Genomic DNA, 57,671 nt, shown 5'->3' on the forward strand with positions numbered 1-57,671 from the left:
AATCATTTAGATCCTTAAAATTAAATCCGTCTAAACCAACATTTCTAACGGAGAATTTACTAATTCCAAGGTCATGAATGATTTCTAAGGCTTTGCGAGTATAGGGTTGAGTTTGAACAGCTACAACCCCATCTGCACCTTTAGCCAAATTAGCTGTTTCTTCTGTTAGAATTTCAGTCGTATAATCGACATCAACGTCTGTGTTAGCAGCTTTCCATTGGTTTAAAGGTTCAATTTCGTCTTCTCTGAGACCAAAAACGTATATCTTCATAAAAAAATCCCTCTTTCTTTGAGTTTGATTAGAAATCTAATTTTTTTCTAATCAAAGACTAGTGACTATTAGTGTAACTCAAATTTTGAAAAATGAAAGCGTAATTTTTATTAATAATAAAAGGACCATGACAAAAGTCATGATCCTTTTTGTGTATTTCGTTGAAATGCGTGCCATAAGGCAGAGACCTCCGCACGCTCTGTTCTATTTATTTGTATCTATCAATGTATCTGGTGTTTGTCCTTCGATCAAAGCTTTATTGGAATCAAAGGAAATTTTGATCATATTATGGACGGCTGTTTCTGTGTAGAAAGCATTATGTGGAGTGATAATAACATTTTCACGTTCAGCCAAATTCTTAATATCTGAATCGGGAAGGTTATCAATGCTGCCCCATTTTTTACCAAAGACTCGGTTTTCTCTATCAAGAACATCAAGTCCGGCACCAGCAATTTTTTTGTCATCAAGACCTTTAATTAAGGCCTCTGAATCGATCAATTCACCACGGGCACAGTTGACGATGAAGACACCATCCTTCATTTGTTCAATAGCTTTTTCATTGATCATATATTTATTACTGTCGAATAATGGAACATGCAAAGTAATAACATCTGATTGTTTATAGATATCTTCAAGAGAATCTACATAAAGACCTTGTTTTTCAATGTCAGGATTGTGGTAAACATCATAGGCGATAACTTTAGCACCGAATCCTTGTAAAATTTTGATAACGACACGGCCAATGTGACCAGTTCCAATAACACCAACTGTTTGTTCACGATATTCTTTACCGATCGTTGGTGCCCAAGTGAAATCTCCATTATCAAATTTAGTATCAACCTCTGGAACACGACGAAGCAAACGTCCCATTAAAAGAACGGTATGCTCGGCAATAGCATTTGGTGAATAAACTGGTACGTTAGTTAATTTGAAACCTAATTCATTTAAATCTTTAAAATTAAAATTATCAACACCAACATTGCGAATAGAAATAGATTGGATACCTTGTTCTTTTAGAGCCTCCAGAGCACCTCTCTCGTAAGGTGTTGTTTGAAGGGTAACTACACCGTTAGCACCATCAGCCAATTTGGCTGTCTCCTGTGTTAACAATTGATCTGTGTAACCGACCTCTACATCTGGATTTTCTTTCTCCCATTTCTCCATAGATGGTTTTTCATCATCACGAATTCCATAAGCAAAAATTTTCATAGCTTGGTGTGACCTCCTTATTAATTTGTGTTGGTATCGTATCTGTTTAGAATGTAAATAGCGAAGACAACAATTATTGAACCGATAATTTCAACAAAATTGACGCTATAAGCAAGGAATATGACACTCAATACTAAGGTGGTGAATGGTTGCACCGCGTCGGTGATACTTATTGTAGCGGCAGTAGTATATTTTGTACTGAAGACCATCAACAAAAATGCAATCACATTACTAAGCAGAATAACGGCACCAACACCTAGTATACTCTTAGTTGACAGGTGAGGGGGATTAATCCAGATCGGGGTAAAACAGTTAGAAATCAAACCAGCGATAAGCATCCCCCAGCCAGTAACTAAAAGTCCATTATGTCTGGCAATCAATCGTTGCGGTATAACGATATAAAGAGCGGCAGTGATACCACTTCCGATACCCCAAAGCACTGATACAAAAGGAATGGACAGGTGTCCAAAGTCTCCTCTCGTAATTAGTAGAAAAACACCCAATAATGCTAAGGTAAAGGAAATAATATCAATTCTTAGAACTTTTTTGTGTGTAAATAAGACTGCACCTACCATAATAAATAATGGCGATAGATACTGTAAAATTGTGGCAGTTGAAGAATTTCCTGTTTGAATCGCATAGAAAAATGTATACATATTAGCTAATAGACCAAATGCCGCAAAAGCGACCAAGATCAAAGTATCTTTCCACGACTTAAAAATCGAAAAGAATTCCTTTTTTGGTAAAACGAATAGCGAAATAACTAGTAGAATTATTCCGGCAATGGTAGTTCTGGTACCGACAAACCACATGGCAGGGATATTGGCATCTTTAGCAACAATTTGCTGAACGGCACCGGAAACTCCCCAAACCATGGACGCGGTGAAAGCAAGAATGAATCCCTTTCGCAGGGTCTTCTTGGCAAGTAACTTACTTTCTTCCATAATTTCCTCCTAAAAACTCATAACCAATATTATACATTCAACTAAAGAAATAGTTTATTATTTTTTCAATCAAATTGATTATAGGTTTAATTATGATAAAAACAAAAAAACACGCTTTGGATTTTTCCAAAACGTGTATTTATTTTATAAATTTTTATCCATATTGAAAGTTAACTTAGACATATTGATCGACTTAGTAAATAGTTTACCGTATAGATCCATAGTTTTAGCTTCTGTTTCAGCAACAAGTTTTTGATTTCTGTCAGTTAAAAATTGTGTTAGATCTTCACCTGAGTATTCTTTTGATAACTTATCAGTTTCGATAATACTTGAACGGAATTTTTCGTTTAATTCGATCAAATAATCAGTATCATCTTGAACGAAGTTTTGGTAGCGTGATTCAACTAGAGCTGACAAACCTTTGTACATCCAGTATGAGTTTTTAACATCAAAAGTCATAGATGTGTTTTGGTAACTCTTAGCTGTATCGTTCATGTTTGTATAGAAAGGAACATATGGTGAGAAGCTAGGGAAACCAACACATAACCACATGATTGCGGCGATTTCTTTAGGTACATCGTTTCTGATTTGAAGAACGTGTGAGTTTTGAGTACGGTTCAATCCGATTGGACGATAACGATATTTATCGTCATCAGAAGCATCAGGACTGAATGGATCGAATTTTGTTTCATTGTAGTGTGATCCTAAAACGTATTCAATATCTTCAACATTGATCTTGTGATCTGTCTTCATGATGAAAGGTAATTCACCATCTTCTGGATCTTGTTTTATTTCAGGGTTGAAATATTTTTGACCAAACCAAACACGTGGAGTGTTATAGTGACGATCTTTAACGTTGTCAGTTCCAAAAATATGACGGAAATTCCAACCTGTTTTGTCTGTGTTTAGATGATTATTTTCAACGAATTCTTGAATACCATCTGACCACATGAATTGTTTAGGATCGTTAAAGTCGACTTGTTGAATTGATACACGGTTAGCGGCGACTGCATAACTGTCATCAGGGATTCTTTGGGCTACCCAGTGATGACCAGTTACGATTTCCATATACCAAACGTCATCTTTATCACTGAATAAAACAGAATTTCCAGCAGGTGATCCGTATTCTTTGATCAAGTCACCAGTGCGTTTAACTGCATCGACAGCTGAATCTACGTAAGGTAATACCATTCTAACGATAACGTCTTCGTCCATACCATCTTTTACAAGGGGATCGTATGACAAAGCGCGTTCGTTTCCATAAGTACTCTCTGTGGCTGACATAGCGACATTGGCACCATTGATACCACTTTCGTCATAGTAGCCTTCATTTTTATAGTCAACGTTAGGTACAGCTGGCCATGAATATCCATTTTCGGGAATTGGTGCCTCAAATTTATTGAGCCATGATTTAACAGTGCGATTTTTTTCACCCGTTACAGCTGGGTTCAAAACGAAATTGTGTGGTGAAACGGCGAGAAAAGTATCGTCGTTTCTGGCGATCATTGTTGATCCATCCAAACTGGCATTTTTACCGACTAAAATAGTTGTACATGCGTCATCCAAATGATTTTTCTTCATATATATAGATCCTCCTCTTTCATACGATAGACAATTCTATCACAAATAATTTAGCCCTTTGAAGAAAAAGACTTATTTACTTAGGCCATGTTATATATTTTCAGAAAAAATGCTATAATTTGTGTAACTTATAGGAGGAAAAATATGGACTTAAAAGTGCATGATTCTGAAGATTCATTTTTGAAGAATCTTTTATTAGGGTTTCAACATCTTTTAGCAATGTATTCTGGGGATATTTTAATACCGATTTTAATTGGTGCGGCTCTAAACTTCTCTGCCACGGAAATGACTTATTTAATTTCAGTGGATATTTTTATGTGTGGGGTGGCGACATTACTCCAAATTAAACGAACACCAATTACTGGTATCGGATTGCCCGTTGTTTTAGGATCTGCTGTTGAGTACGTAACGCCGTTACAAAATATTGGACATCATTATGGTATTGCGTACATGTATGGAGGTATTATTGCGGCTGGGATTTTCATCTTAGTTATCTCTAAATTCTTTGCCAAATTAAAAAGATTTTTCCCTCCAGTTGTTACGGGATCATTGATCACATTGATCGGATTTACTTTGATTCCGGTAGCTTTTCAAAATATCGGTGGTGGAGATGCCACTGCTAAAAGTTTTGGCGGCTCAACTGATTTAATTTTAGGATTCACTACTGCTTTAATTATTGTAATTATAAATATTGTCGGTAAAGGATTTTTTAAACAAATATCTGTTTTGATCGGGATCGTCGTTGGTTCGGTTATGGCAGGATTAATGGGAACGATGGGCTTTGCTAGTGTTCATAATGCGCATTGGTTCCAACTTCCTATTCCCTTCTATTTTGCCGCTCCTAAATTTGAATGGTCTTCAATTATCATTATGATTTTGGCAGCTTTAACATGTATGATCGAGTCGACCGGTGTTTATTATGCTTTAGCCGAAATTACTAAAAGAGATTTAAACGAGAAGGATCTGCAACATGGATATGCATCTGAAGGTATCGCTGCCATTCTTGGTGGAATCTTCAATACTTTCCCATATTCAACTTTCTCTCAAAATGTTGCCATTGTGCAATTATCAGGAATTAAAAAGAACAAACCAGTTTATTTTTCAGCTTTCTTGTTAATTATATTAGGATTGATCCCTAAGGTCGGTGCCATAGCAACATTGATACCAACTTCAGTTTTAGGTGGAGCAATGTTGATCATGTTTGGTACAGTTGGAGCCGAAGGTATCAAGATGTTAACTAAAGTTAGAATGGATAACAACAATCTTTTGATCATGGCAGTTGCCATTGGTTTAGGTTTAGGTGTTACTGTTCAACCTACTTTATTACACATTTTGCCATCAAGTTTACAAACAATTTTAAATAATGGTCTAGTTGTCGGAAGTTTCTCCGCAATTTTGTTAAATATTTTATTGAATCCCCAAGGGGAAAAGAAATTTCATAGTTAAATTAAGGTAACAGAGCCTGACATAAGGCGGTTAGAGACCGAGCATATCCTAGAATATCGAATAATTGTGTACTTTCAATTGTTCGATATTCGTAGATAAGCGAGGTCTCTGCCTTATGGCACGCGTTTCAATAAATAATAATCGTAATACAACAGGAGGATGTGACGAAAATCACATCCTGTTTTTTATGTTTTAAATCCTGGATCACAAAAAATTCACATTTGGTCAATATAATCGGCAAAAATAAGAAAGCAGGTAAATATTATGACAGAAACTAAATATTACTTTCCTAGCCGTATTATAGAAGCGATGGGTAACTCGTTTACAGTTAAGTTAGCCACTAAAAATTACGATATTGTAGCACAAGATATTTTTCATCAAACTTGTTATGCAATCGAAAAAGAAATTGCTGAAATAATTGATGAACCTTATCCTTTTAGAAAAGATTCTTTGGTTGCCGACTTTGAAAACAGCACAGAGATTAATGATGATGTTTTACAATCAGTATTTGCTCAAGCTAAATCAGCCAATAAAATTAATAATAAGGCTTCTTCTGAGAAATCAATAAGGAATTCAAAGTTTGACAGTTTAATAAAAAGTTGGATGGTCGATAAAATCTTTGAGAGTAACTTGCGTCCACTTCTAAATAGTTCCATTATCAGCGGTATTTCTATGAATAGCGGTGGAGATATGAAAGTTGCTACTAGAAAAGGTGACGATTTTTACTGGGAGATCGGTATTAGAAATCCGACTGATTCACAAAGTATGACAGGTTATTATTTGAAAAATGGGTCAGTTTCTACTTCGAAATCAAATAACGATTCGATTCAACAAGCGACCATCTTTAGTTATGATTTGGTAGAGGCCAATATTTGGTCAAATACGGGTGTAACCATTGGTATGGACAGGTTTTCAAGAATGGTTTGGAAATCAAAATTGACTGGAGTCTTGTTCAATCAAACAAGATCGATACCATTTAGAGATGGAATTTTAGGACAAGCTTAAACTTCTTATTAAGGACAACTTTATGTCATAGGAACTTCACAAATTGGATTTATACTTCTAAGTATAATCAAATAAAAAGGAGCTTGCCTATGGTAGAAAAATATAATTCGTTGAGCTGTAAGGTTGGCGATACGGACAATCAATACTCAATAAAATTAATTACAAATGATAATACAGAAACAGTAAAAGAATTATTTCAAATTGCATCACAAAATATTGAAGATTACTTAAGAGAAATGGACAGACAGTTTTCTCCAGATAGAAAAAATTCATTAGTTGCAGAATTTCAATCAGGAAGTCAAAAACCTTTAATGGAATCTGCCACATTTAGTGATATTTACACTCAAACAGTAATTGCCGAACAGATGACGCATCATTATTTCAGTACCAATTTTGGTAGTAAATATGACCCAACCGAATTGATAAAAGGCTGGATCATTGATGAAGGCTTTAATAAATATTTGAAACCATTATTGAATGAGGCCAATATTGTAGCCGTTAAATTCAATGATACTAGTAACACTAAGATCAGTACCAAAATAAACAGTGACTATCGTTGGGTAATCATGATCCCTAAGCCAGAATCAGATCAGATAGCAGCAACGTATTATTTGAGAAATGCCTCAATTGTAACTTTGCAGGACAAAGATGTTAAACATGCTTTGATCAGCAATAAAAGTCATATTCAACAAGTTACGGTTATTAATAATAATGTAACTGATGCAAGAGTTTGGGCGATAGCTGGTTTAGCAGTAGGAACTAGAGAATTCCCTAAATTAATTTCTGAGGCCCACTTAACAGGTATGATGATCGACAAGAAGTTAGGTAATATCAATTTTAGAGAAGGATCATTAGGTGACATTTTAATGAAAAAATATTAAAAAAAGCTTGAAAGATATAAAATCTTCCAGGCTTTTTGTGTTTGTAGTTGTTAGGTCCGCTTCCGATTTTAAATAATTCCACCCGTTATGAGACCGACTTCAGCCAAGGTCTGAAGTCTCGCTTTGAAACTTTGCACAAACCGCAAATTTTCAAAGTCGTCTGTAGAGTAAGAACGGAAACCCACCGTTCAACTCTACTGTCACAACGGGTTCCATTATTTAAAATCTCCAGCTAAAAATTGTCTTTGAATATTTAGCCGGAAGAAACTAGGGGGTGAATCAGCACTGAAAATGGTGTAGAACGGCGATTTTCCGTTCGTACAGCATGGACGTATTTTGAGATTTGCGAACTTTGCAAAGCTCAAAATCGAGACTCGAGACAGTGGCTCGAGTCGGTCCCAGTGCAGATGAATTCCCTAGTTTCTGGAGGCGGCTGCGGCTAGTCATCCCATTGTTCGACAGAATCTTTATAACCATCGGGATTACCATGCCATGTAAAGCTACCATACCAAAGACTTCTCTTGTCGATATCGAAACCGTTGATTTCGTTTACATCATCATCACTTAATTCAAAATCAAAAATATCAGCATTTTGTTCAATTCTTGCTTCGTGAGATGACTTTGGAATAGTGATTACATCACGTTGAAGATCCCAACGTAAGATCACTTGAGCTACTGACTTGTTATATTTGTCAGCAATCTTTTGAAGTCTTGTATCTTTAAGAACAGTTCCGCTGCCTAGTGGTGACCAAGCTTCCAAATAAATGTTTTGTTCATCACAGAAATTCTTAATATCTTCTTCTTGGCAAAGAGGATGGAATTCCATTTGGTTTACGGCTGGTTTAACTGAGGCGGTTTTTAAAACATCTTGTAATTTAGTGATATTGAAGTTTGATACTCCGATAGCACGTGCTTTTCCTTGACGATAGATTTCTTCTAGTGCTTTCCAAGCTGACAAATAAGTGCCATCAACTGGCCAGTGGATAAGTAGAAGGTCTACATAATCTGTTTGTAGGTTTTTTAATTGTCCTTCAAATTGTTTTAAGGTTGATTCATAACCTTGATCGCCATTGTAAATTTTGGTAGTTAAGAAAATATCTTCACGTTTTAGATGATTGTCAGCAAGTCCTTTTTTTAGACCAATACCAACACCTTTTTCGTTACCATATTGTTTAGCTGTATCGATGGCCTTGTAGCCATGCTTTATAGCCCATTCAACTGATTGAGCGGCTTGTGTATTGTTTACTTGCCAAACCCCCATACCTAATTGGGGCATTTTAACACCATTATTTAAAGTTACGCATGATTCGATATTTAAACTCATAAATATACCTCCATAACTAATATTTTAACGCAAATTATTTTGTGAAACTTGGAAAACAAATGAATATTTGGTATAGTTCAAGTTGTTGCGTGCTGTCAACGTATAAAACCTTTACATTAGAAAGAGGTCTACTAGATATTATGGAAAAATTATTCACAACCAGTAATGAAATTAAATCTGAAATTATTAATCTTTCGGCGATTTTGAACTTACCAAAAGGGACTGAGGCCTTTGTAAGCGATATTCACGGTGAATATGATGAATTTGCCCATATTTTGAGAAACGGTTCTGGAAATACTCGTCAAAAAATTTCCGAATTGTTCACTGGTCGACTTACGGCCGAGAGCCAAAAGAAATTGGCTTTCTTAATTTATTATCCTTCAGAAATTGTAAAGCAAACTAAAGAACAAATGCCTGACCAGGCTAGTTTGTCCCAATGGTATGTTGATACGTTCAATGAACTGATTGAGATGCTTCGTTACACATCAAGTAAATATACACGTTCAAAAGTTAGAAAAGCCATCAAAGACGATTTTGTCTATATAACAGAGGAATTGTTATATGCTGATGCAAACGACAATGCTAAATACAAATATTACTATGAAGTAATGGAAAGTATTATTCGTCTAGGGATGGCGGATTCTTTTATTATTTCAACTTGCCATACTATTCAAAGATTAGTGGTCGATCATCTGCACATTATTGGTGATGTTTATGATCGTGGTCCACACCCAGATTATATCATCGATCATTTGATGAAACGCTGGGGAAGCTTGGACTTTCAATGGGGGAATCACGACATCCTTTGGATCGGTAGTGCGGCAGGATCTAAACTCTGTATGGCAAATTTGATAAGGATCAGTGCACGTTACAATAATCTGCGTCTATTGACTAATTATGGAATTGGTTTAAGTGATCTCCGTGAATTTGCGGAAAAAAATTATAAACCGCTAGATTCTTTCAAACCTAAATCAGATACCGGTGCCAAAATACCAGATGATGATGCCTGCTATGATAATTGTGTTCAACAAGCAATTGCCATTATGCAATTCAAACTAGAAGGTCAAGCAATTACACGTAATCCAGACTTTCAAATGTCAGAAAGAATGTTGTTGGATAAATTAAGTAAAGATAGAAAGACGATTGAGATCGATGGTAAAACATATCCAGTTGTTGATGGCTGCTTCCAGTTAGTTGATCCAGATGATCCTTATAAATTAACTGACGAAGAAGAAAAAATTCTGATAGATTTATCACAACAATTTATTGATGCACCAAAATTACGTTACCATATGGCATACATGATGAATAATGGCTCAATGTATCTGAAATATAATGGTAATTTATTACTTCACGGCTGTGTACCAGTTGATGAAGACGGGAAAATGCTAAGCTGGACTGTTGGTGGTAAAGAATATGCTGGCAAGAGCTTATTTGATTTCTTTGAAAAAATTCTCAAAAGTGGCTTCCAAAAACCAAGTTTAGTGGATTGTAAAACCTCAGATATTATCTGGTATCTTTGGACTGGTAAAATGTCGCCATTATTTGGTAAATTGGCAATGACAACTTTTGAAAGATACTTTATTGAAGATACCGAAACTCACCATGAAATTAAAAATCCATACTATTCTTTGAGAAAAGAAGAGTGGTTTGCTGATGAGTTATTAAAAGAATTTGGTTTAGATCCTGAAAATGGTCATATTATCAACGGTCATACTCCAGTCAAATTGGGCCATTCACCGATCATGGCAAATAGGAAAATTTTTGTCATCGATGGCGGGATGTCAAAACCATATCACAAGACTACGGGAATCGGTGGTTATACGTTGTTGTCCAATTCCTACGGCTTCCAGTTGGTAACCCATGAACCTTTCACAACTCGTAAAAAAGCAATTGCCGATATGACTGATGTTGTTTCTACTAAACGTGTTATCGAGCAATCTGTTAAACGGACAACTGTTGGCGATACTGATATTGGTACTAGTTTGAAGAAACAGATTCAGAACTTAACTGCTCGACTAGAAGCAATTGATAATAAACGAACAATCAAAGCTTAGACAAATAATCGATTTCTGATTTAAAGCTTTTTTTAGACTATATTTTTAATGAAAAACTTCACAAATTTCCTTTACTTAGAGATTTAGAATCCTATACTGGTGTTGTAAGGGAGGCGGAACAATAATGATGAAGAAGAGTTCCGATTGTACAGAAATATTAGTAGGAAAAGGAGCAACGATGGATGGTTCCACGATTGTAGCCCGTAACCAAGATGGTTATGGTCCAATCAATCCAATTAAATACATCGTTCATGAAGCAAAGGATCAAAAGAATGCTTCGTTTAAGTCAGTTGTAACTGGTGTCAGTGTACCTTTGCCAGATCACGCATATCACTATACTTGTACCCCACAAGCTGATCAAAGTGACGGTCAATGGGAAGAATCAGGTATCAATGAATTTAATGTTGGTATGAGTGCAACTGAAACTACTGCTACAAATGCTCGTGTTTTAGGATACGATCCATTAGTTCATGATGGTGTCGATGAAGAAGCTATGGTTTCACTAGTTTTGCCATATATTAAGACTGCTAAAGAGGGTGTTGAAAGACTTGGTGCTCTCATTGAAAAATATGGTACCGGTGAAAGCAACAGTATCGCCTTTAATGATAATGACGATGTCTGGTTATTAGAAATAGTTGGTGGACACCACTGGGCAGCAATGCGTTTGCCAGAAGATACTTATGCTATCGTTCCTAATCAAACTTTGATTCAAGAAATCGATCCAAGTGACAAAGATAATTTCTTAGTGGCAACTGATTTAGTAGAATTTGTTGAAAAATATCACTTGAATCCAACTCCTGGTAAGTTTAATTTCCGTGAGATCTTTGGAACTCATGGCGAAGACGATGCCTACTACAATACGCCACGTACTTGGTATGGACAAAAGTTATTCAATCCGGAAATCATTGATCAAAAACCAACTGATCAAGATATGCCGTTAACTCGTAAGCCAGCCAAGAAACTAGCTATTGAAGACGTACAAAAATTCCTATCATCACATTATAATGGCACACCATATGATCCATTTGGTACTTATGCTTCAGGTACAGCTGATGAACAAAGAAAATATCGTTCAATCGCTATGGATCGTAATCAAATATCATCTATTTTACAAATTAGAAATGGTGTTCCAGCAGAATATGCTGCTGTTCAATGGATAGCAATGGGCTTCTTTGCCTATGCACCATACGTGCCATTCTATACAAATGCTAATGACACTCCAGAAGACTATAAGAATACGCAACAAGAAGTTGATGTTCATAATGTTTACTGGTTGAACAAGACTTTGTCAGTATTGATCGAGCCTCATTTCCACGAATACGTTGAAGCAATCAATGCCTTTAGAAATGGTTGTCAATCATATGCTCGTTCAAGAATTGCTGCAACAGATGCTTTAGTCGAAGGTAAAAAGGATATTACAGATACTTTGACAAAGAACAACATTGAAACAGCTAATGAAATTTCCAAGAGAACTTATAAGTTATTTGATGAGTTAGTAAAACATGGATTACTCTTATCAAAGACAACTTGGGAAAAGGGTCAAAACTTATAAAGCTTGTTATCTCCAATCAAAAATGAAAATAAGCCTGCAATGAGGACCGAGTTGATCCAAGGTATCAACTCTCGATTTTAAGCTTCGCAAGGTTCACGAATCTTAAAATACGTCCAGTGGAGTAAGCGATAAATCGCTAACACCACTATCACTGCGGGCTTATTTTTATTTTTGATTTCCGATTATTTTATTAAAAAAATATAAAAGGTATCTGCTAGAAACTTCTATAGTTTTCTAGTAGATACCCTTTTTAAATTATTGTTCTGATAAAGCTCGTTTAGGAAGTAATAGGTTTAATACGATACCAACGATCGTAGCAACTCCGATACCTGTAAATTGGAAAGTTCCGATCTTCAAGTAGGCATTACCGATACCGATAACCAAGATGGCAGAAGCAATCATCAGGTTATGTTTTTTATTGAAGTCAACTTTGTTATCAACTAGGATTCTTAAACCACTAGATGCAATAACACCGAATAGAACAAAACTGATACCGCCAATTACTGGTCCGGGGATCGTTTGGATCAAGGCACTTAGCTTGCCGACGAATCCAAACAAAGCAGCGAAGACAGCGGCACCAACGATAACGTAAACACTAAAAATTTTATTAACGGCCATAACACCGATATTTTCACCATATGATGTGATAGGTGGACCACCGACTAAACCGGCAAAAATTGAAGCTGTACCATCACCAGCAAGTGTACGATGTAGTCCAGGATTTTTGAAGAAGTTTCTATGAGTCAGTTCGTCTAGGACCATGATATGACCTAAATGTTCAGCCATAGTAACAAAGGCGATCGGCGCGAAACTCAATATCGCATCCCAGTAAATTTTTTTAGGAGTATAACTGATAAATGGAAATTCAAAGTTTGGTAATTGGAACCAAGGTGTTGAAATAACTTTAGAAAAATCGACGATTCCAAAAGCAACAGAGATAACATACCCGCAAACAATACCAAGCAGGATCGCAATGTTACTCCAGAATCCTTTGAAATACATATTGAATAAGACTGTTAAGAATAAAGTGATCATCGCAATGATAAAATATTTAAGATCATAATGTCCATTGTTCATCATGGCATTGTCAGCAGCATTTCCAGCAACTGATAATCCGATAACAATGATGATAGGACCAACCACGATTGGAGGGAGTGCTTTGTCGATCCAATCTGAACCAATAAAGGCAATTAATAATGCGACTATTAAGTAAACAAGTCCAACTGCGATAGTACCTTGTGCAACTCCGGCATACCCAGCCGTTTTCATTAAAGCAATACTTGGAACGATGAAGGAAAAACTGGAACTCATATAGGCAGGAATTCTACCTTTAGTAATTAAGATATGAAGAATCGTACCAATACCTGAACTGAATAATGCGATACCAGGATCTAGTCCGATCAACAGCGGTACTAAGACCGTAGCACCAAACATTGAGAATAAGTGCTGTAATGATAATAACCACCAACTGCCTAAAGGTGGACGCTCATATAAATCAATGACCGCGTCAGGATTCCGGTAGTGCTTGTCGTTTGTATCCAAAATAATATCCCCCTGTTATTCCTTTTTATTCCACTCTCTATTGAAACGAGCTTCAAAAGCTGATCGGCTTGCTCCGCTCTCTATCAAAACGAGCTACACAAGCCAACTTTCTGTGCTTGCTACGGATAATGACTATGGCAAAGACAGCCATAATCACTATCCTAGGCAATGCTCAAAAGCTGATCGGCTTGTTCCGCTCTCTAAAAAAAAAGCCCTCTATCCCGTGTGTGTACAAACGAAATAAAAGACATAAGTGAACCTTTTTAGCCTCACGGGACCAAAGTTAAAGGACTGTTTAATTTTCTTAACTATAATAAAGTTGAAAACTAATGTCAATAATGGAATACTAAAAAAGTAACGATAAAGCGTTAACAAATAGTTAGGAGTATATACTTTTTATGGTTGAATTATATGTTGTAAGGCATGGAGAGACTGACTCCAATTCTCAAAAAAGGCTTAATGGTGGATTGACTAATTTGCCTTTAAATGATGTTGGTATTGAACAGGCTAAAAATTTATCGAAAGAAATTAATATTGATGATTTTGATGAAATATACACTAGTCCTTTAACTAGAGCTAAACAAACTGCGGAAATTTTGAATCATGGTGTTCATGAACTTAAAGTTGATGAACGTTTGATCGAAGCTCGATATGGTAAGTGGGATGGTGCTAGTGAGGCTAAACTTATTTCAGAGTATCCTGAAGTTTTTGATGAGAATGATTTTTTGTTTCCTGAGTACAAGAAGTATGTTGACGATGGTGAGGATTATGAGGACGTTTACAAGCGTGTTGATGACTTTATCACAGAGATGTCAAAGAAGGGCGACAAGAAGATAATGGCTGTCTGCCACGGTTTTATTAGTCGTTCTTTCTTAAAGGTTATTACTGATGCTAAAAATATTTCTGCAATCGTTCAGCCTGGGAATGCCGGGGTGTCAAAATATCGACTTACTGAATCTGGGACGAGATTTTTGACATATTACGGTCGTCAAACAGATATAGATTAGAGGACAATAATGGGATTAACTAATAAAGTTCCAGAAAAAGATGTTGAGAATACTTTTAACTCAATTGCTGGTAATTACGATAAACTAAATTCAATTATGAGTTTGGGAACGCATAAACAATGGCGTACTAAGGCTACTGATATGATCAACAATCATCCAAGAAGGATTTTGGATCTTTGTTGCGGAACGGCTGACTGGACGATTTTACTAGGCAATAGATTTCCTAATAGTAAGGTTTCTGGTATAGATTTTAGTCAGGAAATGCTAAAGATCGGACAAGCTAAGGTTGCTAAATCAAGATTGGAAAACGTTGAATTATTGGCAGGGGATGCTATGAATTTGAATTTTCCCGATCAAACTTTTGATGTGGTTACGATTGGCTTTGGATTACGCAATGTTCCTGATGCTAATAAGGTATTAGATGAGATTTATCGGGTTTTAAAACCAGGTGGAGAAATAGTTTGTTTAGAGGCCTTTAAAGTCGAAACTCCTGTTATCCGTCTGGGTTGGAAAATTTATTTTGATAAGATCATGCCGATGATGGGAAAAGTATTTGCTTCTAGCAAAAATGAATATCAGTATTTAGATGATTCGGTTAACAAATTTGTCAGCATTTCACAATTGGTTTCAATGTATCGCGATGCTGGTTTTATTAATATTCGGGTTGAAAATTTGATGTTGAAGTCGGCTGCTATTCATTTTGGACAGAAAGAAAAATAACGAATTTTGGGCTTAGAATGCCGCCAATGAGTTCAAAAAAATGGCTGCTGTGGGACCGCTTGGAGCTGTGATCTCCAAGCTCGAATTTTAACTTCGCAAAGTTCGCGAATTTAAAATTCGTCCGTGTTTGTAAGGGCGAGAAAGTTCACTCGCCCTAACGAACACTTTCACGGCTGCCATTTTTTTGAACTCATTGGCTAAGTTGGTAATTATATTTTTAATTAGAAATAGAGTTAATATCCTATGAAAGGTGTTAACTCTATTATTTTTATAGATATTAAAAATAATCTTTTTCTTTAATTTTTACTGATATGATGACTTAAAAACCAAGCTGGAATTACTGCTAAAACGGTCATGATTACTGTTACTACAAAAGCTCCTTGGTAGGCTGAATTTAAATGGGCTGGTGTTAAGATTTCACCATTTAATTGTGTTTGAATCCAAGTTGCCAATAGGGCGGTCCCAAAGGCTCCACCTATATTTTGCATCATACGTGAGGCGGTTGTGGCTTCTGAAATTAGTTCTGTGGGTAAACCGGTATAGGCATCTGACATAACTGGAATGGTCATACCACCTTGAGCAATACCGCGAATGAATAGTGTTATTAAGATCGCCCAATCGCTAGTTTGTGCATTAAAGAAGGCAAATGGCAATGTTCCGATAACTGCAATAATAATAGATCCTAAAACGACCCATCTTGCACCTATCTGATCAGTTAATTTACCTATCTGGCTGCGGGCAATCAGTAATCCTAATCCTTGAGAAATTAAATAAATACCGGACATTATAACGGTCAATCCTCGGATATTCTGCAAATATAGTGGCAGAATAAACATTGCTCCGTTGACGGTCAATCCAGATAGTAGTAACAGAATACTGGAAGCTGTGAAACTAGGAAATTTAAAAAGTTTTAGGCTAACAAGAGCTTTTTTAGGAAAAATTTTGGCATATATTACATAACTTATCAAAAGAACAATTCCTAAAATAATTGGTCCTAAGACATTTAAATGGGTGAATTTACCGTTGGTGCTTAGTCTTGTTATACCAAGGATCAATGAAGTAAATGCTCCACCTAGAAAAATAATACTTGCCCAGTCAAAATTACGTTTAGCAACGTTAGGATCGAACTTTGGCATCATAAAGAATATTAAAATAATCGATGCTAAAGCAATTGGGATATTTATATAAAAGATCCAGTGCCAATTTAAAGTTTTGATGATGAATCCACCAAAGGTAGGTCCTAAAATTGGTGCTAGTACGGCGGGCAGACCGATAATTGCCATAATGCTTCCTAATCCTTGACTGCCAGCATCACGAACAACCAAAGTTGAAATAATAGAGATAATTATTCCGGCACCGGTTCCTTGGATAACACGGCCAATGATTAAAATACCGATCGAATTTGAAATTCCAGATATGATCGAGCCAATCAAAAATACTGACAGAGCGATAAGATAAATTTTTTTACCACTGAAATGATCGACTGCCCAACCGGCAATCGGGACTACGATACCAAGTGCTAGAATATAGCTAGTTGTGATCCACTGAACTAGATTTACAGAACTGTGAAGATCTTTCATAATTGTATTAATAGCAACATTCGTCATGGTAGTATCAAGCATTGGTGCGAGGGCACCTAATACAAGGATGATGGCGGTTTTGATTATGGAAGAACGGCTTCTATCATTGTTTTTTGTTTTATCAGTTAATTGCATAAAAAACACCTCGAAATTTAATAAGATACTATAGTTTCTTAATGTCTAAAATAGTATACCGTAGTATCTTAAAATGCAAGGAATGGAGTGACTAAAATTGCCAAATACTAAAAATTCAACTAGACGACGTGGGAAAAAGCTAGAAGATGCTGTTTTATCCGCTGCTTGGAATTTAGTAAATGAAGTCGGCTATAAAGATTTTACAATGTCAGAAGTTGCTAAAAGAGCTAATGCCGCCAAACCAGTTTTATACCGTCGATGGTCTGAAAAATCAGAATTAGTGGCTAGCGCGATTATAAAATATGGCCCTAAAATTGATGTATCGATCCCAGACACTGGATCTCTACGTGAAGATTTAATTAAATTGTTTAGTCAATTGCTAGTTATTTTTGACACCTTTGGAACTGAAAAGCTACATGGATTGTTGTCTGATCGTTTAAAGTCGATACCAGTTGATAAAATTTTGAATGCCACTAGTAGCGAGAATAAATTAACAGAAATGATCATGGCGGTTTTGAAACATTCTGATGATCGTGGCGAACTAGATATTAAGAATATAACTTCAAGGATTATAAATTTGCCAGGAATATTATTGATCAATGAAGTGGTTGAGCACGAGGCTATGGATAAAAAGACCATCGAAGATATTGTAGATAGAATTTTATTACCTGTCTTTTTGGGACAAAAAAAAGCTGCCGACAACAATTAAATTGTTACGACAGCTTTTTAATTCGTATTTTTAAAAGGGAAAAAGATCATTCTGGGGAGGAATGATCTTTTTATATTTTTTAGGGGATTAAATATATGTTATAGGGGGGATGAGAAGAGAAATATTTATATATCTCTCATCTACAATTACTAATATACAGGCAAAGTGTGAATCAAATATATTCAAAATGTGAAGAAAGTGTGAATTTTACTATTTTTGTATATAATTTGATATTTTGATTCAAATATCAATGTTAGTTGTCTAACATATGCAAGGATACTCATATCAAAACATATGTTAGCTAACTAACTGTGGTGAAAATTATTAATATTTGTTGTAGAACTGGTTCGATGATTTATAGTAGGTAATAGAGGTGATAAAATGGCGAATATTCGAGATGTAGCTAGGGTTTCAGGACATTCAGTTTCTACTGTTTCGAGGGTTTTAAATCAAAAAGGGTATGTTTCTGAACAAACTAAGTCGGAAATATTATCGGCAATGGAAGAACTTAATTATCATCGCAATGATTTGGCACGGGCACTTAGTCTGGGGAAATCTTATCGTATCGGAGTGATCTTACCGTATATAAATCATCCATATTTTCAAAAATTGGCTGATGCGATTGCCGAGAAAGCTTTGATGGAAAATTATCAAGTTACATTATTACCGACCAATTATAATCCAGATTTAGAAAAGAAATATTTGGACATGTTAAAACATCAAGCATTCGATGGACTGATTTTTACTTCCCGAGCTATTCCATTTAGTCAGATCATAAAGTATCGAAATTTTGGCGGACTAGTTTGTTGTGAAGATACTTTTGATTACCCATTATCCTGTGCCTTTACTGATCGGAAAAAGTCGTTTGGAAATGTTTTACAAATTTTAAAGGACGCCGATTATTCTCACATTGGATTAACAGTCAGCCGCAGTGAAATTGTTAGTCAAAGTGCTAAATTGACGACCCAGTCATATGAAAAAGTTTTTGGACATGAAATTCCTAAGGGAATGTTATATCGAGATGCTAAAAATATGTATGACGGAATCACTGCCGCCGGGATTTTAGTGCAAAATGATCCTGATTTGGAAGTTATCTTTGCCAATGGAGATCAAATTGCTGCCGGTGCTCTAAAAAAACTTGAGGAGATAAATCATCCCGCATTAGTTATTGGGCAAGAAAATCTATCTAGTAGTTTTTTGCTCGACTTTTCGACGGTCGATCATCGACTGGATAGCATTGGTGAAACAGCTTTTGATTTATTATTTGAAAAAAAGATCGTTAAAAAAGAGATTCCATCCAGATTCATTACTCGTGGTGAATTGGATAAGATCATCCCTAATACTGACGATGATCCTTTGGGTGAAATTATAGAAAAATAAAAAAAGCATCTGGGGAAGATGCTTTTTTTAGGGGATTAAATATATGTTATAGGGGGGATGAGAAAAGAGAAAATGTTGATCTCTTATCTACAATTAATATAATACAGGCTCGTCATGAAGCAATTATTACAAAAATATGAATAATTTATGAACACTTCGGCGGGTCTTTTTATTTATAAATTCTCAAGTCCATCAAAAAATAGTTAGGCATTTTACAATACCCTTCCCTGTAAGGAAATATTACTGATCCCTACAAGAATAGTATAACCTAAATTGTTTTTTACTACTACTAACATTACTCATTAAATAGTAAAAAAGACGTTCTGGGGAGGAACGTCTTTTGATAGGGGATTAAATATATGTTATAGGGGATTAGAAGAGGGATATTTGTTTATCTCTTTTCTATAATTACTATAATATTCTAATTCTATGAATTAATTATTCTTAAAATATGAATAATTTGTGAAATTTGCATTTATATTGCAAAATAAATGGATTCTAGTATACTAATCACAAGTTTTAAAGAGAAGTCAGTCCCGGCTGAAAGCTGACTACGTTTAATTGGTGCATTAAAAAAGGTTGCTACCTCTATCAGCATGAGAGATACGATGTATTTATATTGTAAAATTTGGGTGGAACCGCGCATAAAGCGCCCCTAGTGCTTAAAAAGTGCTAGGGGCGCTTTTTTTATTTCAAAAAGGAGAGATTCGATGCAGGAAGAAACTAAAAATTCGCTTTCTCGTTCATTGGGAAGCAGACATGTTCAAATGATTGCCATTGGTGGAGCCATTGGTACTGGTCTATTTTTAGGATCTGGAGATGCAATTCATGAATCCGGTCCTTCAATAATTTTGGCATATATGATTGCTGGGATATTCTGTTTTTTTATGATGCGGGCAATCGGTGAACTACTATTATCAGATACTACTAAACATTCATTTTTAGAGTTTATTAGAATGTATCTAGGTGATCGCTTTGAATTTGCTGCTGGCTGGGCATATTGGTTATGCTGGATAACGGTTGCGATGGCGGATCTAACTGCTTCGGGGATTTATATTAAATATTGGTTCCCAAGCGTACCACAGTGGTTATCAGCATTAATTATTTTAGTAGCATTATTTGCAATGAACTTTGTTGACGTTAAATTATTTGGTGAAATGGAATCCGGGTTTTCGACAATAAAAGTAGTAGCGATAATTTTATTAGTTGTTGTGGGATTCGGTATGGCATTATTTCAATTTCCAGTCGATGGAGGTCATGCTAGCTTTAGTAATTTAGTGACCCAGGGAGGATTCTTCCCAACCGGTTTTAAAGGATTTGTTATGTCATTTCAAATGGTAATTTTTGCATTCGTGGGAATTGAAATGGTCGGTATTACAGCAGGTGAAACAAGTGATCCAGAAATCAACCTGCCAAAGGCAATCAACAGCCTGCCAATTAGGATCGGTTTGTTTTATGTAGGTTCAATGATCGCCATCATGAGTGTTTATCCATGGAATAAGATCACTACAACAGCCAGTCCGTTCGTTCAAGTATTTTCGGGAGTTGGTATCAGAGGTGCAGCCGGAATTTTAAACTTCGTAGTTTTGACCGCCGCCTTATCAGCAACTAATAGTTGTTTATTCAGTACCAGTCGAACATTGTATTCGCTAAGTTTAAAAGGGAACGCACCTAAGAAGTTTAAATTGATCGGTAGAAATGGAGTTCCAGTATGGGCATTGATCTTCTCAGCCGCTGCTTTACTTGTGATAGTAGCATTGAACTTCTTTATCCCATCAGACGTTTTTGGGATCATAGCAACAGTTTCAACCATTAATTTTATAATAGTATGGATGATTTTAATTTGGTGTCACTTGTTATATAGAAAGAAAAATCCTCAAGGAACAAAAAGCTATTTAATGCCGCTATATCCGTACAGCAATTACCTTAGCTTGTTATTCTTTGGAGCAGTATTAGTTCTATTAATAATTTTAAAATCAACCAGACTAGCAATGATCGTAACAATCGCCTTTTGGATCGTAATGTTGGCAATCTATCGAAAAAGACCCGTAAAATAATTTAACTTTAAGAAGATTCACTAAGAAGGCTTTACAACTACCAAAAAAACGTGCTATCATTTTTTTAACTTGATACTTAATGTTTTAAAAAGAAGAAGTAATATTTACTCAATTTTCAGTGAGTTAAGGACAGTGTGAACTTAACATGCGGTATTTATGAATAACATCTTTTTTACATCATCCTGAAATAGTAGTAGGGTTTGACGTCTGTGACGCGTTACAGTCATAAAGCATGTTTGTGCTTGTTTGAGATGTTTTTGTAAAAAAACAAATTTGGGTGGTACCGCGAATGACCTTTCGTCCCTTTTACCGGGGATGTGGGTCATTTTTTTAGTTTCCCTTAATGTCTCCGACATTTAGGGAAACTTATGCGAATGCCCGAGAGGGCATCCGCGAACCGAGCCTTTGAACTTAATGTTTAAGATAACAAGGGCAACTTATGCGAATGCCCGGCAGGGCATCCGCGAACCGAGCTCTTGAACTTAATTTTTAAGACACAAAGGGCAACTAAAGGGCAACTAAAGACATTTAAGGCAATTTATAACCAAAACTCTGAACTTAATAATTTGACTTTCCAAGTTCATGGTATCGCAAATACCCCAAGGGGCATCTGCATAAGTTTCCCTAAATGTCGAAGACATTAAGGGAAACTAAAAAGGAGAATCCATAATGGAAAAAGTTTTAGCAAAAGATTTATTCACTAAAGAATTTAAAGATGGCGAAGAAATTACTATTGAAGGTTGGATCAGAACTATCAGGGGATCAAAGAAGATTGGTTTTATCGAGGTAAATGATGGTTCGTTTCTAAAGAACGTACAAGTTGTTTTCAGTAACGATCTTGAAGATTTTGATGAAATAAAGAAATTCCCTATTAGTACAACAATTGAAGTTACTGGGGAACTTGCTTTAACACCAGGCGCTCAACAACCTTTTGAAATTCATGCTACTGCTGTTAAAGAATTGGGTACATCAGATAGTGACTATCCATTACAAAAAAAGGCACATACATACGAATATTTAAGAACGATCGCACATTTGCGTCCTAGAACTAATACTTTTTATTCGATCTTTAAAGTTCGTTCACTTGCTTCATTTGCGATTCATGAATATTTACAACATAATGGATTCTCATACATCCAAACACCTATTATCACAAGTAGTGATGCTGAAGGTGCTGGTGAAATGTTCCAAGTTACAACTTTGGATATGAACAATGTTCCAAAGACTGATGATGGTAAAGTTGACTACAATGAAGATTTCTTTAAAAAGGAAACTAACCTTACAGTTAGTGGACAATTGGAAGTTGAAGCTTTTGCTTTGGCACTAAGAAATGTTTATACATTTGGACCAACATTTAGAGCTGAAAACTCACATACTGGACGTCATGCTTCAGAGTTTTGGATGATCGAACCAGAAATGGCTTTTGCTGATATGCAAGATGAGATCAATGTTTCTGAAGAATTATTGAAGTACGTTGTTCAATATGTTTTTGATCATGCTAAAGAAGAGATCCAATTTTTAAATGATAATATCGATGAACACTTAATTGAACGTTTATCAAATACTGTTTCTGAAGATTTTGCTCAAATTACTTATACTAAGGCTATCGAATTACTTGAAGAAGCTGATGTTGATTTTGAAGTTCCAGTTAAATGGGGACTTGATCTTGAATCAGAGCATGAACGTTACTTAAGTGAAAAAGTATTTGGCAAACCTGTCTTCTTAACAGACTATCCAAAAGACTTTAAGGCATTTTACATGCGTGCTAATGATGACGGTAAGACCGTTGCTGCAGCTGACCTTCTTGTACCAGAAATTGGTGAGTTGATCGGTGGTTCGCAACGTGAGGAACGTCTTGACGTTCTAGAAGAAAAAATTAAAGAATTTGGTCTAAATTCAGACGAATACAAGTGGTATTTAGAATTACGTAAGTACGGTGGCACGGTTCACTCAGGTTTTGGTATCGGATTTGAAAGACTTGTTATGTATTTGACAGGTATGAAGAATATCCGTGACGTAATTGCATATCCTAGAACACCAGGAAATGCTGAATTTTAATTTATTTTATAATTAAACTTATTCATAAAAAGAGTCTCATAGATGCTAGTTTCTTGCATAGCATCTATGAGACTCTTATTTGTTTGTGATGTGGAGATTCATTTTTAATTACCTTCTAAAGTGCTTCGTAATTTGTTACATAAGTTTCACTAACCCACTCGTTAGTAGAGACACGATAATATTTAACCCCATCCAGTGTTCTTGAACGATCGGTTTGCCATGGAGTATTGTTTAATAAAGCTCTATTTGTAACTGGTGATGCTGTGCCATCATCATTGAAAGAGACCATAGCAACATAGCTCTTTTCTGGATTATTTACACTGATTACGCCTTTAATTGCATTAACCGTATTTGTTGTATTTGAACTATTATTTGATTCTGATTCATTAGAGTGGTTCTTATTGTTTAAATAATCTTGATTAGTGTAATCGTGATTTCCGAATTGTTCTTCAGATTCTTTACTGGCTTCTTTTCCAGCTTCCGCCATATCGCTCCATGCGTCAGCATGGACAGCTGTAGTATTAATAGTAGCTGGGGCTACAAGTGATGTTAAGAATAATGCGGTTAAACTGATTTTTGCTAGCTTGTTTCTTAATTTCATAATAAAAAAACTTCCCTTCTATAACATTTCTTATTCCAGTATATCAAAATAAATAGTTGATTCAAAAAAACATAATGATAATAGAAAATTAAATTCATAATTGAATTTAAAGAATAAAAAAAAGGAACCGCAAAAGCGATTCCTTAATATTAGTTAATTTCAATGTGATGTTCAGAAGCTTTCTTCTGCTCCATCTTTGGAAGAACGATCTCCAAGACGCCTTTATCATATGTTGCCTTGATCTTTTCTTGATCAACTGCTGGCAAATGATATTGTCTTGTAAAACGACCACTTGAACGTTCGTTCATGATCATGTCACCCTTTTTGTCTTCATGATCATTAAAACTGTCACGATGTCCGCTAATTGTTAAAGTATTATTTTGATAATTAATATCGATGTTCTTCTTGTCAAATGCTGGCATATCTACATGTAATTCGTAGTCCTTGTCAGATTCTTTAATATCTGTTTTTAGTGTGTCTGTAACTGGAAGACTATCACCGAAGAATGTTGGGAAATTGCTCCATTGATCATTGAACCAGTTTCTCATAATGTCATTAGGACGATCCATAATTTCGTTTGTCATATCTGTAATTACTTCCTTTCCTCATTACAAATACATTGTAGTACCGGAGAAGGGGGTAATTCAAATATTTAGCACTCAAACGTGACGAGTGCTAAATATTATTTTTTATGAAGGTTATTTGGTTCAAAATATTTTTGTAGTGAACCGATGACTAGATCGGTAATGACAGCCATTAAGGCAGTTGGTAAAGCACCAGCTAGAATAAGTGGAGCACCATCAGTTGCATTAGTACCACGAATAATTAAATCACCTAAACCACCAGCACCAACGAAGGCACCGATAGCTGTGTTACCAATAGCAACAACCATAGCGGTTCTAATACCAGACATAATGACTGACATGGCTAAGGGTAATTTGACCATGTACAATAATTGAAGTCCGGTCATTCCCATACCTTTAGCCGAATCAATAATATTGGGATCGACATTTTTCATACCAGTATAGGTATTTTTTAGGATCGGCAGGATCGAATAAAGAAAAATCGTAACAATAACTGTATTTGATCCTAGTCCTAAGACTAGCATGACAATCGACAACATGGCTAATGAAGGAATCGTCTGGATAACATTAGCAACACTGATAATAAAATCTCCTAGACGATAGTGATTAGCAATGTAAATTCCTAAAGGAATCCCAACAACAGCTGCTAATAAAACTCCATAAAATGAAATTAGAAAATGACGGCCAAATTGTTCTAAAATGTATAGTCCATTATGTGTGAAATAAAAAATTAATTGGTTCCACAACGGCTGATCAGCCATTATTTATCACCTCTGAAATAATTATTTTTAACTAAGAATTGATGTGCCACTTCGGCGGGTTCGCGTAAATTATTATCAACTTCATAGTTCATGCTTTGCATTTGTGATAGAGATATTTTCCCATCTAGACGATGCAATAGTGGTTTTAGTTGGGGATGATCACGCAAGATTTTGTTATTAACGACCATACTTACATCATATGGTGGGAAGAATTTTTTATCGTCAGGTAAAATCTTCAAATTATAACTTTTAATTCTTCCATCAGTTGAATAACCTAAGACGGCATCCATTTTACCAGCAGCAACAGCTGAATAAACTAAACCAATTTGCATAGGATAAACACGTTTGAATTCAAAACCATAGGCCTTTGAAAAAGCTGGGTATCCATCATCTGGACGATTTATCCAAATATTATCAGCACCAATATTTATTTTTGAGGCTATTTTTTGCATATCACTTATATTTTTTAAGTGGTATTTTTTAGCAGTTTCTTGAGTTACCAGCATATTGTAGGTATTTGAAAATCCATATGTTGGGAACCAAGTTTCATCGAATCTCTTTTTATATAACTTTGTTACAACTCGATTGGCTTTTTTACGATTTTTAATTGCAGGATGGTTCAGAGTGGTTATTAATTCATTACCAGTAAAATTTTCAGCAGCAATATCGGCATCACCACGCATTAACGCTTCATGGATCAATTGACCAGATCCAAGGTTATTTACTAAAGAAGTTTTGTAATGTGTTTCGTGTGAAATCAACTGCATAATAATTTCTGATACGATCATCGATTCAGTAGTGGAAAGACTGGCAACTTTGATCGTGTCTTTTGAAGAATCACCAAGACCGGGCCAGCCGCAACCAGAAACAGTTAATAAAGTTAATAGTGAAATGATAGTAAAAATTTTCTTGAAGAATTTCACTTTTTCACCCCACTTTTTGTAATTGGAGTGACTTTTTTCTCAAATTTACCTAAAAGATAATCAGTTAAAATTGCCAAAATTGAAACGGGGATCGTACCACCGATAATTAGAGCCGGGTTATATAAATTTAAACCGTTAAAAATGAAATCACCCAGTCCACCAGCTCCAATATATGAAGCAAGTGTTGACCAAGAGATAACATAAACAGCTGAAAGTCGTACACCAGCCATAATAATCGGCATCGCCATAGGTATTTCAACTTTAAAAATCGATTGCGCGGTCGTCATACCAAGTCCCTTGGCAGCATCGATCAAGTTTTTATTGACCTTGTTCATACCTATATATGTATTACGCAAAATAGGTAGTAGTGAATAAATAAATAACGCTACGATCGAAGGTAATTTACCGATACCAAAGATTGGAATCATCAAGGTAAGTAGTGCTAGAGAAGGAATGGTCTGGAGCATACTTGAAATTGACATAACGTATTTGGCTGTTTTTTCATATCGAGTCAAAATGATTCCAAGTGGCACGGCGACGATGATTCCTAAAAATAATGCTAGAGCCGAGATATAGATTTGCTCCCAAGTTTTGATGATTAGTTCAGAACCATGTTGGTTGAGAAAGTTAATCACGATTTATCACTTCCCTTAGCAATTGAAGCGGGAAGCTTAATTTCATCAGGGTTATCTAGCTCTTCTTTACCCCAGATAGCGTCATAAATAATATTAACTAATGATGCTCTAGTAACAGTTCCAATCAAATAATTATCTTTATCAACGATAGGAACATATTTGTAACCTTGTTTAAGGATTTTTTCACTAGTGTCTCGTAAGTACGAGTCCTTATTGAACTTCATTCTAGTGCGATTGTAAATATCACTGACACTAGCATCTTTTGAATATCTTTCGTTGATTGTTTCAAGATCAATGTAACCTTTCAATTTGTTATCATCATCAGTTACTAAAAGATAGTCAACGTGGCGCAAACTCATTGTTCTAATTGCTTCGGCTAAGGATTTTCCTAAAGTGATTTTTGCGGGGTTAGTCGACATAATATCACTTACCGAAAGCGTATTTTGTTGAGCTTGTAACAGTCTTTCTTCACCTAACAAATCTTTGACAAAGTCGTTTGCTGGGTGTTGCAGAATATTATCTGGTGTATCGTCTTGAATTACGTGGCCGCTATCCATGATCACAATATGAGTAGCTAGTTTTAAAGCCTCATCCATATCATGAGTAACAAAAACAATTGTTTTACCAAGTTCTTCTTGAAGATGTTTGATCAATTCCTGCAAGTCATCACGAGTGATCGGGTCAAGTGCTCCAAATGGTTCGTCCATCAAAATTAAATCTTGATCAGCAGCAAGTGCACGGACGACACCGATTCTTTGCTGCTGTCCACCAGAAAGTTCTGCGGGATATCGATCCAGGTAACTTTCTGGTAAATCAGCTAACTTGATCAGTTCGTGAGCTTTTTTATCCATTTTTTCTTGTGGCCATTTGAGAAGTTTAGGAACCAGCGTGATATTTTCTTGAATCGTCATGTGGGGCATTAATCCGTTGTTTTGAATTACGTATCCGATAGTACGTCTGAGTCGAACTGGATCGTAATGTCTGATATTGTGTCCCTTGAATGTGATCTTTCCCTTACTAGGATCAATCATTCGATTTATCATTCGCATAGTGGTAGTTTTACCAGAGCCGGAAGTTCCGATAAAACAAACAAATTCTCCCTCTTTGATGGTTACATTGATGTTTTCAACACCAATTGAACCGCCACGGTATTTCTTCGCTACATTTCTAAATGAAACTATTTCTTTAGCAGTAGACATAAAACCTCCTATAAAATTTAACAACATCTGCTATGATACAATTATAGGAACATTAATTCAAAAGGGCTTTGGCCTAAAAAAAGCGCTGAACTGCGCTAAACGTATATATGATAAGGAAACGACCGGACTAGACAAATTTTAGTTAATTTTTAATAGTCATTCGGATAGCCTAAAAAGTAAACTTGTTTACAAATTATGAACAAAAAAGTAAAGCCCTTCCATTTATTTTCAGAAAGCTGTCAGATATGAAAAATATCAATATATACTATGATATAATTATCAAGTATTAAATTAAAAGAGGCCTAAAATAATTATGCACGAGTTATTAATGAGACGTATATATGATAAGGAATTACCTGAAGGATATAGGATCTTAATTGATCGTGTATGGCCAAGAGGGATGTCCAAAGTCAGAGCTAATTTAGATATTTGGGCAAAAGAAATTGCCCCAACGGCTGAATTAAGAAAATGGTTCAATCATGATCCAGAAAAATTTGGTGAGTTTAAAGAGAAGTATTTGGCTGAATTAAATGCAAATGAAAATACTGATAAATTCATAGAAAATGTCAAAATAGCACTTAAAGATCAAGATGTACTAATTCTTTACGGTGCTAAGGATCAAGAAAATAATAATGCAAAGGTACTAATACAATTTTTAAAAAAGAAAATAAAATAATCGGTGAATATTATGGAAGAATTTGATCTGAACACCTTACTTTCGAGTAACGAAAAGATGCTAATTCGATTGCTGCAAAGCTATGCAATGTCCAATAATATAGTTATTTGCGTTTTAGATAATAATTCTTTAGTTGTTAAAACAGTTGGTGACACTAGTGGAAATGAATTTTTACCCTTGTTAAATGAAAAGTTCAATTTATCTAACATTAGTAAGCACAAACTTCTTTATCACATAGAATATGCCGAGCGTCCCATTATGATCAGTGAGATCGATCAGATAGTAGGGAAAGTTGCGGCCATTTTTCCCGTTCAAGAAACTAGTAAAGATAATATTTTAGTTTATAACGAATTGAAGTTGCACTGTGTATTTTTGAAAAATATGATTGAAAATATTTCACAGTTGATGATCGATAATTCGGGTGTTGATCGTTTTATAGTCAGGTATCAACTTAAAGTTGAAGATATTATTGATGGACTGGATGAAAATGAGTCTACGGCATTGCAACAATTAAGCAATTTATCTACGTCTAATGAAGCAATTATTTCGGCAATTGAATTTATTGATAATAATTTAGATAAAAGATTGACGCTTGATCAAGTAGCTAAAAGCGTTTATTTGTCAGATTTTTATTTTAGTAAACTTTTTAAGAAGGAAACTAAACTTAGTTTTTCAGTTTATTTAAATGCCAGAAAAATTCAACAGGCAATGTTATTGCTAAAGGAAACAGATTTAAGTATTAATGATGTTTCCAAACGTTTAGGTTTTCGCAGAATGAGTTACTTCAGTCAAACTTTCAAAAAATATACCGGTTTTGCTCCATCAAGATTTAGAAGTCAAAAAAACTAGGACAAGATGTCCTAGTTTTTTTGTTTTTTATTGTTATTAATATAATGAATGATAAAGGTTACAATGATAGCTCCAGCCAAGAAGGCAACGAAGACCATATTTGGAATATGAATATCGATCATCGGGATAGATAGGAACAACTTAACAGCAATAAATAGGATCAATACATAAGCCATACCTTGTAATTCGGGAATTTTACCCATAAGTCCCATGATTATCTCAGCAATACCTCTCATGGCAAGAATACCGATCATACCACCAATTAAAACAATGACAGGATTATGCGATACCGCTAGAGAAGCTAAAACTGAATCAATTGAGAAGACTATATCCATCAATTCAATTGAGATAACGACCTGCCAGAATTGTGAGATATGAAGATGTTTTTTCCAACCTTTTGGTTTGGATTTTTCCTTTGGAACTTCAACATCTGATTTATTTTTATCCAAAAAGAAGTGTTTTATGAATAAGTAGAACAAGTAAATAGCACCAAAGGCTTTAATTGCCCAGAAGTTAATTAAGTAAACCCCAATACCAATTACTAAGAATCTAAAAATATAAGCACCGATCAGACCGTAAAAAAGGGACTTCTCTTGATCCTTTTTGTTAGGTAATGATTGGGTTTGGGCGGCTAATACCACCGCATTATCTACTGATAAGATACATTCCATTATTACTAATGAAAATATAATCAGCCAATCCTCACCCGACTCAATTACCGTTGCCCAGTTATTGAGATCGAAAAATGGTGCATACATATTAATAATTGCATTCAATCAGAACATTTCCTCACTTTATGTTTTTATTATTGAAGATATATAATACACAAATTATCCCAATATGTATACCATCAATAATTATTTTGCTAATCCCATTCTACTAGAAATAACTGATAAATAATACCGCAAATAAAAAAAGCCGCCGATCGGCAGCTTTTAAACAGCAGGTACAAAAGTTGTATATATTAACCAGATATTTAATATCGTTAAGATAACAGCGATTAAATAACCTAACCATTTGATCGTATTGTTGTTAGCAAATTTACCCATCATCTTCTTACTACTTGAGTATTTGATAAGTGGGAAAATTGAAAACGGTAGAGCTACACTAAGAAATACTTGTGAGAATGTTAAAAGAGACTCGATCTTAGCTTCATTACCATGGTAGATAACAGCAAATACGATAACTGGAATTATTGATAGTAAACGTGTGATAACACGTCTAGCCCAAAGTTTCATCTTCATGTGGACGAAACCTTCCATAACAATTTGACCAGATAAAGTACCAGTGATGGTTGAGTTTTGACCAGATGCTAATAAGGCGACCGCAAATAGTGTACTCAAGAGTGGACTAGCAACAGCTCCTGCAATTTTTGGATCTTGAAGAGCATTGTATAAGTCAACAAAACGTCCTAAATCACTCTTTGTACCGTAAAATAATGCGGCACCTAGTAACAATAGTAATGTATTAACAACAAAAGCAAGCGTCAATTGGATATTTGAATCCCAAGTTGAGAAACGAACTGCTTTTTTAACACTGTCATAATTATTTCGATCATATTTTCTTGCTTGGGAAATGGAAGAGTGCAAGTAGAGATTATGTGGCATAACCGTAGCACCAACAATACCCAAGGAAATATAAAGCATACTTTGATTTTGCAAAATAACAGGATCTGGTACAAAGCCGACAACCATTTGTCCCATATTAGGTTGTGCCAAAATAACTTCGTACATGAAGACCGCTAAAATCACCATAATAAGTGCAGCAACGATTGCTTCAATTTTTCTAAATCCAAGTTTCATTAAAACTAATAATAATAGGACATCAAATGCAGTGATCAAAACACCCCAGAGGATAGGGATATTAAATAGTAACTTTAAGGCAATCGCAGAACCGATAATTTCGGCAATGTCGGTCGCCATAATAGCTAATTCGGTGACGATCCATAGTATAAAACCAACACCTTTACTAGTATTATCTCTAGTTAATTGTGCTAAATCTCGTCCGGTAACAATTCCTAATTTTGCCGCCATATATTGTAATAGCATTGCAATCAAACTGGATATTAGAATAACTGATAACAGTTTGTATTTGAATTGTGCACCACCGGCGATAGATGTGACCCAGTTACCTGGATCCATATAACCAACAGCGACTAAAGCTCCAGGGCCGCTATAAGCTAATAATGTTTTAAAAAAGCCAGCATCATCAGGTACTTCAACAGTATCATTGATTTCTTCAAGTGAAGGACCGTTTGCGTAGTGAATCAGGCTCTCGTGTTTCTTGTCATTATCTTTCAAGCCTACTACCTCCTTATTAATCTTTAAACATGATAACATGTAGTTAGACCATTTTAAACAAAATAAAAAATAAAATTAGGCTGGCTTAACTATTATTGAAATACTTATAAAAACAACGATGGTAAATGATTTGTATTAAACATGATAGTCATTTACAATTATTAGAAAGGGGATGAAAATCATGAATGTAATAATAATAGCTATCGATGTAATGTTCTTCTTGAGTGCTGTATATAACGTTTATTGGCAATCACAGATTGAAATTCGTTCGATCTATAAAGTATCGACCTTAATTTTTGCGGTTGTAATGGGCGCTTGGTTACTATTTTCTCCAGTTAATCAATTGGCTTATATTGTCATGGTTGCAGAGTTTCTAACTTTAACTATCATGAACGGTGTAGGTGGTATTGGTAATAGCAAAATCATATTGAATGGTTTCTATTCTGGTGTTCTCGATTACTCACGTATAATTCATGTTACCCTTATACCAATAGAAATGACTGGTAAAAAGCCGAAGGTCGCAGTTGTCTTTAATACTAATCGACCTCAGCAAATTCAGATGAGTTTTAATAAATCATATAAAGATATTGAAAATTATTTAAGCGATAAACTGAATAGTGGTGTACAAATGGAAATAGGTCAGATTTAATTTTAAATAAAAATCGCAATTCTTGATGGATTGCGATTTTTATTTTGGCTTTTTACTGCCGTCTCCAGTTGAAAACGAAAAAAACCCGCTGTGAGGAACGCTTGAAGCCACGGTCTTCAAGCTCGATTTTGAACTTCGCAAGTTCGCGAATTTCAAAATGCGTCCTGTGCTGTAAGAACGAGAAGTACACTCGTTCTAACACCACGCCCACTGCGGGTTTTTCTCGTTTTCAACTTCCGACTGGATTTTACTTAAACTGATTTTTTCAATCGTTATACTGAGAAATAGTAAAAGGTAGTAAACAGATAAAAATCCATTTACTACCTTTTTTCTATATACACCGTAAACGTGTATCGAAATATAGCATTTTCCGCTAAAAACATGCAAGCTTAGCATGCTTCGTTACACTGTCTGCCTATTATTCTATATAAAATTATAACTAACACTTAGCAACTGAGCATGAGAAGTTTTGGCAGCAGTGCAGGTGGTGTTAAGGCTTTAGCCTTTACACCACGGAACGAGTTTTGAAATTCGCGTACTTTGCGAAGTTCAAAATCGAGATTGGAGACTGCGGCTCCAATCGGTTCCCAGTGCAGCCAAAGTTTCTCGTGCTCAGTTGCGGCAAACCCCCACTAGTTCGCACTATTTAAATCACGAACACGATATCCGATATAACCTAAAATTATCAAAATTAAGGCGATTATAATTTGCCACCAAAATGTACCGATATCCATACTATGAACAGGGACTTTTGTAATGTAACCAAATGGGGTTAATTTAGAAATCCACTTTGGTAGGTCGATCAATTTGCCGAAATACTCTACAAAAAGCGCAAATCCGGCGTATAGATAACTTGCTGAAGTTATTTTTGGTAACCAACCTACAATAAAGGCTGTTATTGCCAGCATTATTAAGACTGGTGAGATATATGCGTAAAATCCTTTTAAGAAGACTGACAATTCAATTGGGTGTTTCATTACTGAAGCACCGCCTAATTGCAGTCCCCACATACCGGCAAATAAGGCCATTAGACTGGTTAATATTCCTAGTATTAAGACACTGGTAAATAAATAATTACGGCTGACTGGTTTGGAGTGGATAAGTTCCAAATATCCTTTATTTTCGCCGGATTTTAGATAATTGATTATCTGCATTCCAGGGAATAATGCTAAGACTCCAAAGACGATCATTAATAATGATACAAATTGTTTAATAATTAAAATATTTGCTTTATTTATTTCTGAAGCGCCAACTAATTGTTTCATAGCGGGATTGGTTTTTAAAATGTCACCGATGGTATTGAAAATTGAACCATAGGTAAATCCTAGGATCAATAAACCGATTACCCAAACTATTATTGAGGTCCTGTGAAGTCTCCAAAACAAACTAAGGGGTCCTCTTAAAAAGACAGATGCTCTGGCACGTCCTGGTCTAGTGGCTATAATTCCGGATCCAATGTCACGATGGTTATTGATCCATAATGCTGCAATAGAAAGGATCAATGATAGTAACAACATTAGAAATACCGGTAACCAGTTGTTATCTTGATAAGTAGAGAATTTCTCTACCCAGCCGAATGGAACAAACCAAGTTGCTTTAGGATGGGAGACATCAGTTGTCATTCTAGCAATATACATTAATCCAAAAATGATATACGAAAGTATTGTTGCAGAACGAGAATTATCTACTAATTGAGCAAAGAAGGCGGCAATTGTTGCATACATAAATCCAGCGGCTCCTAGACCTAAGCCTAAAAGGAAATTACCATTGCTGTCTGTTCCGGGTAAATTTGCCACTTGTAAACCTAAACTATAAAATAGGCCAATAATAAAATTAATGAATAACAATTCAATAAGTGATGCTGACAAACTTGATAATTTACCCACGGAATGAGATTGAATAATTTCTAGTAATCCAGAATCTTCTTCACCGCGAGTATTTTTAATAATGATCGAAAAATTCATAATAGCGGCAACTATTGCCATGAAAACGGTCATTTCAGCGGCAAAGACATCGGCGGTAGTATAAGGACCGCTACCGGGTAATTTACCGAATAAAGAAACCATAGAAGGTGTTTTTAAAGTCTTTACGATTTCGTCTATTGATGCCTGTGTATCATAAATACCAGTAAATTTGGCTGCTATTGCTGCAAATAATACGATTAAAAGAACTGACCAGATTGTTAATTTTAACCAATCCCGTTTTAAACTAAAGCGAGTTAAGAACAATGTTTGATGAAAATTACGATTTTCCATTATAATTATCTCCCTTCATTTGAGTTGTAATATCTCATAAATAAGTCTTCCAAAGTTGGAGGAGTCGATTGTAGTGAGACTAATTCTTTACTAGACAAATAATTCATAACTGAACCCATTTGATCAGAATCAACTGAAAAAGTAGTTAGTCCATTAGCTTCTAATTTAACATTGTGGACACCTTTAAGATCTTTTAAGTCAGTTGTGGGTTTCATAGTTTGATATTGAATAACGGTTCTAGTTAAGTGACGTATATCTGATAATGAACCGGTTTCCACTATTTCCCCGTCACGAATGATTCCTATACGATCACACATTTTTTCAACTTCAGATAGAATGTGGCTTGATAATAAGACTGATTTGCCAGCTTCCTTTAATTCAAGAACGGATTTTTGAAAAATTTCTTCGTTCAAGGGATCAAGTCCAGAAGTAGGTTCATCAAAAATATAAAAATCAGCATCGGTAGAAAACGCTGCGACTAATGCAACTTTTTGACGATTACCTTTAGAATATGTTCTAGCTTTTTTAGTAGTATCTAATTGAAATCGCTTGATCATTTCATCTGTTTTAGCAGAATGTTTAGTATTTCCTAATTTTAAAAACAGATCAATGATTTCGCCACCGGTTAAATTAGGCCATAAGTAAATATCTCCAGGGACATAGGCTAATTTTTTATGGATAGAGACGGAATCTTTATATACATCTTTACCAAATAGAGTGGCAGTACCGCCTGATGCACGTAATATCCCCAGAAGTGTTCGGATAGTGGTAGATTTACCAGCACCATTTGGTCCGATAAATCCAAATACTTCGCCAGGATAAACATCAAAAGTGACGTTTTTTAAAGCTTGAAATTTCCCAAATTTCTTTTGTAGATGATCAATATGTAAGATAGCATTTTTTTCTTGATTCATTGTCATGATCCCCTTTACCTAAATTCAAATTTGAAAGCAATAAACTTGAATTTTTTATAATAAGATGAAATATTTTTATTGAATAGTTCATTTATCAAAGAGTATATTAGTTGTGCGGATAGGGAGTGTCAACCTTTAAAAATAGGCAAAGTGAACTATTTTTAAAGAAAAAAATGAATATCCTGATTTGATAATAAAAAAGATGAAATATCGTTAAAAATAATTTTTTGGAGAAAATGATGGCAACTAATAAAAAACGTAAAGAACAGAAAAAAGAGACGATTTTAAATGCGGCAACAAAAGTTTTTATCAGCAATGGATATAAAAAAACCTCCGTTGCTGAAATAGCAAAAGAGGCTGATTCTTCACAAGTAACGCTCTATAAATATTTTCCAAGTAAGATCGAATTGGCTAGAGAAGTCATGATCAAGATGATTATTGACGGGTATGCTGGTTACGATGAACAATTAGAAAAATCCAATCTTAGCTTTAAAGAAAAGGTTGAAGAGATTTTGAACTTTGGTAGTAATGAAGTTGAGCACGTGAATCCAGATTTTATGGGTTTTATGATTGATGAGTTTCAGGGTTCAAACGGCGATGATCGGGTTATGAAAGCTTATGACAAAGGAAAAGAAGGATTCTGGGGTAAAATTTTGAAACAGGGCCGTGCTGAAGGGGACATTAACGACAATATTCAAGACGAAGTTGTCATGATGTATGTTGATATGATTTTATCTTATTTTATGAATCCTGCAACTTCAAAGAAGACGAAAGATCTAGTTACTAAAAAGTATTCAAATGGTTTAGCACATGTTTTCTTCTACGGGATTATGGGAAGGTAATATCAATCTATAATCATCGAAAAAATCACTCTTTAATTTTCCAAATTCGTCAATTAAGGCGTGAAATTCTCCAGCTTCATCAGGTGAGTAGTCAAAATTCAATTCGACGATATTCTTCAGTTGCATATAGGTTGGTTTTTTATCAAAAGCATCTAGAGTTTTAAAAAGTTTCATACAATAATTGTCAGCTACAAAAGTGGAACGATGAAAGTAGTACAAAAGTAAGACATCAGCTGTTTCATTTCCGATTCCTTTTAAAGAAAGCAATTTTTTTCGCAGTGGTTGAGTGGATAATTTTTCCCAATCATTGAAATTATCGCGATATGCTGTAAGTAATGATTGCAAGTAGAGTGATTTGTTACGGAAAAATCCACTGGGGTCAACTACTCGTCACTAAAGTAACGAGCTTGTGAGAATATATAATCCTAGGATTACACACATCACAATTTACTTAGATACACCGTTGCCTAATCAATTTAAGGCTTACATGGTAATTACCAAAGTCTTTAGAGTCCGCAAGTTGCCGAACGGACTATATTTTTACTGAAGTTAACGGACTTATCTTATTACGCTATTGTTAGTAATCCTTTTGCCAATATATTCTTAGCGGCATTATGATCTCGTATATGGAAAGCGTCACAGTTTGGGCATGTCCATTTTCTATCTGAAAGAGTTAAATGTTCTTCATCTTTCATCAAATAGCCACAATCAGAACACGTTTGGGTCGTGTTATAAGGATTAACTTTTACAAAATTCTTGCCATATAGTTCAGCTTTATATTCAAGCTGTTGGATAAATGTTCCCCAACCAACATCTGAAATGCTCATAGCCAACGCATGGTTCTTCAACATGTTCTTACTTGATAAATCTTCCGCAACTACCAGATCGTGGTTCTTGATAAGTGTAGTTGAGAGACTATTTAGAAAGTTTGCACGTTGATTCATGACAGATTTTTGTAGTTTTGAAACTAATAAACGCTGCTTCTGATAATTAGAAGATTCGCGTAATTTTCGGTGTTCCTTCTTAGCTCTAATTTGACGTAAAGACAACTTACGTTGGGCTTTAGCTAATCTACCCTTAATACGACGATAATATCTTGGGTTACCAACGGTCTCACCATTAGAATCAGTAAGAAAGTTATCTGTATTCAAATCAATTCCAATCTTTTTATCAGTTTTAGATGGAATATCTACGAATGGTTCATCAGAAGCCAATTGCATGGAGATGTAGTAGTCACCAATAGAATCTTTGGAAACAGTGACAGTACCAATACGTATGTCTTGGTTACGTTGTAGTAAACGTTTTTGTGATCCAGATACACGAATAGCACCTATTAAAGACAATTTAATATGTTTATTATCAACGAATCTAATGTTCCCATTGAATACATTTGGTGATACTTTACTTGAATATCGATTAGGCAACTGGAAATTTCCATCATATTTTTTCTTATGGAAGTTAGGTGTTCCATGGTTGTGAATCTTTCGGAACATATTCCAGGAAGATTGATAAGATTTTTTAGAAGTATTAATCACATCAGTTCCAACTTTATTACTACCGAGCCAAGAATGTAATCCAAAGATGTATTTAGTGGATTTACGTTTTTTCAAATAAGCTATACGATCCTGAACTTGCTTAATAGGTAGTTTGCACTTGGACAGTATGTATAATTCCTTATCAATCGCAACCATCTCATTGTAAGCAAAACGTGAAGCATTGATATTGGTTTCAATAATTTGTTTTTGCTTAAAAGATGGATAACATTTCATCTTCAATCCATAGTGAAAAGGCAATTCAGACATTGTTTTGCTCATATATTCTCTCTCCTTTCATAAAGGTAGAAGTAGAATATCATTTCATACGAGAGAAAGATACATAAATGGCAAGATGGCAAATATAGAGAAAAAGAATCCTTAGAAGTGTGTTCCTCTACCTGACTAAAGTCAGGAGATTCCTACACGTGTTTTAATTGAATTAAAACCATCCCAACTAACATTTCTTCGGTACTTTGAGTAGGCCACCAATTTTGGCGACCTAGTTGTTGATGCAGTAGTTCAAATAATTTTCTGACTGTTATTTCTTTTTTCAAATTAGACCTCCACGATATTTCTATTATACATTTGAAAACAAACAACCCCAGTAATCTCAATTCGGATTACTGGGGTTGTGTCGTATTTTTTACTATTCAGATCTAAGAGCCGTAGCGGCATCTTTTTTAGCGGCCATACGGGCTGGGATATGTCCGCCAAGTACAGTAAGAATCGTACTTACTATGATAAGGATCAGGGCGTGAACTGGATTTAATTGAGCTACATTACTCAAATCAGTCATGCTCTTAAGTACGGCATTTATTGGGAAAGTTGCTAGCCAGGCAATTACTACACCGAGTACACCTGATGCGACACCTAGAATTGTAGTTTCAGCATCAAATACACGCGTAATATCTTTCTTTCTAGCACCTAAAGCCTTTAAAATACCTATTTCTTTCGTACGCTCTAAAACAGAAGTATAAGTAATGATAGAAATCATGATCATACTTGTTACTAGAGAAATTCCGGCAAAGGCAATTAGAACATACGTTATAGCGTCCATTAGACCACCAGTTAAGTTAGAAACTGATCCAGCTAAATCAGTGTAGATGATCTTGTTTGATTTACTCTTACCTTTATTATATTTATCGAGGTATTTCAATACTTTGTCTTTATTTTTAAATGTATTAGGGTAAATCATAATACTTGCGGGTGTTTTTGATCCGCCAAGGTAGCTAACTAGGCTAGTCTTAGTGGCAGAATCAACACTTTCACCCGTTATAACGTTGCTGCTGCTTGATTTTTGAGCAGTTACGATATCAGATGATTCATTTTTATTAATAATATTCTTTGTTAGTTGATCACTATAAGCGATACCTGAAGCTAAAATGTTTTCTGATGAACTAGATTTTACTCGTAAGATACCAGAAATCTTTAATTTAGTATTATCACTATTATTGTACATTGATGAATCGGCACTATTAGGTACAAAGTTACCAGTAGGTAGTTTTTGATAGTAATTATTATTTGAAACGACTTTGACCTCTGTGCCAACTAATTTATCGAAGTTAAGTTTCTGACCATCTTTGACGGAAAATCCTAAATTCTTTAGGGCATTAACGTTGGTAGAATTGTCTTTATCTACGATTAAAACAATGTCATTAGCACTTGTTGGCATTGATCCGGAAATAACTTTGTAGTGTTTCTTTAAGAAACTTTGACCATTTTTACCACTAGGATAAACTGATCCGCCAACTCCAGTTGATGTTGCCATAGCATCGGTCATTGAACTAGTCGAGCCGGCTTTGCTATCAGCATTTGAGAATTTTACGGTTTTTACTTTCCCATTTACTTCACGTAATAAATTCATACCAGTTGAGTAAGTGTAAGTAATAGTTTTACTCAATTTTGGATCAATATTATCAACATAGTTCATGTATTTTTTATTGATCTTATTTATATGAGTAGCTTTATCTGCTTCACTCATTTTTGCCGTAACTTTATTTGATTTAGAAGTTTTCTTCTCTTTAGTCGTTGTTGGGGCTGTCTGATTTGAAGCAACTTGTGAAATAGTAATTGGAAATTGTGCTAAAGTGTTGGATTGAGTTTTATCAATTTGAGTTTGGAACCCTGATGATAAGGCTAAAACAATCGCAATACTGATAATACCAATACTTGAAGCAAAAGCCGTCAAGAATGTTCGAGCTTTTTTTGTTTTGATATTTGTAAAAGAAAGTTTTAAAGCCGTCCAAAAAGTCATCTTAGTTTTCTTCAATGAAAATTGGTCATCATTTAAATCTTCATTGTAAGGATTGGAGTCGTGTTGAATTTTACCATCAGCAAATTCAATAATACGATTGGCATATTGTTTAGCTAGATCAGGGTTATGTGTAACCATAATAACTAAACGTTCTTTAGACAAGTCCTTGATGAGTTCCATAATTTGAACACTAGTTTCCGTATCTAAAGCGCCAGTTGGTTCATCACAGAGCAAGATTTCAGGGTCATTGGCGATAGCACGGGCAATCGCAACACGTTGCATTTGACCACCAGATAATTGGTTAGGCTTTTTATTCATATGTGGTCCTAAACCAACACGCTCTAAAGCTTTAACTGCTTTTTCGCGTTTTTCGTTATTGGAGACCCCACTTAAAGTCATCCCCATTTCCACATTGTCGAGAATACTTAAATGTCCAATAATATTATAACTTTGGAAAATAAATCCAACTGAATTGTTACGATATGCATCCCAATCGGATTCGGAAAAATCTTTAGTGGATTTTCCCTTGATGATCAAATCACCTGAATCATAAATATCAAGTCCACCGATACCGTTCAGCATTGTGGTCTTACCAGAACCACTAGGACCTAAAATAGCGACGAATTCTTTAGATCTAAACGATACCGAAACATCATCTAAAGCCTTGGTTACAGAATCACCGACATAGAAATACTTTTTTATATGTTTTAATTCCAGCATTTAATTAATCCTTTTATTTAATATTTGTAATGTTCAAAATTTAATTCTTTGTTAGAATATCATTATTGCAACACTATGTTTCATATAATAAGAATTTTATATTTATAACGCAATCATCAAATTAAGACAAATTGTCTTTAAATAGACATTTTTAGTAAAAGTGTTGAATATTTGGAGGATAGAATGGTAGGAATTAAAAATAATCGTCGGGCACGTTATACTAAGAAAATGATTCAAGAGACTGTTTTGGATCTATTAGAAGATAATCCTATAAACAATATAACGGTAACGGAAGTATGTAAAAAGGCTGATGTGAATCGTACGACTTTTTATCGTTATTACGAAGATATTTATCAGTGTGTCGATGATATTGAAATGGAATTTTTAGAATCTAATGAACCACCTGAAAAAATTCAACCGGTTTCTGCAATAGAAGGTTTATTGACAGCTTTTTATAATGAAAAAAAGTTGAGTAACTTAGTTTTTGTAGAGGGTAAAACGAGGTTGCTTGAAAAATTACAAGACGCAATGGATCAAAATGGTAAGGAGTTTATTAATCAATATCAGTCGGCATATTTAATGGCAGGGATGCAGAGTATTATGAAGATTTGGGTTAAAAATGGGATGAAGGAAACACCTCATGAGTTAACGAAAATAATAATTAAAATAGTTTTTGCCGATAATTTACAGCCAATGCGTAAATTTCTGACAAGTGGTTCAAAAGAATAATCTGAATACGTTTTCTAAGTTTAATCCTTTATGAGATAAAAAAATTTGTGTTATGGTATTATTCGTGCGCAAAATTTCAAATAGGGGGGAAACATATGCAAGAGCTTTTATTCGTTATGGGATCATTGGGGATCTTGTTGTTAGAAAAATATGTTTTAGCCAATAATTCAAGTTTTTGGATCGGAGCGATCGTACCGATAATTTCTATTGTATTTATTGTCTGGTTACTGGCAACTGACCGTTTGCAATTAGACTTTTTGGATATTTTAGTTTCTTCAGTTTACATTTCATTGAGCTTTATTTTCTGGGGACAAGGTCAAGACTTGTACCATCGAAGAACTGTTAAAAAAATCAATAAGAGAATTTACGAGTAATAATCCAATTATTTGAATATTGATCGTGTAGGCAAGATAATGGTGGCAGATTTAGGAAGTAATTCTTAAATCACAATAGGAAAAGAAGTAAGCAAAATGAAAGCTGAAAAAAGAGATCGTATGTATTTAATGCTACCCGCAATATTTATAATTTTAGGTATTCTAGCGGCATATGTTTCTAAGACATTAGCTATCATTAGTTTTATCGTTGCGGTAATATCTTGCATCGCATTTTTCTTAAACATTATCGTTGAGCATTTTGAATATAAACATAAAGCAAATTAATTTTTAAGGTATACTCTTTTTGAGTATATCTTTTTTTGTGAGGAGAATAGTATGCTAAAAAAATTGGAATTGATGTTATATGTAGAGGATGTTTCTTTAATCGGAGATTTCTTTGAAAAAGCATTGGACGCTAAGATAATTAAGAAAACTGAAATGGTTGATAATAGTATTTCACTGAAGTTATCCTTGCTAGATCAAGTTGAGATCAATTTATATACTGTTGAATTTGTTAAAAAATATTCGCCGATGGTTTCTTTGGAGATGCCGTCCTTAATGTTTATCGTTGATGATATCGAAGCGATTCATGAACAAGTTAAAAAATATGCCAAAGATATCAGCACTATTTCTACTCAGGGAGAGCAAAAAGTTTTTAGTTTCGCTGATCCTGAGGGACATTATTTTGCAGTTGGAAATTAAAGTATAAAAAAGTGTAACGAAACATGCTCAGCTCTAAGTGGAAAAAGCTATGTTTCGTTACACTTTTTTTTAATTTATTTTTTATTCATCTTATAATCAGCGTCGTAGTATTTACCGTTACGAATATCATCAGTCATACCTTCATATGGTGCTTGGTTGATGACATCATCATTGTTTTGACCGGCTTCACCAATATAAGTTATGTTAGCAAATTCTGGAACGACTAACTTGGGATAGGTTTCGTATTTTTCTCGTGATTCCTCCATCAATGGGATGAAATCATTTTGAAATTTTACAGTGATCTCAGGATGTTCTTCGACCCATTTTGGAAAGAAGATAGTTCCATGTAATTTTTTCTCATTGGGCATGAAATCAAGTGCAACATCAGTACCGGTTGGTTCAGTCCAAGAGATCTTGTAAATGCCTTGTGTCAGCATTACGATATTTGCCTCTTGATCTTTGACCCAACGTCCAGCGACCATTCCACCGTGAATACGATAGTCTACGGTATGGTCGTTTTTTGCATACCATTCATATTCCCAGCCATTATCGTAAGTATATATGAAATGTGTTCCTAAAAAATCATCTAAAGTTTTAAAAGTTTTTTCTGTCATTTTATTGTCTCCATGAAGTTATTATATACATGTAATTAATTACATGTTTTTGATTACTTGATTAATGTATACTCATATTAATAGACTGTCAAGGAGAAGATTAAAAATGGCACAAAAAAATAGGCTCCAATATATAATATTGGGCCTTTTGAATATTGAATCAAAAACAGGATATGATTTAACTAAAGCCTTTGATTCAGACATTGGGGAGTTTTGGTCAGCTAATCATAGTCAAATATATCCACTTTTAAAAAAAATGGAAGAAAATGAACTAGTATCTCATCACGAAGTGCAAATTGGACAAAAGTTGATCAAAAAAAGTTATGATATTACGCCCAATGGTAAAAAGATATTTTTAGAATGGCTGAAAGAAGCTCCAGAAATGGATAATAATCATGATGAATTCGTTTTGAAATTGTATTTCATTAATAATAAAAATAGTGATCTGCTTAAAACAATGGTTTCGGAGCAAATTGAATTTAGAGAAAACAAATTGAATCACCTTACAAATCAAATGAAGGATAAATTTCCTAACGCGACTAAAAGAAAAGCTCAATATGGACATTTTTGTGTGTTGAAACATGCCATTTCAAGGGAAAAAAATTATTTGAACTGGCTGAAGGAAATTTAAAGGATAGGTGATAACAATCTGGAGAAGCGCTGTTTAAAGTGTAACCATTTTCCTTGGCTTTTAATTACTTCTGGAGTTATCAAGAGGCTATCTTTCATATCTTGCTCAAAAGCACGGGCAACTTTATGAGATATTTTAGAATCGTAGATAAAAGCGTTGGCTTCAAAGTTTAATGAATAACTTCTGAAATCCTGATTCATTGATCCAACTGAGCAGATCTTTTCATCAAAGACACTAGCTTTAGCATGCATAAAGCCTTTTTGATAACTATAAATTTTAATGCCATAACTAGTTAACAAATTGGCATAGTATTGGGTTGCACGATATATGAATGGATGATCGGGCATGCAAGGTATCATGATCCTAACATCGACGCCAGATCTTGCAGCAATCGTTAGAGCGGTGAACATTGGATCATCTGGTACTAAATAAGGTGACTGGATCCAGACACTTTTTTTAGCACTGATTATCATATCAATAAAGCCATCTTTTAAAATTTCGGAACGGCTATCGGGACCGTCAGTTACAATTTGAATGGGAATATTATCATTATTATCGAAACGATCAGATGGGAAGTATTTTTCGGAAAAGGCTAATGCCTCTTCACTTCTTTCGATCGAAGCATTCCAATCTTGGAAGAAACGTTCTTGTAATAGTAAACTGGCAACACCTTTTATCCGAACGTGAGTGTCACGCCAATATCCAAATTTCTCGGTAACATTAACGTATTGATCACCAACATTGAAACCACCAGTCCAGCCGACACAACCGTCGATTACGACAATTTTTCTATGTAAATGGTAGTTTAATCGAGTTTTAGCGATAACATTTTTTGATGTTATGAATTGTAAAACCTCACCGCCGGCTTCTTGGAAGTCTTTGAACCATTTTTTGCGAGTACCGTTTGATCCCCATGGATCGTACAATAATCTAACTTCCAAACCTTCTTTAGCTTTTTGAGTTAAAAGTTTAAGGAATTCTTCTCCAATATCACTTTTAATAAAGGCATAATACTCAACGTGAACTGTTTCTTTAGCGTTACGGATATCTTCAAACATTTTTGCAAATTTTTCTTTACCATCAAAATATAGTTCAACATTATTATGACGCGTTAAAGGAGTCTCTTCAGTCTCGTTAAAAAATTTAATTATGTGTTCAGCATAACGAGTTTGATCTGATCTATTAGTTATTGCCTCAGTTGATTGGTTTTTAATAGCAAGCTGTCGTTTACGTTCAGTCAATTCCATCAATTTCAGTTGATCCAGACCAACATGCTTTTGGTTACTAATACTGAAAATCTTTTCTTGGGCGATTCCACGTCCAAAGAAGGCATAAATTAGGAAACCTATGATTGGCAAAAGTGTCAAAACAAGTATCCATGCCCAAGTTGTAACGATATTTCTGGGTCTATGAAAAACGGTGATAAGTGCAGAAATAGTATTTAGCAATAAGATAAGTAATATTAGCCAAATAATCCATACATCAATCATTATTAATCCCCTCCATAATCATAGTAAAAAGTTTACTTCAAATTATGCTGAAAATCTAACTTTGAGAGACACTTTCTGAAATAAATATGGAGAAAATAAAAAAATCGACCCGGTTGAACGGATCGATTTTTTTATTCACGATTATTTCCAAATATAAGGATCAATCTCAATAATTGTAAAGCAGTTGAAATTGCAGCAGCAACGTAAGTTAAGGCGGCGGCAACTAAAACTTGTTTTACCATAGGGATTTCTTCACTAGTTAATAAATCACCAGAATCTAAAATATTAACAGCTCTTCTTGAAGCATTGAATTCGACTGGTAAGGTTACAACTTGAAATAAAACGACCAGAGCAAATAACCAAATACCAATTGTAATAAGGAAATGATTCATCCCCAAAACCATCCCCAAGATAATTATAGGAAATGAAGCATTTGAACCCAGATTTACAGCAGGTACGATCGCAGAACGAACTCTCATGGGCATATAATTTTTTTGATCCTGAATCGCATGTCCGCATTCGTGAGCAGCCACACCGATGGCAGCAACCGACGTAGAATCGTAAGTTGATTCTGATAAATTGAGCGTTTTATCACCGGGATTATAATTATCGGTTAAATTTCCCTGAACTTGTTTAATTTGAATATTGCTTAATCCCGCTTTATCCAAAATGAATCTAGCAGCCTCTTTAGCAGTGACACCACGTTGGCTAGGGTATTGGTCATATTTGTTAAAGTTGTGTTTAACATACCAAGATGCCCATAAACTAATTACTAGACCAATGATAATAAGAATAAAGGTAGGATCAAATAATCCGTATCCATATCCAATCATATTATAAATTAACTCCTCTTTAATTCCTGTTTATTCATATTATACTCATTTAATGTGAATTTTTTGAGAATAATGTCATCTAGTCGATTAAAGTGAATCGTATTTAATTCCAATTGTTCATCAATAAAAATAAATAGTCGGTTGGCGATTTCATTTTTTTGAGCATCCGATATGTCTCCTAGAAGCATTTGCAACTTGGCAGTTTTCTTAATTAAATTTACTGAAGTAAAACTTATTAAGGCTTTAATTTTATTATCTTTTTTATCTTTCAAAAACCAAATAACACTCTTATTACGCATGATTTCTTTAGCAGCATTACTGATATATTCGGTAGTTCTTGGAATATCCTCATCAATAAATTCACTAACTTCTTTTAATTTGAAATGGGTCGGAAACTCCCAAATAAAACTATTGGTAATAAATGGTCGATATGATTTCAGTTTTATCACAGTAATGAACTCTTTTCCTTACAGTTTAGTATATATGAATCCGTTTACCATTTTTAGGATACCAGAATCATCATGCAATAACGAGTGTTCCGCATTAGAACCGTTGACAGGATAGTCAATATATTGTTTGATTCTCGGTTTGAGAATATATGCGATCGATTTTACAGAAGTCACGGAAATATATTTATCACTGTTTGAGAAATCTTCAACATTACCATAAATATTCAATACTTTTAAATCCTTTGAAATACTATTTCTGCCCATAAAAATCCTAAAATAAGTGGGACTCATAAAAGCAGGTCTACCGTCTGCCTTGATCCGGTTAACGTTTGGAAGATCTCCTAGTCCAATAACACCATTAAAAGGACCGGCAATTAAAACTAGTTTTTTTAATTTGGGAATATAGGGGTGCAGTCTTTCTTTTAAATTGACTAAAACTAATGCCACAGCACCTAAAGAATGACCAACTGCATCATAAGTATCAAAATTATGTTTAGTACGCAGATCAAATAGAAGTTTTGATAGCCAATAAGAAATTTGATTGCTACCAACCCATTTATTTTGAAAAACTACTTGTATTATTGGGTGAAGGTCGTTGGTCCAAGTGCCTTCATATGTGATTTTTCCACGCCAATTGATAGTAGCTTTTAAATAATCTTTATTTTTTTTATTATTAAATTTCAATGCGGAATGGATCATTTTTTCCGTTGTAAAATCCCCACCGCGAAAGCCGTGGATGTAAAAAACCGGCCATTGCTTATTTTCCATATATTCACCCCAACAATCTAATATTATATAATGAATCTTGATAAATATTAACTAAATGAGGAAAGATACGTGCAAAAATATTATGCAGTAAGACGTGGTAAAAAAACTGGGATATACCGTAGTTGGGCAGAATGTAAGGCTCAAGTCGATGGATTTACTGGTGCTAGATATAAAAGTTTCACGACTGAATCTGAAGCTAAAGCCTTTATGAACGGTAAAGATTCATATGAGAAGTCAGCTCCCAAAAAGAATGTAAAAATTTCTGACTTTGAAGTAATTGTATACACTGATGGGGGCTCTCGCAATCACGGTAATGTGAAGGGTGGTCATGTAAGAAAAGATGACAAAGCCGCTTGGGCTTATCATATTAGCCATGATGGTGAAACTTTTGAAGGGACTGACGGTGAATTCGGTGCTACCAATAATAGAATGGAGATCATGGCACTTATTGAGAGCATTAAACGTTTGAATAGTCTTTCATTAAACGATCGCAAGGTGATTTTTGTTTTGGATTCGCAATACGTTTTGAATGCGATCAACAAAGGCTGGCTCAATGGATGGAAAAAACGCGGTTTTAAAAAAGCCGATGGAACTGTGCCAATCAATGTTGAACTGTGGAGAGAATTAGACAAGTTATTGCCGACCGTAACAGATAAAACTTTTGAGTGGACTAAAGGGCATGCCACTAATGTCGGTAACAATCGTGTTGATGAATTATTGAATCAGACTATGGATAAGATGTAGTAGAGCGTGATATAAGGCGGTTAGAGACTGAGCATAGCCTAGGAAATTGAATAATTGTGTACTTTCAATTGTTCAATTTCCGTAGCTAAGCGGAAGTCTCTGCCTTATTTCACGCGTTTTGATACATACTTAAACCATAAAAAAAGATCTGGAATATTCCAGATCTTTTTTAGTTAAACAATCCTTGGAAGAATGAAACGATCCCGTCCCAAATCTTTTGTAGGAAATTACGATTTTCTTGTGTATTTAAGTTGTTGAAGATATTTTTAGCTTTACTTGTAATATCACTACTTAATTTACTTGCTTGATCTTTAAAGTTCGAGTTTTTTAAAGCACCAGAATCTCTAATTTCAACCATTAAATTGATGATCTTTTGTTTTTGATTATCAGTTATGATGTTTTGAAGATCATTTTTTTCTAGATTATTATTAACAATAGTAGTGATTTGATTAACAGTGATATTTGTACCCTTTTGAGCAATATCTGATTTCATACCGGCAACGGCGTTATTTAGTTGCTTATCGGTATATCCATCTGTACCTTTATTGGCATCAGTGATATTACTTAAAACTCCCATTTCGTTTTGGGCGGCATTAACTTGACTTTGATTCAAATTGTCACCAGAACTAGCATAAGCAGCATAGATACCAGCTAAAGCTCCAGATCCATCAATTTTTGTAGCTGAAGTTACGTAAATGTTGGCATCACTAATACCAGCGGTAATAGCTGCATTTCTATATTGATCTGCGGTGATCGTTGTGATGTTGTTACTTCCATTGTAATCAACGATTTTTACATTGATTCCGGATCCTGATGAAGTTTTTTCGATCAAAGCTGATGACCAAACACCAGAACTACTTGTAAAAGAACTACCACTAGGATTTAAATATTTAACCAAAGTGTCACCATTAACAGTAATAGTCTTATAATTACTATTGTTGATTTGAGAAGACAAAGCATCTATTGTACCTTGCTTTTGGCTATCAGTCAGTGATGTTCCTAAAGTCATAACGGGTTGATCATCCAAACTGTCAGCTTTTACACTTTGGGAACTAAAGATTCCTAGTGTGATTAAAGATACTAAACTAAGTAAAACAATATTTAACTTTTTCAAGGCTAAATCCTCCTTACACCACATTAAACCAAAAATATGTGAAAAATACGAGAACTTAGTAAGAATTTTTGTGGAGTCTATGTTTGAAAATAGTCACTAAAACCGATTTGTGGTATTATGTAGGTTCTAGGAAATCGCTTAAGTATTATTAAAATAAAGAAGGAATAGGTGAACGAACAATGAAAATTGTTGTCCTTTCAGGTGGTAAAAGTACCGAGAGAAACGTTTCTCTTTCATCAGGTGCCAAGATTACAAATGCATTGAGGAGTAAAGGCTACAAAGTAGCTTATGTTGACTCATTTTTGGGTGAAGATGTTGATGAAGACAAGATCGACGATCTATTCATTACTGAACCAGAAGATGAATCAAAGATGATCATTGATGATGAAGTTTTAACAAATGAAAAAATTGAAGCATTACGTACCGATGGTACTAAAGGATTACTCGGAAAAAATGTTTTGAAAATTTGTCAACACGCCGATATTGTCTACATGGGACTTCACGGTGAAGATGGCGAAAACGGTAAGATGCAAGCAATGTTTGATGTTTTTGATATTCGTTATACAGGAAGTGGCAGTTTATCCTCAGGTATTGCCATGGATAAGAAATTCTCTAAAGAAGTTTTTGTTCAAAACAAGATTCAAACAGCTGACTATACAACTACACAGACAGCTGACATTACAGAAGATGAGATTCCTTTTGGATTTCCAATGGTAGTTAAACCTTCTAACGGTGGTTCAAGTGTTGGTACACATATCGTTAGAGATGCTTCAGAATTGAGTTCTTCAATCGAAGATGCACTACAATTTGATACAGAAGTTTTAATTGAAGAATACATTAAAGGTAGAGAGTTTTCAGTCGCTATTGTTGACGGACTTGTTTTACCAGCAGTTGAAATCACAGTTGATACCGGTTGGTATGATTTTGATCATAAGTTCCAAGATAACAGCGTAACTCATTTCATCACTCCTCCTGAATTGGATGATGAAACACATAAACGTATGCAAGAAATGACTAAAGAAACTTTTGATGCACTAGCAATGAGTAACTATGGTCGTGTGGATTTCTTATTACGTGACAGTGAATTGTATGTTATGGAAGCTAATACATTGCCAGGGATGACACCTCGCTCATTAATGCCAAGAGAAGCGGAAGCCATTGGTATTTCATATCCTGATCTTTGCGAAAAGATCATTAAGAGTAAAATTAGACTTTACGAAGAAGCTAAGTAGAGAGCGTGCCATAAGGCGGTCAGAGGCTGAGCATATTCGTAGATAAGCGGAGGCCTCTGCCTTATGGCACGCGTTTCAATAAATAATAATCGTAATAAAACAAGAAGGTGTGACGAAAGTCACATCTTTTTTTGATTTACAATGCCGTTAAATAGCGTGAAAATGAAATTGCACGAAAAAATTCGTAAATCAATCTGGTATAGACCATTAATGATTGTTATAATGAATTTATAACTTGGAGGAGACTGAATAATGACATATTACATTCATGCTAAAAAATTCTTTTTGAAGAACACAACTGAAAATGGTGGCTACTTAGAAATTACCGATGACGGTAAATTCGGTACTTTCTACACAGAGGACAATAAGCCAGAAGGTAAGATCGTCGACTATTCTGATAAGATGGTTGCTCCAGGTCTTGTTGATACACATATCCACGGACTTGTGGGAAATGATGTTATGGACAACGACTGGACAAAGATTAATGAAATGTCAGAAGGATTGTTAAAGGCTGGTGTTACTTCTTGGTTGCCAACAACTTTGACTGCTTCACATGAACAATTGATGGAAACTTGCCGTATGATCGGTGAGAATTATCAAAAAGCTACTGGAGCTAAAGTTCGTGGTATCCATTTTGAAGGACCATTTTACACAGAAGAACATAAGGGTGCACAAAATCCTAAATACTTTAGAGATCCTGATGTTAAAGAATTTGAAGAATGGCAAGAAGCTGCTCATGGTATGATCAAGAAAATCTCAATTGCTCCTGAAAGAAAGGGTTCTGTTGAATTTACTAGTGCCGTTGCTTCAGATGATGTTGCTGTAACACTAGGTCATTCATCAGCAACTTTTGAACAAGCTAAAGCTTGTGTTGAAGCTGGTGCTTCAGGATTTACACATGCTTATAACGGTATGAGTGGTTTGAATCACCGTCAACCTGGAATGGTTGGAGCTGCTATGTCAATGAATTTTGTTGATGACGAACTTATCTGCGATGGACACCATGTTCAACCTTACGCTGCTAGAATCCTTATCGACAAAAAGACTCCAGAACACATCGCACTTATTACTGACTGTATGAGTGCCGGATTAATGCCAGATGGTGAATATGTACTAGGTGAATTACCTGTTACTGTTGCTGATGGTCAAGTAAGACTACAAGAAGAACCTCATAATTTAGCCGGAAGTATTTTACTTCTTAAAGATGCTATCAAGAACGTTGTTGACTGGAATATTGCTACTGAAGAAGAAGCTGTAACAATGGGTAGTTACGTTCCTGCTAAGAGTTCTAAGATTGCTGACAAGTGTGGTTCTATCACACCAGGACATGATGCTGACTTTATCATCTTAGATGATGATATGAGCTTGTCAGAAACATACTTGGACGGAGCCTCAAGATATAAAGCATAATATGAATTTTATAATTAAATAATAATCGTAATACAACAGGGGGATGTGATTTTAGTCACATCCCCCTTGTCTGTTTTAAGCCAGCATTTTGTTTTATAAATCACATAATGTTTTGAAATGACCTATAATAACAACATGGAGGATTAATTATGACACAAAAAATATTTGCTCATAGAGGGATCCCAACGCTAGCGCCTGAAAACACAATGGCGTCATTTAATGAAGTTATTAATTGTGGGATAGATTGGTTAGAGACTGACTTGAGTATTACTAAGGATGAAAAAGTTTTTATCATTCATGATGATAAATTAAATCGAACAACTAATCGAACAGGATCGATCGAGACTTTAGATAGTAGTGATGTTAAAGCTGCAGATGCAGGTTATTGGTTTGCTGAAAAATATCGTGGTGAAAAGATTCCTACACTAGGTCAATTGATCGATTTTTTAAATATTCACAAATTGAATGCTAATATCGAACTAAAAGGTGTTGTTGGGGATGACGCCAATTACTTAGCCGATAGTTTAGTTAGACAGTTCGCAAATGAATTAGATCGATTAGATGATAAAGTTAACTTGATTATTTCTAGTTTCAATCCAATTATGTTGGAAAAAATGTATCAGTTAAAACCTGATTTAAAGTATGCAGTTTTATTTGATAAAGCTGGCTTAAAAGAAGACTGGAATTTAACGATGCAAGCTTGTCATGCTCAGATCATTCACCCGGATTCTAATGGCTTAACTAAAGAAAAAGTAAAAGTAATGAAAGATTATGGCTATCAAATCAACGTTTGGACAGTTGACAGTATTAGTCGAGCACGAGAGTTGTTTTCATATGGAGTTGATGGTATTTTTACTAATATTGCTGATAGAATGAAATTTTTAATTGAAAGCTAGGCGATAATATGGAAAGTATCGAAGTACCTATTGAACATGAAATTATTGATGAATTTCGTGATGTTGTTTATGAACAAAATTTTGGTAACACTAATGATTCGCATATTATTAATGAATTAAAAATGAGTTTGTTAGTACCTAGAAATAAAAAACCACATCCAGCAGTTTTGTATTTTCCTGGTGGAGGTTTTACTAAGTCTGATTATCATAAATTTATTGATTTTAGATATGCTTTGGCAAGAGCAGGCTTTGTAGTTGCTGGTGCCCAGTATCGTGTTATCCCAAGTATTTTTCCAGATCCAGTTATTGATGGAAAAGCTGCTTTGAGATATTTACGTGTCCATAGTGATGAATTTAATATTGATCCTAACAAAATTGGTGTCTTAGGTGATTCTGCTGGAGGTTATTTAGCACAAATGATTGCTGTAACTGCCGATGAGGACTTTGGACAAGTTAATGATGGTATCTCCGAGTCAGTCCAAGCTGTAGTGTCTTTGTATGGATTGAGTGATTTATTGACGGTTGGTTCTGATTTTGACCAAAAAATTCAAGCTAGCCATAAGTCACCTGCTTCTCCGGAGGCGGTTTTATTGAACGGCTTGAACATTAGTGCTGATCCGCATTTGCCGATTCAAGAAAATATTGAACAAGCAAAAAAGGCTAGTCCACTTTACTATGTTAAACATGATGTACCACCGATGTTATTAATGGCCGGTGATCAAGATACATTAGTATCGCCATCGCAAAGTAAAAAAATGTATCAGGCACTGCAAGACGAAAATGTTGAAACACAGCTAGTTATGATCAGAAATGCCGGTCATGGTACGATCGAATGGCATCAAGATGAGATTATTGAACAAGTTGTAGATTGGTTTATTAAATATTTATAGCATAAAAAAGACTCTTGAGATTTTCTCAAGGGCCTTTTTTAGGAAGCATTTCTTGTTTTAAAATTGGTATATATGATTCCCGCGGAATTAAGTCCGATCGTAAATATAATTAAGATCGAACTAATGATCATCCGTTGCATTTAATCACCTGGATTGGAACTATATTAGTAGTGTGTAATGTATTAAGAGTGTTAATTAACTGGTTGAGTCAGATCAACTGACTAGCCGAATAAAATATTTGATCTCTATTATCGACTTTTCATCCCGTATATAATTGATTTAAAAATAAGGGGCCAATAGGCCCCTTAAACTATCCCATTCATGGATCAGGCAACTGCCGCAACTGCAGTTCTATTAAACCGGTGAGGTTTTGGCAGTTGCGCTCTCATACTTTAGGTCTAGTAAAGTTATGAGATTGTCGAAAGATAAATGTGTTTAAACATATTTATCTTTCTTACCTTCAAGTATAGCTTATTTTGATTTATATACAAAAAAAATGACCTGAAAAAGGTCATTTTTTTATTTCACACGAGGTCTTAATGTATATGCCAAAATCAGTGAAATTATTGAAGTTATCAATAGAACATAGAAGCTATATCCAAATACCGTACCACCAATAACCGTTTGACCAGTAATGGCAGCAGAATTTACTGCTCCTGATGAGAAAATGCCATATACCAATACATAAATGATCGTTGGTAAGAAAGTAAAAATCCTAACTATTCTTATACTACCATGTGATCTAAAACAAGCCGCAATTAAAGTGATAACAGGTGAAATGAAGCAGATCAGCCGAATTGCTGAAGAAGCATTCATAATCAAGGTTGTCTGTGCACCAAGATTTGCGGTGTAGTTAGCAGCAGAAGCGATGGTACTTGATAGTGATGTACCGTTGATGAATGGTCCACCAACAGATGAAATAAATCCGATCACTGAAGAAATAATAATTAAAATCTGTCGTGAATTTTTTCCTCGGCTAGCGTCTTTTATTTTGTGTTCCTTTTTATGGTTAACTTTTTGTTGCGATGGTCTGTATTCTCTAGGTTGATCATAACTATTTGAAGAATTAGGATTATTTGATTCTTCATTGTCATCATTTGAGTGTGAGAATCTTTGATTTAGTCCCATTTCTTTACCGTGTTTGATTTGTGATAGTAAAAACCAAAGTAGGATAAAGACAGCTAAGGCAATCCAGCCATAATTACGTTTGAAAACTAATAAAATAGCAGTGATGATCACAGCAAAAATACTTAGATAACTATTATTGCGCGCGAAGTTAAGCATGTTTGAGAATAAGCCATCATTTTGTTTTTCGGCTTCTTCTTTTTTCTTTAATTTTTGCTGCTTCTTTAATTCACTCTTAGTAGGCTTAAAAGGATCTTCTGAAGGCTTATAAGGTTTATTAGTATATGGATCGTGATAGACCTTTGCTGCCTGTCTGAAGTCATTTTTGTTGTACGCCATAGTACGATCATCTAGAGCATCTTCGGAATCGTAGTTCTTATGATCAGTTTTAACAGGATCATAGTGTTGTTTTGGTTGAGGTTCAACCCTGTCATAGGCTTTTTGTTGTGCAGGTGCTTGCGTGTAGTGAACTTCCTTTTTTGGTTCTGGTCTTGGTTCAGACTTTTGTTCAGCTGCCTTTAGTTCAGCCTCGATATCTGAAAGAGAACGGATAGTGTCGTCACTTTCAGCTTGATGAAGTTCATCGGTATTACGATCTTCATTGATATTTCTTTTCTTTAAAGCAGCGCCACAGTTGTCACAAAATTTTTGCGTCGGATCAACTTTGTGGCCACAATTAGGACAAAACATATTCATTCCTCCATTACTTTGACAAAGATAAGTATACAAAACAAACGGACGTTCATAAAGATGTCTTATGTAAAGTTCACAAAAACATCATACTTGTTGATTATTAATTTGTTGAAACTTAATTATACAAAAAAATCCCAGCCTTCGCTGAGATTTTAAAAATTATTAATCTATTCATCAGTTAGTGAATCACGAGGATCTAGTTTGGCAGCACGTCTTGCAGGAGCTAAAGCTGCTAATAAACTGATGATAATACTAATTACGATACCAAAGATGGCATTACCAGACGAAATAGAGACTATTGTTGCCTTAAAGGCATTTTGGGTGGCACTATTAATTAATAACTGGACACCATATGCAATTAAAACAGCAAAGATACCAGAAACTAATCCAATCAAGAAGGATTCAGAAACAAACATATTTCTAATATCTTTCTTTCTAGCACCGATCGCACGGAGGATACCGATTTCTTGAGTACGCTCTGAAACACTGATATATAACACAACAATGATCATGATGGCCGAAACGATCAATGAAATTCCGGCTACACCAGCTAGAACATAAAAGGCTAAGTTCAAGTAGGTATTAAGTTGATCAATAATTGCACCAACACCCGTGATCATATATTTGTTTTGCTTTTTATTTTTAACAGTCATCTTATAAGATTTGATTTTATCTTGAACACTCTTAACATTTTTAGTGTCATTAACTGTTAAAGTAGCAAAATTTGGCTTAATAGTAACGTTAGATTTCTTAGAAGCATTTTTCAAAGTATCGTAAGTAATTGCTGAAGATCCAGATTTAATAATACCTGAAACTTTTAAATCAATTGCTACTTGTGTAGGCTTTTTATCATCGTCTAAAGTCGAGATATATATTTTAACGGTTTTACCGACCAGATTTTTATAATGTTTCTTATCTAATTTTTGGGCATCTGCTTTAAGTAAAATAATTTCACCATTCGATGGCTTAGATCCCTTGGTTATATCGCCGATCTTTTCGGTATCATTCCAAGTTTGGAAATATTGAACGGCGGTATTTTTCTTATTGTAATTTAATTTAGGAGATTGTAAGAAATAAGCTTTTTGGACTTTTTCAACATTGGCAATATCTTTAAAATTCTTCAAGTCAGATTTAGTAATGTTGATGGAATCAGTATCTGAATTAGCTCCATTTTGCGGTAAATTCTTGGTTACCTGAATAGCATTAGGATTGATTTGTTTAGTCATCTCACCATTTATATAGCCAGTGACACCAGAACCAAGTCCTAACATTAAAATAACTGAGAAAATACCGATTGCTGCACCAAGGATGATTAAAATATTTCTACCTTTGGTATACAGCATGTGTTCCCAGGCAAGTCGAAAAGTATCCATAAAACTTAAATGAGTGATGTTCTTGTTATTGTCAGCTGGTTCTTCAGCTTTATAACTATCGCGGATCTTTTTATCTGAGTCGATAACACCATCAGCTAGATGAACGATCCTTGTCCCATAATCAGCAACAGTTTGTGAATGGGTAACGGCGATGACTAGTTTGCCTTCTTTGGCGATGTCATCTAAAATTTTTAAAACTTCTTCAGTATTTTGTGAATCTAAGGCACCAGTCGGCTCATCGGCAATAATTATTTCAGGATCATTAGCTAAAGCACGAGCAATAGCAACACGCTGCTTTTGACCACCTGATAATTGATTGGGATGTTTAGTTACATGTTCTTCTAGTCCGACTTTTTTAAGAAGGTCTTTGGCACGTTTTATTCGTTCCGACTTATTTAGTGAGGACATTTCCAGAGGGACTAAGACATTCTCTAAAATGGTCAAGTGAC

The 57,671-nt window shown here is 34.9% G+C and carries 54 protein-coding genes and 1 other annotated feature (2 of these 55 only partly in view); of the genes, 25 read left to right on the top strand and 29 right to left on the bottom strand.

The window, feature by feature from the left end:
• The 4 genes from EKM77_RS04785 to EKM77_RS04800 all read right to left on the bottom strand — a co-directional run.
• On the bottom strand, positions 1-271 hold the 5' end (the start) of the coding sequence (locus EKM77_RS04785; RefSeq protein WP_125592914.1) for a D-2-hydroxyacid dehydrogenase. Its footprint begins 737 nt before the window's first position; 271 of the gene's 1,008 nt are visible here — the first part of the coding sequence; the start codon lies at positions 269-271; its stop codon lies beyond the left edge, outside the window.
• A 204-nt stretch (positions 272-475) separates the two neighbouring features.
• Complete coding sequence (locus tag EKM77_RS04790; RefSeq protein WP_125592915.1) at positions 476-1,480, bottom strand: D-2-hydroxyacid dehydrogenase; 1,005 nt, start codon at positions 1,478-1,480, stop codon at positions 476-478.
• 20 nt (positions 1,481-1,500) lie between these two features.
• Positions 1,501-2,424 (bottom strand): DMT family transporter, encoded by a 924-nt coding sequence (locus EKM77_RS04795; RefSeq protein WP_125592916.1) that lies wholly within the window; start codon positions 2,422-2,424, stop codon positions 1,501-1,503.
• Positions 2,425-2,568: 144 nt separating this feature from the next.
• Positions 2,569-4,005 carry a C69 family dipeptidase gene (locus EKM77_RS04800; protein WP_125592917.1) on the bottom strand — a complete coding sequence of 479 codons (1,437 nt, stop codon included), beginning with the start codon at positions 4,003-4,005 and terminating at the stop codon, positions 2,569-2,571.
• A 144-nt stretch (positions 4,006-4,149) separates the two neighbouring features.
• On the opposite strand from EKM77_RS04800, the gene EKM77_RS04805 reads away from it, so the two are divergent.
• The 3 genes from EKM77_RS04805 to EKM77_RS04815 all read left to right on the top strand — a co-directional run bounded on the left by EKM77_RS04805 (position 4,150) and on the right by EKM77_RS04815 (position 7,337).
• Complete coding sequence (locus tag EKM77_RS04805; RefSeq protein ID WP_125592918.1) at positions 4,150-5,451, top strand: nucleobase:cation symporter-2 family protein; 1,302 nt, start codon at positions 4,150-4,152, stop codon at positions 5,449-5,451.
• Between the two features lie 264 nt (positions 5,452-5,715).
• The gene (locus tag EKM77_RS04810) at positions 5,716-6,456 is read left to right on the top strand and encodes a hypothetical protein (protein ID WP_125592919.1); all 741 of its coding nucleotides are present in this window, start codon (positions 5,716-5,718) and stop codon (positions 6,454-6,456) included.
• 89 nt (positions 6,457-6,545) lie between these two features.
• Entirely contained in the window at positions 6,546-7,337 is a 792-nt protein-coding gene (locus EKM77_RS04815; protein ID WP_125592920.1) for a hypothetical protein, read from the top strand.
• A gap of 439 nt (positions 7,338-7,776) precedes the next feature.
• Here the strand turns inward: EKM77_RS04815 and EKM77_RS04820 are convergent, their stop codons facing one another.
• Positions 7,777-8,661, bottom strand: coding sequence for an aldo/keto reductase (locus EKM77_RS04820; protein ID WP_125592921.1), 885 nt, complete (start codon positions 8,659-8,661; stop codon positions 7,777-7,779).
• Positions 8,662-8,801: 140 nt separating this feature from the next.
• Here EKM77_RS04820 and EKM77_RS04825 point away from each other — a divergent pair, with 140 nt between their 5' ends.
• Together EKM77_RS04825 and EKM77_RS04830 are read left to right on the top strand one after the other, a co-directional pair.
• Positions 8,802-10,718 (top strand): fructose-1,6-bisphosphatase, encoded by a 1,917-nt coding sequence (locus tag EKM77_RS04825; RefSeq protein ID WP_125592922.1) that lies wholly within the window; start codon positions 8,802-8,804, stop codon positions 10,716-10,718.
• A gap of 127 nt (positions 10,719-10,845) precedes the next feature.
• Positions 10,846-12,270, top strand: coding sequence for a C69 family dipeptidase (locus tag EKM77_RS04830; RefSeq protein WP_125593085.1), 1,425 nt, complete (start codon positions 10,846-10,848; stop codon positions 12,268-12,270).
• Between the two features lie 255 nt (positions 12,271-12,525).
• Here the strand turns inward: EKM77_RS04830 and EKM77_RS04835 are convergent, their stop codons facing one another.
• Positions 12,526-13,812, bottom strand: a complete 1,287-nt coding sequence (locus EKM77_RS04835) for a uracil-xanthine permease family protein (RefSeq protein WP_125592923.1) — start codon at positions 13,810-13,812, stop codon at positions 12,526-12,528.
• Between the two features lie 398 nt (positions 13,813-14,210).
• Here EKM77_RS04835 and EKM77_RS04840 point away from each other — a divergent pair, with 398 nt between their 5' ends.
• Both EKM77_RS04840 and EKM77_RS04845 read left to right on the top strand, forming a co-directional pair.
• Positions 14,211-14,819, top strand: a complete 609-nt coding sequence (locus EKM77_RS04840) for a histidine phosphatase family protein (protein WP_125592924.1) — start codon at positions 14,211-14,213, stop codon at positions 14,817-14,819.
• Between the two features lie 9 nt (positions 14,820-14,828).
• Entirely contained in the window at positions 14,829-15,539 is a 711-nt protein-coding gene (locus EKM77_RS04845; RefSeq protein WP_125592925.1) for a demethylmenaquinone methyltransferase, read from the top strand.
• A 296-nt stretch (positions 15,540-15,835) separates the two neighbouring features.
• On the opposite strand, the gene EKM77_RS04850 is transcribed toward EKM77_RS04845, so the two are convergent.
• The gene (locus EKM77_RS04850) at positions 15,836-17,254 is read right to left on the bottom strand and encodes a DHA2 family efflux MFS transporter permease subunit (RefSeq protein WP_125592926.1); all 1,419 of its coding nucleotides are present in this window, start codon (positions 17,252-17,254) and stop codon (positions 15,836-15,838) included.
• A 97-nt stretch (positions 17,255-17,351) separates the two neighbouring features.
• On the opposite strand from EKM77_RS04850, the gene EKM77_RS04855 reads away from it, so the two are divergent.
• The 4 genes from EKM77_RS04855 (at position 17,352) to asnS (ending at position 23,458) form a co-directional block, all read left to right on the top strand.
• Positions 17,352-17,963 (top strand): TetR/AcrR family transcriptional regulator, encoded by a 612-nt coding sequence (locus EKM77_RS04855; protein ID WP_125592927.1) that lies wholly within the window; start codon positions 17,352-17,354, stop codon positions 17,961-17,963.
• Positions 17,964-18,344: 381 nt separating this feature from the next.
• Positions 18,345-19,343 carry a LacI family DNA-binding transcriptional regulator gene (locus EKM77_RS04860; RefSeq protein WP_125592928.1) on the top strand — a complete coding sequence of 333 codons (999 nt, stop codon included), beginning with the start codon at positions 18,345-18,347 and terminating at the stop codon, positions 19,341-19,343.
• A 710-nt stretch (positions 19,344-20,053) separates the two neighbouring features.
• A complete protein-coding gene (locus tag EKM77_RS04865; RefSeq protein ID WP_125592929.1) occupies positions 20,054-21,400 on the top strand; it encodes an amino acid permease in 1,347 nt (448 codons plus the stop codon).
• 75 nt (positions 21,401-21,475) lie between these two features.
• Positions 21,476-21,708: a binding site (T-box leader), on the top strand.
• A 361-nt stretch (positions 21,709-22,069) separates the two neighbouring features.
• Positions 22,070-23,458 (top strand): asparagine--tRNA ligase, encoded by a 1,389-nt coding sequence (asnS, locus tag EKM77_RS04870; protein ID WP_125592930.1) that lies wholly within the window; start codon positions 22,070-22,072, stop codon positions 23,456-23,458.
• Positions 23,459-23,573: 115 nt separating this feature from the next.
• On the opposite strand, the gene EKM77_RS04875 is transcribed toward asnS, so the two are convergent.
• The 6 genes from EKM77_RS04875 to EKM77_RS04900 all read right to left on the bottom strand — a co-directional run bounded on the left by EKM77_RS04875 (position 23,574) and on the right by EKM77_RS04900 (position 28,161).
• Positions 23,574-24,059, bottom strand: a complete 486-nt coding sequence (locus EKM77_RS04875; RefSeq protein WP_125592931.1) for a hypothetical protein — start codon at positions 24,057-24,059, stop codon at positions 23,574-23,576.
• A 149-nt stretch (positions 24,060-24,208) separates the two neighbouring features.
• Positions 24,209-24,643 (bottom strand): Hsp20/alpha crystallin family protein, encoded by a 435-nt coding sequence (locus tag EKM77_RS04880; protein WP_125592932.1) that lies wholly within the window; start codon positions 24,641-24,643, stop codon positions 24,209-24,211.
• Between the two features lie 98 nt (positions 24,644-24,741).
• Positions 24,742-25,404 carry an ABC transporter permease gene (locus tag EKM77_RS04885; RefSeq protein ID WP_125592933.1) on the bottom strand — a complete coding sequence of 221 codons (663 nt, stop codon included), beginning with the start codon at positions 25,402-25,404 and terminating at the stop codon, positions 24,742-24,744.
• Positions 25,404-26,327, bottom strand: coding sequence for an osmoprotectant ABC transporter substrate-binding protein (locus EKM77_RS04890; protein ID WP_125592934.1), 924 nt, complete (start codon positions 26,325-26,327; stop codon positions 25,404-25,406). Before EKM77_RS04890 ends, EKM77_RS04885 begins: the two co-directional genes overlap by 1 nt.
• Positions 26,324-26,962, bottom strand: coding sequence for an ABC transporter permease (locus EKM77_RS04895; RefSeq protein WP_125592935.1), 639 nt, complete (start codon positions 26,960-26,962; stop codon positions 26,324-26,326). Before EKM77_RS04895 ends, EKM77_RS04890 begins: the two co-directional genes overlap by 4 nt.
• Complete coding sequence (locus EKM77_RS04900; RefSeq protein WP_125592936.1) at positions 26,959-28,161, bottom strand: betaine/proline/choline family ABC transporter ATP-binding protein; 1,203 nt, start codon at positions 28,159-28,161, stop codon at positions 26,959-26,961. Before EKM77_RS04900 ends, EKM77_RS04895 begins: the two co-directional genes overlap by 4 nt.
• A gap of 313 nt (positions 28,162-28,474) precedes the next feature.
• On the opposite strand from EKM77_RS04900, the gene EKM77_RS04905 reads away from it, so the two are divergent.
• Together EKM77_RS04905 and EKM77_RS04910 are read left to right on the top strand one after the other, a co-directional pair.
• Positions 28,475-28,837, top strand: coding sequence for a DUF488 domain-containing protein (locus tag EKM77_RS04905; protein ID WP_125592937.1), 363 nt, complete (start codon positions 28,475-28,477; stop codon positions 28,835-28,837).
• A gap of 12 nt (positions 28,838-28,849) precedes the next feature.
• On the top strand, positions 28,850-29,686 hold the full coding sequence (locus EKM77_RS04910) for a helix-turn-helix transcriptional regulator (RefSeq protein ID WP_125592938.1): 837 nt from the start codon (positions 28,850-28,852) through the stop codon (positions 29,684-29,686).
• 11 nt (positions 29,687-29,697) lie between these two features.
• On the opposite strand, the gene EKM77_RS04915 is transcribed toward EKM77_RS04910, so the two are convergent.
• Entirely contained in the window at positions 29,698-30,462 is a 765-nt protein-coding gene (locus EKM77_RS04915; protein ID WP_125592939.1) for a TerC family protein, read from the bottom strand.
• A 159-nt stretch (positions 30,463-30,621) separates the two neighbouring features.
• Positions 30,622-32,025 carry an Nramp family divalent metal transporter gene (locus EKM77_RS04920; RefSeq protein WP_125592940.1) on the bottom strand — a complete coding sequence of 468 codons (1,404 nt, stop codon included), beginning with the start codon at positions 32,023-32,025 and terminating at the stop codon, positions 30,622-30,624.
• Between the two features lie 142 nt (positions 32,026-32,167).
• On the opposite strand from EKM77_RS04920, the gene EKM77_RS04925 reads away from it, so the two are divergent.
• Entirely contained in the window at positions 32,168-32,635 is a 468-nt protein-coding gene (locus tag EKM77_RS04925) for a hypothetical protein (RefSeq protein WP_125592941.1), read from the top strand.
• Positions 32,636-33,267: 632 nt separating this feature from the next.
• On the opposite strand, the gene EKM77_RS04930 is transcribed toward EKM77_RS04925, so the two are convergent.
• Both EKM77_RS04930 and EKM77_RS04935 read right to left on the bottom strand, forming a co-directional pair.
• A complete protein-coding gene (locus tag EKM77_RS04930) occupies positions 33,268-34,890 on the bottom strand; it encodes an ABC transporter permease (RefSeq protein ID WP_125592942.1) in 1,623 nt (540 codons plus the stop codon).
• Positions 34,891-34,895: 5 nt separating this feature from the next.
• A complete protein-coding gene (locus EKM77_RS04935; RefSeq protein ID WP_377729406.1) occupies positions 34,896-35,804 on the bottom strand; it encodes an ABC transporter ATP-binding protein in 909 nt (302 codons plus the stop codon).
• A 239-nt stretch (positions 35,805-36,043) separates the two neighbouring features.
• On the opposite strand from EKM77_RS04935, the gene EKM77_RS04940 reads away from it, so the two are divergent.
• The gene (locus EKM77_RS04940; protein WP_164507717.1) at positions 36,044-36,646 is read left to right on the top strand and encodes a TetR/AcrR family transcriptional regulator; all 603 of its coding nucleotides are present in this window, start codon (positions 36,044-36,046) and stop codon (positions 36,644-36,646) included.
• Here EKM77_RS04940 and EKM77_RS04945 read toward each other — a convergent pair.
• The 4 genes from EKM77_RS04945 to EKM77_RS04960 form a co-directional block, all read right to left on the bottom strand.
• On the bottom strand, positions 36,608-36,991 hold the full coding sequence (locus EKM77_RS04945) for a hypothetical protein (RefSeq protein ID WP_125592945.1): 384 nt from the start codon (positions 36,989-36,991) through the stop codon (positions 36,608-36,610). The genes EKM77_RS04940 and EKM77_RS04945 overlap by 39 nt on opposite strands.
• Before the next feature lie 221 nt (positions 36,992-37,212).
• Positions 37,213-38,460: an RNA-guided endonuclease InsQ/TnpB family protein gene (locus EKM77_RS04950; protein WP_125592946.1), complete on the bottom strand. Its 1,248-nt coding sequence runs from the start codon at positions 38,458-38,460 to the stop codon at positions 37,213-37,215.
• Positions 38,461-38,600: 140 nt separating this feature from the next.
• Positions 38,601-38,735, bottom strand: a complete 135-nt coding sequence (locus EKM77_RS11140; protein WP_263852893.1) for a hypothetical protein — start codon at positions 38,733-38,735, stop codon at positions 38,601-38,603.
• Positions 38,736-38,827: 92 nt separating this feature from the next.
• Positions 38,828-41,155 carry an ABC transporter ATP-binding protein/permease gene (locus EKM77_RS04960; RefSeq protein ID WP_125592947.1) on the bottom strand — a complete coding sequence of 776 codons (2,328 nt, stop codon included), beginning with the start codon at positions 41,153-41,155 and terminating at the stop codon, positions 38,828-38,830.
• A gap of 183 nt (positions 41,156-41,338) precedes the next feature.
• Here EKM77_RS04960 and EKM77_RS04965 point away from each other — a divergent pair, with 183 nt between their 5' ends.
• The 4 genes from EKM77_RS04965 to EKM77_RS04980 all read left to right on the top strand — a co-directional run bounded on the left by EKM77_RS04965 (position 41,339) and on the right by EKM77_RS04980 (position 42,960).
• A complete protein-coding gene (locus EKM77_RS04965; protein WP_125592948.1) occupies positions 41,339-41,884 on the top strand; it encodes a TetR/AcrR family transcriptional regulator in 546 nt (181 codons plus the stop codon).
• 95 nt (positions 41,885-41,979) lie between these two features.
• Positions 41,980-42,258 carry a hypothetical protein gene (locus tag EKM77_RS04970; protein ID WP_125592949.1) on the top strand — a complete coding sequence of 93 codons (279 nt, stop codon included), beginning with the start codon at positions 41,980-41,982 and terminating at the stop codon, positions 42,256-42,258.
• 96 nt (positions 42,259-42,354) lie between these two features.
• Positions 42,355-42,543, top strand: a complete 189-nt coding sequence (locus tag EKM77_RS04975; protein ID WP_125592950.1) for a hypothetical protein — start codon at positions 42,355-42,357, stop codon at positions 42,541-42,543.
• A 51-nt stretch (positions 42,544-42,594) separates the two neighbouring features.
• The gene (locus tag EKM77_RS04980; protein WP_125592951.1) at positions 42,595-42,960 is read left to right on the top strand and encodes a VOC family protein; all 366 of its coding nucleotides are present in this window, start codon (positions 42,595-42,597) and stop codon (positions 42,958-42,960) included.
• A 74-nt stretch (positions 42,961-43,034) separates the two neighbouring features.
• On the opposite strand, the gene EKM77_RS04985 is transcribed toward EKM77_RS04980, so the two are convergent.
• Positions 43,035-43,574, bottom strand: a complete 540-nt coding sequence (locus EKM77_RS04985) for a phenolic acid decarboxylase (RefSeq protein ID WP_125592952.1) — start codon at positions 43,572-43,574, stop codon at positions 43,035-43,037.
• Between the two features lie 106 nt (positions 43,575-43,680).
• Between EKM77_RS04985 and EKM77_RS04990 the strand changes: the two genes are divergently transcribed.
• A complete protein-coding gene (locus EKM77_RS04990; RefSeq protein ID WP_125592953.1) occupies positions 43,681-44,205 on the top strand; it encodes a PadR family transcriptional regulator in 525 nt (174 codons plus the stop codon).
• Here EKM77_RS04990 and cls read toward each other — a convergent pair.
• From cls to EKM77_RS05010, 4 genes are all read right to left on the bottom strand, one after another.
• Complete coding sequence (cls, locus tag EKM77_RS04995) at positions 44,202-45,695, bottom strand: cardiolipin synthase (protein ID WP_125592954.1); 1,494 nt, start codon at positions 45,693-45,695, stop codon at positions 44,202-44,204. The genes EKM77_RS04990 and cls overlap by 4 nt on opposite strands.
• A gap of 131 nt (positions 45,696-45,826) precedes the next feature.
• The gene (locus tag EKM77_RS05000; RefSeq protein ID WP_125592955.1) at positions 45,827-46,528 is read right to left on the bottom strand and encodes a zinc metallopeptidase; all 702 of its coding nucleotides are present in this window, start codon (positions 46,526-46,528) and stop codon (positions 45,827-45,829) included.
• An 8-nt stretch (positions 46,529-46,536) separates the two neighbouring features.
• Positions 46,537-46,977, bottom strand: coding sequence for a hypothetical protein (locus tag EKM77_RS05005; RefSeq protein ID WP_125592956.1), 441 nt, complete (start codon positions 46,975-46,977; stop codon positions 46,537-46,539).
• 18 nt (positions 46,978-46,995) lie between these two features.
• Positions 46,996-47,745, bottom strand: coding sequence for an alpha/beta hydrolase (locus EKM77_RS05010; RefSeq protein ID WP_125592957.1), 750 nt, complete (start codon positions 47,743-47,745; stop codon positions 46,996-46,998).
• A gap of 69 nt (positions 47,746-47,814) precedes the next feature.
• Here EKM77_RS05010 and EKM77_RS05015 point away from each other — a divergent pair, with 69 nt between their 5' ends.
• Entirely contained in the window at positions 47,815-48,489 is a 675-nt protein-coding gene (locus tag EKM77_RS05015; protein WP_125592958.1) for a ribonuclease H family protein, read from the top strand.
• A 169-nt stretch (positions 48,490-48,658) separates the two neighbouring features.
• Here the strand turns inward: EKM77_RS05015 and EKM77_RS05020 are convergent, their stop codons facing one another.
• The gene (locus EKM77_RS05020; RefSeq protein WP_377729417.1) at positions 48,659-49,603 is read right to left on the bottom strand and encodes a DUF1002 domain-containing protein; all 945 of its coding nucleotides are present in this window, start codon (positions 49,601-49,603) and stop codon (positions 48,659-48,661) included.
• Between the two features lie 179 nt (positions 49,604-49,782).
• On the opposite strand from EKM77_RS05020, the gene EKM77_RS05025 reads away from it, so the two are divergent.
• From EKM77_RS05025 to EKM77_RS05040, 4 genes are all read left to right on the top strand, one after another.
• On the top strand, positions 49,783-50,835 hold the full coding sequence (locus EKM77_RS05025; RefSeq protein ID WP_125592960.1) for a D-alanine--D-alanine ligase family protein: 1,053 nt from the start codon (positions 49,783-49,785) through the stop codon (positions 50,833-50,835).
• 252 nt (positions 50,836-51,087) lie between these two features.
• Positions 51,088-52,245: an N-acetylglucosamine-6-phosphate deacetylase gene (gene nagA / locus EKM77_RS05030; protein ID WP_125592961.1), complete on the top strand. Its 1,158-nt coding sequence runs from the start codon at positions 51,088-51,090 to the stop codon at positions 52,243-52,245.
• A 149-nt stretch (positions 52,246-52,394) separates the two neighbouring features.
• The gene (locus EKM77_RS05035) at positions 52,395-53,141 is read left to right on the top strand and encodes a glycerophosphodiester phosphodiesterase family protein (protein WP_125592962.1); all 747 of its coding nucleotides are present in this window, start codon (positions 52,395-52,397) and stop codon (positions 53,139-53,141) included.
• Between the two features lie 8 nt (positions 53,142-53,149).
• On the top strand, positions 53,150-54,031 hold the full coding sequence (locus tag EKM77_RS05040) for an alpha/beta hydrolase (protein WP_125592963.1): 882 nt from the start codon (positions 53,150-53,152) through the stop codon (positions 54,029-54,031).
• Between the two features lie 519 nt (positions 54,032-54,550).
• On the opposite strand, the gene EKM77_RS05045 is transcribed toward EKM77_RS05040, so the two are convergent.
• Positions 54,551-55,846, bottom strand: a complete 1,296-nt coding sequence (locus EKM77_RS05045) for a zinc ribbon domain-containing protein (RefSeq protein ID WP_164507718.1) — start codon at positions 55,844-55,846, stop codon at positions 54,551-54,553.
• Between the two features lie 170 nt (positions 55,847-56,016).
• Positions 56,017-57,671, bottom strand: partial view of an ABC transporter ATP-binding protein/permease gene (locus EKM77_RS05050; protein ID WP_125592965.1) — the 3' portion only. The gene runs 292 nt beyond the window's last position; 1,655 of the gene's 1,947 nt are visible here — the last part of the coding sequence; its start codon lies beyond the right edge, outside the window; its stop codon occupies positions 56,017-56,019.

The organism is Companilactobacillus baiquanensis (assembly GCF_003946605.1).
In the GTDB taxonomy this organism is placed as follows: domain Bacteria; phylum Bacillota; class Bacilli; order Lactobacillales; family Lactobacillaceae; genus Companilactobacillus; species Companilactobacillus baiquanensis.

Excerpts from the sequence above, each read along its gene's own strand:
- EKM77_RS04790 (WP_125592915.1), bottom strand. The coding sequence starts at position 1,480 with ATGAAAATTTTTGCTTATGGAATTCGTGATGATGAAAAACCATCTATG.
- EKM77_RS04795 (WP_125592916.1), bottom strand. The coding sequence starts at position 2,424 with ATGGAAGAAAGTAAGTTACTTGCCAAGAAGACCCTGCGAAAGGGATTC.
- EKM77_RS04800 (WP_125592917.1), bottom strand. The coding sequence starts at position 4,005 with ATGAAGAAAAATCATTTGGATGACGCATGTACAACTATTTTAGTCGGT.
- EKM77_RS04805 (WP_125592918.1), top strand. The coding sequence starts at position 4,150 with ATGGACTTAAAAGTGCATGATTCTGAAGATTCATTTTTGAAGAATCTT.
- EKM77_RS04810 (WP_125592919.1), top strand. The coding sequence starts at position 5,716 with ATGACAGAAACTAAATATTACTTTCCTAGCCGTATTATAGAAGCGATG.
- EKM77_RS04815 (WP_125592920.1), top strand. The coding sequence starts at position 6,546 with ATGGTAGAAAAATATAATTCGTTGAGCTGTAAGGTTGGCGATACGGAC.
- EKM77_RS04820 (WP_125592921.1), bottom strand. The coding sequence starts at position 8,661 with ATGAGTTTAAATATCGAATCATGCGTAACTTTAAATAATGGTGTTAAA.
- EKM77_RS04825 (WP_125592922.1), top strand. The coding sequence starts at position 8,802 with ATGGAAAAATTATTCACAACCAGTAATGAAATTAAATCTGAAATTATT.
- EKM77_RS04830 (WP_125593085.1), top strand. The coding sequence starts at position 10,846 with ATGAAGAAGAGTTCCGATTGTACAGAAATATTAGTAGGAAAAGGAGCA.
- EKM77_RS04840 (WP_125592924.1), top strand. The coding sequence starts at position 14,211 with ATGGTTGAATTATATGTTGTAAGGCATGGAGAGACTGACTCCAATTCT.
- EKM77_RS04845 (WP_125592925.1), top strand. The coding sequence starts at position 14,829 with ATGGGATTAACTAATAAAGTTCCAGAAAAAGATGTTGAGAATACTTTT.
- EKM77_RS04850 (WP_125592926.1), bottom strand. The coding sequence starts at position 17,254 with ATGCAATTAACTGATAAAACAAAAAACAATGATAGAAGCCGTTCTTCC.
- EKM77_RS04860 (WP_125592928.1), top strand. The coding sequence starts at position 18,345 with ATGGCGAATATTCGAGATGTAGCTAGGGTTTCAGGACATTCAGTTTCT.
- EKM77_RS04865 (WP_125592929.1), top strand. The coding sequence starts at position 20,054 with ATGCAGGAAGAAACTAAAAATTCGCTTTCTCGTTCATTGGGAAGCAGA.
- asnS (WP_125592930.1), top strand. The coding sequence starts at position 22,070 with ATGGAAAAAGTTTTAGCAAAAGATTTATTCACTAAAGAATTTAAAGAT.
- EKM77_RS04875 (WP_125592931.1), bottom strand. The coding sequence starts at position 24,059 with ATGAAATTAAGAAACAAGCTAGCAAAAATCAGTTTAACCGCATTATTC.
- EKM77_RS04880 (WP_125592932.1), bottom strand. The coding sequence starts at position 24,643 with ATGACAAACGAAATTATGGATCGTCCTAATGACATTATGAGAAACTGG.
- EKM77_RS04885 (WP_125592933.1), bottom strand. The coding sequence starts at position 25,404 with ATGGCTGATCAGCCGTTGTGGAACCAATTAATTTTTTATTTCACACAT.
- EKM77_RS04900 (WP_125592936.1), bottom strand. The coding sequence starts at position 28,161 with ATGTCTACTGCTAAAGAAATAGTTTCATTTAGAAATGTAGCGAAGAAA.
- EKM77_RS04905 (WP_125592937.1), top strand. The coding sequence starts at position 28,475 with ATGCACGAGTTATTAATGAGACGTATATATGATAAGGAATTACCTGAA.
- EKM77_RS04910 (WP_125592938.1), top strand. The coding sequence starts at position 28,850 with ATGGAAGAATTTGATCTGAACACCTTACTTTCGAGTAACGAAAAGATG.
- EKM77_RS04920 (WP_125592940.1), bottom strand. The coding sequence starts at position 32,025 with ATGTTATCATGTTTAAAGATTAATAAGGAGGTAGTAGGCTTGAAAGAT.
- EKM77_RS04925 (WP_125592941.1), top strand. The coding sequence starts at position 32,168 with ATGAATGTAATAATAATAGCTATCGATGTAATGTTCTTCTTGAGTGCT.
- EKM77_RS04930 (WP_125592942.1), bottom strand. The coding sequence starts at position 34,890 with ATGGAAAATCGTAATTTTCATCAAACATTGTTCTTAACTCGCTTTAGT.
- EKM77_RS04935 (WP_377729406.1), bottom strand. The coding sequence starts at position 35,804 with ATGAATCAAGAAAAAAATGCTATCTTACATATTGATCATCTACAAAAG.
- EKM77_RS04940 (WP_164507717.1), top strand. The coding sequence starts at position 36,044 with ATGGCAACTAATAAAAAACGTAAAGAACAGAAAAAAGAGACGATTTTA.
- EKM77_RS04950 (WP_125592946.1), bottom strand. The coding sequence starts at position 38,460 with ATGAGCAAAACAATGTCTGAATTGCCTTTTCACTATGGATTGAAGATG.
- EKM77_RS04960 (WP_125592947.1), bottom strand. The coding sequence starts at position 41,155 with ATGCTGGAATTAAAACATATAAAAAAGTATTTCTATGTCGGTGATTCT.
- EKM77_RS04965 (WP_125592948.1), top strand. The coding sequence starts at position 41,339 with ATGGTAGGAATTAAAAATAATCGTCGGGCACGTTATACTAAGAAAATG.
- EKM77_RS04970 (WP_125592949.1), top strand. The coding sequence starts at position 41,980 with ATGCAAGAGCTTTTATTCGTTATGGGATCATTGGGGATCTTGTTGTTA.
- EKM77_RS04975 (WP_125592950.1), top strand. The coding sequence starts at position 42,355 with ATGAAAGCTGAAAAAAGAGATCGTATGTATTTAATGCTACCCGCAATA.
- EKM77_RS04980 (WP_125592951.1), top strand. The coding sequence starts at position 42,595 with ATGCTAAAAAAATTGGAATTGATGTTATATGTAGAGGATGTTTCTTTA.
- EKM77_RS04985 (WP_125592952.1), bottom strand. The coding sequence starts at position 43,574 with ATGACAGAAAAAACTTTTAAAACTTTAGATGATTTTTTAGGAACACAT.
- EKM77_RS04990 (WP_125592953.1), top strand. The coding sequence starts at position 43,681 with ATGGCACAAAAAAATAGGCTCCAATATATAATATTGGGCCTTTTGAAT.
- cls (WP_125592954.1), bottom strand. The coding sequence starts at position 45,695 with ATGATTGATGTATGGATTATTTGGCTAATATTACTTATCTTATTGCTA.
- EKM77_RS05000 (WP_125592955.1), bottom strand. The coding sequence starts at position 46,528 with ATGATTGGATATGGATACGGATTATTTGATCCTACCTTTATTCTTATT.
- EKM77_RS05010 (WP_125592957.1), bottom strand. The coding sequence starts at position 47,745 with ATGGAAAATAAGCAATGGCCGGTTTTTTACATCCACGGCTTTCGCGGT.
- EKM77_RS05025 (WP_125592960.1), top strand. The coding sequence starts at position 49,783 with ATGAAAATTGTTGTCCTTTCAGGTGGTAAAAGTACCGAGAGAAACGTT.
- nagA (WP_125592961.1), top strand. The coding sequence starts at position 51,088 with ATGACATATTACATTCATGCTAAAAAATTCTTTTTGAAGAACACAACT.
- EKM77_RS05035 (WP_125592962.1), top strand. The coding sequence starts at position 52,395 with ATGACACAAAAAATATTTGCTCATAGAGGGATCCCAACGCTAGCGCCT.
- EKM77_RS05040 (WP_125592963.1), top strand. The coding sequence starts at position 53,150 with ATGGAAAGTATCGAAGTACCTATTGAACATGAAATTATTGATGAATTT.
- EKM77_RS05045 (WP_164507718.1), bottom strand. The coding sequence starts at position 55,846 with ATGTTTTGTCCTAATTGTGGCCACAAAGTTGATCCGACGCAAAAATTT.